Annotated in this window: 47 protein-coding genes and 2 riboswitches (1 of these 49 running past the window's edge); of the genes, 25 read left to right on the forward strand and 22 right to left on the reverse strand. The window is 70.0% G+C overall.

From position 1 onward, the window contains the following. Both ACWCRD_RS40735 and ACWCRD_RS40740 read right to left on the reverse strand, forming a co-directional pair. Positions 1 to 740: maltotransferase domain-containing protein (locus ACWCRD_RS40735; RefSeq protein WP_450970718.1), on the reverse strand; the 740-nt coding region annotated here is incomplete at its 3' end. A gap of 215 nt (positions 741 to 955) precedes the next feature. Continuing rightward, complete coding sequence (locus ACWCRD_RS40740; RefSeq protein ID WP_450970719.1) at positions 956 to 2,158, reverse strand: S8 family peptidase; 1,203 nt, start codon at positions 2,156 to 2,158, stop codon at positions 956 to 958. Positions 2,159 to 2,418: 260 nt separating this feature from the next. On the opposite strand from ACWCRD_RS40740, the gene ACWCRD_RS40745 reads away from it, so the two are divergent. Beyond that, positions 2,419 to 5,037 (forward strand): glycosyltransferase family 1 protein, encoded by a 2,619-nt coding sequence (locus tag ACWCRD_RS40745; protein WP_450970720.1) that lies wholly within the window; start codon positions 2,419 to 2,421, stop codon positions 5,035 to 5,037. A gap of 104 nt (positions 5,038 to 5,141) precedes the next feature. Here the strand turns inward: ACWCRD_RS40745 and ACWCRD_RS40750 are convergent, their stop codons facing one another. The 7 genes from ACWCRD_RS40750 to ACWCRD_RS40780 form a co-directional block, all read right to left on the reverse strand. Further along, positions 5,142 to 5,660, reverse strand: a complete 519-nt coding sequence (locus tag ACWCRD_RS40750) for a DUF1990 domain-containing protein (protein WP_450970721.1) — start codon at positions 5,658 to 5,660, stop codon at positions 5,142 to 5,144. Between the two features lie 68 nt (positions 5,661 to 5,728). After that, positions 5,729 to 7,396, reverse strand: coding sequence for a M4 family metallopeptidase (locus ACWCRD_RS40755; protein WP_450970722.1), 1,668 nt, complete (start codon positions 7,394 to 7,396; stop codon positions 5,729 to 5,731). Between the two features lie 236 nt (positions 7,397 to 7,632). Then, a complete protein-coding gene (locus ACWCRD_RS40760; RefSeq protein WP_450970723.1) occupies positions 7,633 to 9,654 on the reverse strand; it encodes a M4 family metallopeptidase in 2,022 nt (673 codons plus the stop codon). 240 nt (positions 9,655 to 9,894) lie between these two features. Next, complete coding sequence (locus tag ACWCRD_RS40765) at positions 9,895 to 11,649, reverse strand: ABC transporter ATP-binding protein (RefSeq protein WP_450970724.1); 1,755 nt, start codon at positions 11,647 to 11,649, stop codon at positions 9,895 to 9,897. Beyond that, entirely contained in the window at positions 11,646 to 13,424 is a 1,779-nt protein-coding gene (locus ACWCRD_RS40770; protein ID WP_450970725.1) for an ABC transporter transmembrane domain-containing protein, read from the reverse strand. Before ACWCRD_RS40770 ends, ACWCRD_RS40765 begins: the two co-directional genes overlap by 4 nt. A gap of 44 nt (positions 13,425 to 13,468) precedes the next feature. Then, on the reverse strand, positions 13,469 to 15,328 hold the full coding sequence (locus tag ACWCRD_RS40775) for an ABC transporter ATP-binding protein (RefSeq protein ID WP_450970726.1): 1,860 nt from the start codon (positions 15,326 to 15,328) through the stop codon (positions 13,469 to 13,471). Continuing rightward, entirely contained in the window at positions 15,325 to 17,124 is a 1,800-nt protein-coding gene (locus ACWCRD_RS40780) for an ABC transporter ATP-binding protein (RefSeq protein ID WP_450970727.1), read from the reverse strand. The genes ACWCRD_RS40775 and ACWCRD_RS40780 overlap by 4 nt, the downstream gene beginning before the upstream one ends. A gap of 205 nt (positions 17,125 to 17,329) precedes the next feature. Here ACWCRD_RS40780 and ACWCRD_RS40785 point away from each other — a divergent pair, with 205 nt between their 5' ends. Genes ACWCRD_RS40785 through ACWCRD_RS40800 form a run of 4 tightly spaced genes read left to right on the forward strand, consistent with a single transcriptional unit; the run spans position 17,330 to position 20,927 of the window. Continuing rightward, positions 17,330 to 18,256 (forward strand): ATP-binding cassette domain-containing protein, encoded by a 927-nt coding sequence (locus ACWCRD_RS40785; protein WP_450970728.1) that lies wholly within the window; start codon positions 17,330 to 17,332, stop codon positions 18,254 to 18,256. After that, complete coding sequence (locus tag ACWCRD_RS40790; protein WP_450970729.1) at positions 18,253 to 18,987, forward strand: ABC transporter permease; 735 nt, start codon at positions 18,253 to 18,255, stop codon at positions 18,985 to 18,987. The genes ACWCRD_RS40785 and ACWCRD_RS40790 overlap by 4 nt, the downstream gene beginning before the upstream one ends. Positions 18,988 to 19,012: 25 nt before the next feature. Beyond that, a complete protein-coding gene (locus ACWCRD_RS40795) occupies positions 19,013 to 20,281 on the forward strand; it encodes a sensor histidine kinase (protein WP_450970730.1) in 1,269 nt (422 codons plus the stop codon). Continuing rightward, on the forward strand, positions 20,271 to 20,927 hold the full coding sequence (locus tag ACWCRD_RS40800) for a response regulator (RefSeq protein WP_450970731.1): 657 nt from the start codon (positions 20,271 to 20,273) through the stop codon (positions 20,925 to 20,927). Before ACWCRD_RS40795 ends, ACWCRD_RS40800 begins: the two co-directional genes overlap by 11 nt. 84 nt (positions 20,928 to 21,011) lie before the next feature. Here the strand turns inward: ACWCRD_RS40800 and glgX are convergent, their stop codons facing one another. Then, entirely contained in the window at positions 21,012 to 23,255 is a 2,244-nt protein-coding gene (gene glgX / locus ACWCRD_RS40805; protein ID WP_450970732.1) for a glycogen debranching protein GlgX, read from the reverse strand. Positions 23,256 to 23,408: 153 nt separating this feature from the next. Here glgX and ACWCRD_RS40810 point away from each other — a divergent pair, with 153 nt between their 5' ends. The 7 genes from ACWCRD_RS40810 (at position 23,409) to ACWCRD_RS40840 (ending at position 30,573) form a co-directional block, all read left to right on the forward strand. Continuing rightward, positions 23,409 to 24,656: a L,D-transpeptidase gene (locus ACWCRD_RS40810; protein ID WP_450970733.1), complete on the forward strand. Its 1,248-nt coding sequence runs from the start codon at positions 23,409 to 23,411 to the stop codon at positions 24,654 to 24,656. Between the two features lie 165 nt (positions 24,657 to 24,821). Next, on the forward strand, positions 24,822 to 26,066 hold the full coding sequence (locus ACWCRD_RS40815) for a L,D-transpeptidase (RefSeq protein WP_450970734.1): 1,245 nt from the start codon (positions 24,822 to 24,824) through the stop codon (positions 26,064 to 26,066). Between the two features lie 76 nt (positions 26,067 to 26,142). Further along, on the forward strand, positions 26,143 to 26,910 hold the full coding sequence (locus ACWCRD_RS40820) for an enoyl-CoA hydratase/isomerase family protein (RefSeq protein WP_450970735.1): 768 nt from the start codon (positions 26,143 to 26,145) through the stop codon (positions 26,908 to 26,910). Positions 26,911 to 27,182: 272 nt separating this feature from the next. Then, on the forward strand, positions 27,183 to 27,686 hold the full coding sequence (locus tag ACWCRD_RS40825; RefSeq protein WP_450970736.1) for an ATP-binding protein: 504 nt from the start codon (positions 27,183 to 27,185) through the stop codon (positions 27,684 to 27,686). Positions 27,687 to 27,913: 227 nt separating this feature from the next. Further along, positions 27,914 to 28,702, forward strand: a complete 789-nt coding sequence (locus ACWCRD_RS40830) for a polysaccharide deacetylase family protein (protein WP_450970737.1) — start codon at positions 27,914 to 27,916, stop codon at positions 28,700 to 28,702. Beyond that, entirely contained in the window at positions 28,702 to 29,886 is a 1,185-nt protein-coding gene (locus tag ACWCRD_RS40835) for a YncE family protein (RefSeq protein ID WP_450970738.1), read from the forward strand. The genes ACWCRD_RS40830 and ACWCRD_RS40835 overlap by 1 nt, the downstream gene beginning before the upstream one ends. Before the next feature lie 87 nt (positions 29,887 to 29,973). After that, positions 29,974 to 30,573 (forward strand): ADP-ribosyltransferase, encoded by a 600-nt coding sequence (locus ACWCRD_RS40840; protein WP_450970739.1) that lies wholly within the window; start codon positions 29,974 to 29,976, stop codon positions 30,571 to 30,573. Here ACWCRD_RS40840 and ACWCRD_RS40845 read toward each other — a convergent pair. Next, a complete protein-coding gene (locus ACWCRD_RS40845; protein WP_450970740.1) occupies positions 30,527 to 31,195 on the reverse strand; it encodes an N-acetyltransferase family protein in 669 nt (222 codons plus the stop codon). The genes ACWCRD_RS40840 and ACWCRD_RS40845 overlap by 47 nt on opposite strands. 49 nt (positions 31,196 to 31,244) lie before the next feature. Between ACWCRD_RS40845 and ACWCRD_RS40850 the strand changes: the two genes are divergently transcribed. Together ACWCRD_RS40850 and ACWCRD_RS40855 are read left to right on the forward strand one after the other, a co-directional pair. Then, positions 31,245 to 32,159, forward strand: coding sequence for a MerR family transcriptional regulator (locus ACWCRD_RS40850; RefSeq protein WP_450970741.1), 915 nt, complete (start codon positions 31,245 to 31,247; stop codon positions 32,157 to 32,159). 58 nt (positions 32,160 to 32,217) lie between these two features. Beyond that, complete coding sequence (locus ACWCRD_RS40855; protein WP_450970742.1) at positions 32,218 to 32,430, forward strand: EF-hand domain-containing protein; 213 nt, start codon at positions 32,218 to 32,220, stop codon at positions 32,428 to 32,430. 66 nt (positions 32,431 to 32,496) lie between these two features. Here the strand turns inward: ACWCRD_RS40855 and ACWCRD_RS40860 are convergent, their stop codons facing one another. Then, positions 32,497 to 33,405 carry an AraC family transcriptional regulator gene (locus ACWCRD_RS40860; RefSeq protein ID WP_450970743.1) on the reverse strand — a complete coding sequence of 303 codons (909 nt, stop codon included), beginning with the start codon at positions 33,403 to 33,405 and terminating at the stop codon, positions 32,497 to 32,499. 102 nt (positions 33,406 to 33,507) lie between these two features. Between ACWCRD_RS40860 and ACWCRD_RS40865 the strand changes: the two genes are divergently transcribed. Beyond that, on the forward strand, positions 33,508 to 34,509 hold the full coding sequence (locus ACWCRD_RS40865; protein WP_450970744.1) for a zinc-dependent alcohol dehydrogenase family protein: 1,002 nt from the start codon (positions 33,508 to 33,510) through the stop codon (positions 34,507 to 34,509). Between the two features lie 33 nt (positions 34,510 to 34,542). Then, on the forward strand, positions 34,543 to 35,292 hold the full coding sequence (locus ACWCRD_RS40870) for an NADPH-dependent F420 reductase (RefSeq protein WP_450970745.1): 750 nt from the start codon (positions 34,543 to 34,545) through the stop codon (positions 35,290 to 35,292). A 17-nt stretch (positions 35,293 to 35,309) separates the two neighbouring features. Here ACWCRD_RS40870 and ACWCRD_RS40875 read toward each other — a convergent pair whose 3' ends face one another. Further along, positions 35,310 to 35,867 carry a GH25 family lysozyme gene (locus ACWCRD_RS40875; RefSeq protein ID WP_450970746.1) on the reverse strand — a complete coding sequence of 186 codons (558 nt, stop codon included), beginning with the start codon at positions 35,865 to 35,867 and terminating at the stop codon, positions 35,310 to 35,312. Between the two features lie 439 nt (positions 35,868 to 36,306). After that, positions 36,307 to 37,515, reverse strand: coding sequence for an MFS transporter (locus ACWCRD_RS40880; RefSeq protein ID WP_450970747.1), 1,209 nt, complete (start codon positions 37,513 to 37,515; stop codon positions 36,307 to 36,309). Positions 37,516 to 37,604: 89 nt separating this feature from the next. Between ACWCRD_RS40880 and ACWCRD_RS40885 the strand changes: the two genes are divergently transcribed. Beyond that, positions 37,605 to 38,366, forward strand: coding sequence for a DeoR/GlpR family DNA-binding transcription regulator (locus ACWCRD_RS40885; RefSeq protein ID WP_450970748.1), 762 nt, complete (start codon positions 37,605 to 37,607; stop codon positions 38,364 to 38,366). Between the two features lie 6 nt (positions 38,367 to 38,372). On the opposite strand, the gene ACWCRD_RS40890 is transcribed toward ACWCRD_RS40885, so the two are convergent. The 8 genes from ACWCRD_RS40890 to gcvT all read right to left on the reverse strand — a co-directional run bounded on the left by ACWCRD_RS40890 (position 38,373) and on the right by gcvT (position 48,696). Next, positions 38,373 to 38,498 (reverse strand): hypothetical protein, encoded by a 126-nt coding sequence (locus ACWCRD_RS40890; RefSeq protein ID WP_450970791.1) that lies wholly within the window; start codon positions 38,496 to 38,498, stop codon positions 38,373 to 38,375. Between the two features lie 291 nt (positions 38,499 to 38,789). Further along, on the reverse strand, positions 38,790 to 39,095 hold the full coding sequence (locus ACWCRD_RS40895; protein WP_450970749.1) for a hypothetical protein: 306 nt from the start codon (positions 39,093 to 39,095) through the stop codon (positions 38,790 to 38,792). Between the two features lies 1 nt (position 39,096). Then, a complete protein-coding gene (locus ACWCRD_RS40900; protein ID WP_450970750.1) occupies positions 39,097 to 43,005 on the reverse strand; it encodes an RHS repeat-associated core domain-containing protein in 3,909 nt (1,302 codons plus the stop codon). After that, a complete protein-coding gene (locus ACWCRD_RS40905) occupies positions 43,002 to 43,730 on the reverse strand; it encodes a WXG100 family type VII secretion target (protein ID WP_450970751.1) in 729 nt (242 codons plus the stop codon). The genes ACWCRD_RS40900 and ACWCRD_RS40905 overlap by 4 nt, the downstream gene beginning before the upstream one ends. Positions 43,731 to 44,369: 639 nt before the next feature. Then, positions 44,370 to 45,737, reverse strand: a complete 1,368-nt coding sequence (locus tag ACWCRD_RS40910; RefSeq protein WP_450970752.1) for an L-serine ammonia-lyase — start codon at positions 45,735 to 45,737, stop codon at positions 44,370 to 44,372. A gap of 56 nt (positions 45,738 to 45,793) precedes the next feature. Then, positions 45,794 to 47,056 carry a serine hydroxymethyltransferase gene (gene glyA / locus ACWCRD_RS40915; protein ID WP_450970753.1) on the reverse strand — a complete coding sequence of 421 codons (1,263 nt, stop codon included), beginning with the start codon at positions 47,054 to 47,056 and terminating at the stop codon, positions 45,794 to 45,796. Positions 47,057 to 47,070: 14 nt separating this feature from the next. After that, complete coding sequence (gene gcvH, locus ACWCRD_RS40920) at positions 47,071 to 47,448, reverse strand: glycine cleavage system protein GcvH (protein WP_099931447.1); 378 nt, start codon at positions 47,446 to 47,448, stop codon at positions 47,071 to 47,073. 129 nt (positions 47,449 to 47,577) lie between these two features. After that, positions 47,578 to 48,696 (reverse strand): glycine cleavage system aminomethyltransferase GcvT, encoded by a 1,119-nt coding sequence (gcvT, locus tag ACWCRD_RS40925; protein ID WP_450970754.1) that lies wholly within the window; start codon positions 48,694 to 48,696, stop codon positions 47,578 to 47,580. Positions 48,697 to 48,740: 44 nt separating this feature from the next. After that, a riboswitch (glycine riboswitch) is annotated at positions 48,741 to 48,841 on the reverse strand. After that, positions 48,842 to 48,940, reverse strand: a riboswitch (glycine riboswitch). 189 nt (positions 48,941 to 49,129) lie between these two features. Here gcvT and ACWCRD_RS40930 point away from each other — a divergent pair. The 8 genes from ACWCRD_RS40930 to ACWCRD_RS40965 form a co-directional block, all read left to right on the forward strand. Beyond that, the gene (locus ACWCRD_RS40930) at positions 49,130 to 49,834 is read left to right on the forward strand and encodes an AAA family ATPase (protein WP_450970755.1); all 705 of its coding nucleotides are present in this window, start codon (positions 49,130 to 49,132) and stop codon (positions 49,832 to 49,834) included. An 82-nt stretch (positions 49,835 to 49,916) separates the two neighbouring features. Next, the gene (locus tag ACWCRD_RS40935) at positions 49,917 to 50,711 is read left to right on the forward strand and encodes an enhanced serine sensitivity protein SseB (RefSeq protein ID WP_450970756.1); all 795 of its coding nucleotides are present in this window, start codon (positions 49,917 to 49,919) and stop codon (positions 50,709 to 50,711) included. A gap of 150 nt (positions 50,712 to 50,861) precedes the next feature. Next, complete coding sequence (locus ACWCRD_RS40940) at positions 50,862 to 51,656, forward strand: enhanced serine sensitivity protein SseB C-terminal domain-containing protein (RefSeq protein ID WP_450970757.1); 795 nt, start codon at positions 50,862 to 50,864, stop codon at positions 51,654 to 51,656. 309 nt (positions 51,657 to 51,965) lie between these two features. Next, complete coding sequence (locus tag ACWCRD_RS40945) at positions 51,966 to 52,973, forward strand: ABC transporter permease (protein WP_450970758.1); 1,008 nt, start codon at positions 51,966 to 51,968, stop codon at positions 52,971 to 52,973. Positions 52,974 to 53,043: 70 nt separating this feature from the next. Next, positions 53,044 to 54,834: an ABC transporter substrate-binding protein gene (locus ACWCRD_RS40950; protein ID WP_450970759.1), complete on the forward strand. Its 1,791-nt coding sequence runs from the start codon at positions 53,044 to 53,046 to the stop codon at positions 54,832 to 54,834. A 111-nt stretch (positions 54,835 to 54,945) separates the two neighbouring features. Continuing rightward, complete coding sequence (locus ACWCRD_RS40955) at positions 54,946 to 55,944, forward strand: ABC transporter permease (RefSeq protein WP_450970760.1); 999 nt, start codon at positions 54,946 to 54,948, stop codon at positions 55,942 to 55,944. Continuing rightward, a complete protein-coding gene (locus ACWCRD_RS40960; protein ID WP_450970761.1) occupies positions 55,941 to 57,038 on the forward strand; it encodes an ABC transporter ATP-binding protein in 1,098 nt (365 codons plus the stop codon). Before ACWCRD_RS40955 ends, ACWCRD_RS40960 begins: the two co-directional genes overlap by 4 nt. Beyond that, positions 57,035 to 57,671, forward strand: partial view of an ABC transporter ATP-binding protein gene (locus ACWCRD_RS40965; RefSeq protein ID WP_450970762.1) — the start only. It continues 647 nt past the right edge of the window; the window shows 637 of its 1,284 coding nt (coding positions 1-637); the start codon lies at positions 57,035 to 57,037; the stop codon falls past the right edge of the window. The genes ACWCRD_RS40960 and ACWCRD_RS40965 overlap by 4 nt, the downstream gene beginning before the upstream one ends.

Here is a 57,671-nt window from a genome sequence, read left to right on the forward strand (position 1 = left end):
TGGGGCTGGTCCTGGGTGCCTTCGGAGCGGGGGAAGAACTCGTACCAGGCGCCGTGCAGGGCGCGTTCGCGTTCCACCAGCAGCGGCAGGGTCTGCGAGGCGGTGACGAACTCCCGCAGCGGATGGCGGGCCAGCACCGCGTCCACCTCCGGCGTCAACGCCGCCGCCAGACGCGAGGCGGCCGGGCGGGTCTCGTCCCGCAGGGCGGCGACGGCGGCGAGCAGCACGTCACGTCGGCCCTCGGGGGTGCCGTCGGCGGCGCGCTCGTACAGCCGCGCTCCCTCCTCCAGGACCAGGTCCGTGTCCATGCCCGCCGGGATCTTGATCTGGGCGTGGTGGCGCCAGGTGGTGATCGGGTCGCCCCAGGCCTCCACCGTGTAGGTCCAGTGGCCGGGTTCGCCGGCGGTGACCGTGGCGCCCCAGCGGTCGGTGCCCGGGGCCAGTTCCCGCATCGGCGTCCAGGGGCCGGGACGGCCTTCCGGATCCGTCAGGACGACGTTGGCGGCGACCGCGTCATGGCCCTCGCGGAACACGGTGGCCGAGATCTCGAACGACTCGCCGGTCACCGCCTTGGCCGGCCTTCGCCCGTGCTGCACCACCGGGCGGACGTCGAGGACGGGTATGCGCCCGATGCCCGCGGGGGGTGGCTGCGGGGCCGGTGGTCCGGCGTCGGCGGGGCGCACGGGGCGTGCTTCGGTGCTGGTCGTCGGGGGTGCTGACGAGTGGTGCGTGGCGGGCATGACCGCTCCTGTCCGCGTCAACGTGGGTGGGCGGATGGCTGTGGGGAGGTGGTCCTGCGGGTGGTTCCCGTGAACTGTCTGTGTGGTGTACCGGAGGAGCCTTCCCACCCTATTCGGGTACGCAATCCGGCACTTTGTTAACTACTCACGCGTATGTCTACACACAAGACCGGTCCCATTCGTGAACGAACGGGACCGGTCCGGGGACTGTGCCGCTAAGAAGCCGGTACCTGCAGAAGTTCGTCCGGTGAGCCGAGGCCCCGGCCGGAGACCTTCCCGGACACCGCCAGTTTCACGAGTGCCTTGGCGACCTGGTCCGGTGTGGCCTTCGGATGGCCGGCCAGATACAGCGCGGCCGTGCCCGTGACGTGCGGGGTCGCCATCGACGTACCGGAGAAGGTCGCCTTCCCGGTGTCGCTCGCATAGGAGTCCGAGGTGATCGACACTCCCGGCGCGAACAGGTCCACGGCCGAGCCGAAGTTGGAGAAGCCCGCCCGCGCGTCCGTCCTGTCGGTCGCGCCGACCGTGAGGGCCTCCTTCACGTCCGCCGGGGAGTAGAGGGCGGCCGGCAGGCCGTCGTTCCCGGCGGCAACCGCGTACGTGACGCCCGACGCGATGGAGTTGCGTACGGCGGCGTCCAGCTGGGCGTTGTAGGAGCCGCCCAGGCTGAGGTTGGCGACCGCCGGTTTCCTCGCATGCTTGGTCACCCAGTCGATGCCCGCGATGACCTGCGAGGTCGTACCGGAGCCGTCGTTGTCGAGGACGCGGACGGCGACCACCTTGGCTTGCTTGGCGACGCCGTACTTGGTGCCGGCGATGGTGCCGGCGACATGGGTGCCGTGGCCGTTGCCGTCGGAGGCGGTCCTGTCGTTCCCGACGAAGTCCCAGCCGTAGCTCGCCCGGCCGCCGAAGTCCTTGTGCGTGATGCGGATACCGGTGTCGATCACATATGCGGTGACACCGGCGCCCGCGGAGTCGGGCCAGGTGTAGCTCTTGTCCAGCGGCAGGCTCGGCTGGTCGATCCGGTCCAGGCCCCAGGACGGCGGGTTCTTCTGCGTGTGGTCGAGGGACACGCGCGTGTCCTGGACGACCGAGGCGACCCGGGAGTCGGCCGCGAGCAGCTTGGCCTGTCTCTCGTTGGCCTTGATGGCGTAGCCGTTGAGGACCGAGCCGTAGGTGTGGCTTATTTTTGCCCCGTACTTCTCGGCGATGCCCTTTCCGGTCGCCGACGGAGCCTTCGTTCCCCCCTTGAGTGTCACCAGATAACTTCCGCTGACGGAGCCGGGCTCACCGGCGCCGAGTATCTGACCTTCCGGTGCGGCGTGCGCGGGCAGGGTGACGGCCGAGAGCGCGGCGGCGCAGGCCACCGCGGTCAGAGCCCCTGTCCAGCGCAGACGCCGTGTTCGCGTCCGTGCCATGGTCCGAGTTCCCCTCCATTGACTCCACTTGGCAGCCTCTCGTGCGGTGTAGAAGGCCCACAAGAGGGCCTACAGGGCGGACTCGGCCATGTCCGCCATGGTGGATGCGTGAAGGTTGCGGCGTTTTCCGGACGGCGTAGGAGTGTGGCGTGCTCTTGGACGTGGCGTGGTTGCGGAGCCCTCCGCACGGATACCGTCGAGGTTGACGACGAGGCGCACAGCGTTGTGCGTCCGCACAGCGACACGCGTCGAGGTGGAAAGTGAAGGCGATCCGTCGATTCACCGTCCGACCCGTTCTCCCCGAACCCCTGCGGCCGCTCAGCGATCTGGCCCGCAATCTGCGCTGGTCCTGGCATGCGGAGACCCGCGATCTGTTCCAGTCCGTCGACCCCGAGCGCTGGGCCGCCTCGGACGGCGATCCCGTACGGCTCCTGGGCAGCGTGGCGCCGGCGCGGCTCGCGGAGCTGGCCGGGGACCACCGCTTCCTGCGCCGGCTGGCCGAGGTCTCGGGCGACCTGGACGACTACATGACCGGCGACCGCTGGTACCAGACCCACCCGGGTGAACTGCCCGCCGCCATTGCCTACTTCTCGCCCGAGTTCGGCATCACGGCCGCCCTGCCCCAGTACTCCGGGGGCCTCGGCATCCTCGCGGGCGACCATCTGAAGGCGGCCAGCGACCTCGGCGTGCCCCTGGTCGGGGTGGGCCTGCTCTACCGGCACGGATACTTCCGCCAGTCGCTGTCCCGGGACGGCTGGCAGCAGGAGCACTACCCGGTCCTGGACCCCAACGAGCTGCCCGTGGCCCTCCTGGAGGAACCCGACGGCACCCCCGCCCAGGTCTCCCTCGCCCTGCCCGGCGGCCGGCAGCTGCACGCCCGCATCTGGCTCGCCCAGGTCGGCCGGGTCCCCCTGCTGATGCTCGACTCGGACGTCGAGGACAACAACTTCGGCGAGCGCGGGGTGACCGACCGGCTCTACGGCGGTGGCAGCGAGCACCGGCTGCTGCAGGAGATGCTGCTCGGCATAGGGGGTGTGCGGGCCGTACGGACCTACTGCCGGCTGACCGGCCACCCCGAACCCGAGGTCTTCCACACCAACGAGGGCCATGCCGGCTTCCTGGGCCTGGAGCGGATCGCGGAACTCTGCGAGGACGGGCTGGACTTCGACTCCGCGCTGGAAGCGGTCCGCGCCGGGACCGTCTTCACCACCCACACCCCGGTCCCGGCCGGCATCGACCGGTTCGACCGGGAGCTGGTCGCCCACCACTTCGGCCCCGAGGCCGAACTCCCGGGCATCGACGTCGAACGCATCCTGCGCCTGGGCATGGAGACCTATCCCGGCGGCGAACCGAACCTCTTCAACATGGCCGTGATGGGCCTGCGCCTGGGCCAGCGCGCCAACGGCGTCTCCCTGCTGCACGGTCATGTCAGCCGCGAGATGTTCTCCGGACTGTGGCCGGGATTCGACCCCGAGGAGGTGCCGATCACCTCCGTGACCAACGGGGTGCACGCACCCACCTGGGTCGCCCCCGAGGTGTTCCGGCTCGGCGCCCGGCAGATCGGCGACCGGCGCACCGAGGACGCGCTGACCGTCGGCGGCTCGGAACGCTGGGACGCGGTGGGCGACATCCCCGACCAGGACATCTGGGAGCTCAGGCGCAACCTCCGCGAGCAGCTGGTGGACGAGGTACGGGTGCGGCTGCGCGCCTCCTGGCGGCAACGCGGCGCGGGGACAGCGGAGTTGGGGTGGATCGACGGCGTCCTCGACCCGGACGTCCTCACCATCGGCTTCGCGCGCCGCGTCCCGTCGTACAAGCGCCTGACCCTGATGCTGCGCGACCGCGACCGCCTCATGGACCTGCTGCTGCACCCGGAGCGCCCGATCCAGATCGTGGTCGCGGGCAAGGCCCACCCGGCGGACGACGGCGGAAAGCGCCTGGTCCAGGAACTGGTCCGGTTCGCCGACGACCCACGGGTGCGCCACCGCATCGTCTTCCTCCCCGACTACGGCATGGCGATGGCGCAGAAGCTCTACCCCGGCTGCGACATCTGGCTCAACAACCCGCTGCGCCCCCTGGAGGCCTGCGGCACCTCCGGCATGAAGGCCGCCCTGAACGGCTGCCTCAACCTCTCCGTCCTGGACGGCTGGTGGGACGAGTGGTTCCAGCCCGACTTCGGCTGGGCGATCCCCACCGCCGACGGCGCGGGCACCGACCCCGACCACCGCGACGCCATAGAGGCCGACGCGCTCTACGACCTGCTGGAACAGCGGGTCGCCCCGCGTTTCTACGAGCGGGGACAGCACGGCCTGCCCGACCGGTGGATCGAGATGGTCCGCCAGACCCTGACCCTGCTCGGCCCGAAGGTGCTGGCCGGCCGCATGGTCCGCGAGTACGTCGAGCGCCTCTACGCCCCGGCCGCCCACGCACACCGCGCCATGGACCCCGGCTCCGCCCGCGAACTCGCCGTCTGGAAGGCGAAGGTGCGGGCCGCCTGGCACGGCGTGACCGTCGACCACGTCGAGACGTCCGCCGCCATGGCCACCGCGGAACTCGGCAGCACGCTCGCACTACGGGTGCGCGTGGGCCTCGGCGAGCTCGGCCCCGACGACGTGGAGGTCCAGGTCGTCTCGGGCCGCGTCGACCCCGAGGACCGCATCGCGGACGCGACGACCGTCCCCCTGAAACCGGCGGGCGGCCCCGACGCCGAGGGCAGGTGGTGCTACGAGGGCCCCCTCTCCCTCGACCGCACCGGCCCCTACGGCTACACGGTCCGCATCCTGCCGTCCCACCGACTGCTGGCGTCCGGAGTGGAACTGGGCTTGGTCGCGGTGCCTTCGGAGGAGACGGGGGAGGGGGCCGGGGTACTGATGAGGTGACGGTCAGCCGTTTCAGCCCGTCCGGCGTTTGAGGACGAGGCCGTTCAGGCCGAAGCGGGGGTCTGGGGGCGGCAGCCCCCAGTCACCGGCGCCGGCACCCCCGCTCACCCCTCGGAGAGCGCTGCGCACAACCCCCGCAAAACCTTCCCGCACCGCCGCGCATAAGCGTGCTGCAGGCCCCGCGTGGCCGCCCCGCCCGCCCGGGCGAACCACTTCGCGGGCCTGCTGAACGCGGACACCGTCAGCCACACCGTGCCGTCGCCCGTGCGCTCCACGAGGAAGAGCTCCTCGCCGCACTCCGGGTGGCCGGTCAGCGTGCCGTACGCCCAGCCGGCGCGACGGGGTTCGTCCACCGTGTAGACGATCCGGCACGGCGCCTTGATCATTCCGGCGAGGGTGACCATGACGTCGACCCCGGGCGCCGCCCGGTCCGCGCTCGCGTCGATGCCCACGCCCAGTTCCCGGTGCATCTCCCAGGTGAGGACCGCCTCGGCCGCTCGGCGGAAGCAGGGTTCGCCCTCGCCGATGCGCGTGCGCACATGCATGGGGCGGAAGCCCGGCGGGCAGAAACCGACGCGGCCGGTGCCGCCGACGTCGTCGTAGGTGAAGTCCTCCAGGCGCATGGGACACAAGAGTAGGGCGGCACCCGGGAATGCCTTCGTCCCGGGTGCCGCCCGCCGCCCCCCTCGGGTCAGCTCACGTTGACCGCGGACCAGGCCGCGGCGACCGTCTTGTACTCGGTGCTGCTGGATCCGTACAGGCTCGCCGCCGCCGCCAGCGTGCCCGCGCGGGCCGCCTTGTAGTTGGTGGTCGAGGTGAACTGCTCGGTCAGCGCCTTGTACCAGATCTGCAGGGCCTTGGCGCGACCGATGCCGGTGACCGTGGAGCCGTTGGACGTCGGCGAGTTGTAGCTGACGCCGTTGATCGTCTTCGAGCCGCTGCCCTCGGACAGCAGGTAGAAGAAGTGGTTGGCGACACCGGACGAGTAGTGGACGTCCAGGTTGCCGACGGAGGAGGACCAGGAGTCCGCCGAGCCGCCGTCCTTGCTGGGCTTGTCCATGTAGCGCAGCGGGGTGCCGTCGCCGTTGATGTCGATCTTCTCGCCGATGAGGTAGTCGCCCTTGTCGGACGAGTTGTTCGCGTAGAACTCCACGCCGGTGCCGAAGATGTCCGAGGTCGCCTCGTTGAGACCACCGGACTCACCGCTGTAGTCCAGGCCCGCGGTGTTGGCGGTGACGCCGTGGCTCATCTCGTGACCTGCCACGTCCAGCGAGGTCAGCGGGTGGGTGTTGCTGTCGCCGTCGCCGTAGGTCATGCAGAAGCAGCTGTCGTCCCAGAACGCGTTCACGTACGAGCTGCCGTAGTGGACGCGCGAGTAGGCGCCGACACCGTCGTTCTTGATGCCGCTGCGGCCGAAGGTGTTCTTGTAGAAGTCCCAGGTCTCCTGCGCGCCGTAGGCGGCGTCGGCGGCCGCGGTCTGGTCGGTGGTGGAGCTGGAGGCGGCGCCCGTGCCCCAGACGTTGGTGGAGTTGGTGAACAGGGTGCCGGTGCCGGAGCTCGTGGTGTGCTTCAGGTTGTACGTCTTGTGACCGCCGCGCGTGGTGTCGTACAGCTGGTACGTCGAGCCCGACTGGTTCGTGGTCAGGCTGACCGTGCCCGAGTACAGCGTCTTGCCGGTTCCGGTCGCGTTCTCGATGGCCTGGTACTCGTAGAGCTTCTTGCCGGTGGCCGCGTCGGTGATGACGTGCAGCGCGTTCGGGGTCCCGTCGTCCTGGAGGCCGCCGACGACGGTCTCGATGGCGAGGACGGGCTTGCCGGAGCCGGCCCAGATGACCTTGCGGGCCTTGTCCGCGGAGGTCTTGGCGGAGCCCGCGGCCTGGGCGGCGGTCAGCGCCTGCTTCTCGGCCTTGGCGGTGGTGATCTGCGGCTTGAGCGAGGCCACCTTGATGGCTGCCTTCGTCGCCTTGACGACGCTCTCGGTCTTGCCGGCCTTCGTCGCGACGACCAGGTCGCCGCCGAGGACGGGCAGGCCCGCGTAGGTGCGCTCGTAGCGGGTGTGCAGGGTGCCGTCGGCGTCCTTGACGACGTCCTTGACGACCAGTCTCTCCTTGGTGCCGAGGCCTATCTTCTGCGCCGTGGCGGCGACGTCGGCCTGGGCCTGCTGGATGAGGGAGACGCGGGTCGCGGCCGAGAGCGCGGCGGGGGAGCCGGCCGTGCGGGCCGTGGCCGTGGAGTCCGCCTTGGTCTGGGCGGCGGCGGCCGAACCGGTGGTCAGACCGGTGGTGAGCAGGGCTCCGGCGGCAACGGCGGTTGCGATGGCCAGAGTCGAGCGCTTGTGACGCGCGTAGAGGGGGGTCACACAAGCTCCTTGTGGTGGGGGAGTCCGGCACGGCGTGGGGCGCCCGGCCGGAGTTGCTGTGAAGTTGTGCGGCGGTTGTGGAGAAGAGTGACATCAAGGCGCGTACATGTCAGGACCCCGAAGTGATGTTGGCTGAAAACCGTCTCCCGGGTGAACATTTCGGGAGTGTAAACAGGCGCCGCCCCGGGAGTCGCACCCCGGGACGGCGCCCTGTCACCGATGCCGCCGCAGGCGGTCTACGGGAACGTCACCTTCCAGCTGTTGAGCGTGCCGACGTCCTGCGCGGCCTGGTCCTGGATCCGCAACTTCCAGGTCCCGTTGGCGGTTTCGGACGAGGCGTTGACCGTGTAGGTCGCCTTGACGTTGTCCGCCGAGTCCGAGGAACTGAAGTTCTTCAGCCGGTACGCGGTGCCCGACGGGCCGAGCAGATCGATCACCAGGTCGCCCCGCCAGGTGTGCGTGATGTCGACGCTCACCTGGAGGTTGCTTGGCGCGTTTCCGCTCCTGCCGGAGACGGTGATCGACGAGGTGACGGCCGGCCCGTTGTCCGGGATGGACAGCGGGGTGGTGTTCTCGTACGAGGTCCCGGAACCGCCGCCCCCGCCGGAGCGGGAGCCGACCGCGACGGCCGCCCACGCGTCCTGCACGGCCTTGTACTCGGCGGAGGTGGTGCCGTACAGCTCACCGGCGGCCGCCAGCGTGCCGGTGCGTGCGCCCGCGTAGTCGGTGGTGGACGTCCACTTGGTGGTCAGCGCCCGGTACCAGATCTGCAGGGCCTTGTCCCGGCCGATGCCGGTGACCGGAAGGCCGTCCGAGGTGGGCGAGTTGTAGCTGACGCCGTTGATGACCTTGGCGCCGCTGCCCTCGCTCAGCAGGTAGAAGAAGTGGTTGGCGACGCCCGAGGAGTAGTGCACGTCGAGGTTGCCGACGCCCGAGTACCAGGAGTCGGCGGAGCCGCCGTCCTTGCTGGGCTTGTCCATGTAGCGCAGCGGGGTGCCGTCGCCGTTGATGTTGATCTTCTCGCCGATGAGGTAGTCACCCGGGTCGGACGAGTTGTTGGCGTAGAACTCGACGCCGACGCCGCCGAGGATGTCGGAGGTCGCCTCGTTGAGGCCGCCGGACTCGTCGCTGTAGTTGAGGCCGGCGGTGTTGGCGGTGACGCCGTGGGTCATCTCGTGGCCCGCCACGTCCAGCGAGGTCAGCGGGTCCGCGTTGCCGGAACCGTCGCCGTAGGTCATGCAGAAGCAGCCGTCGTCCCAGAACGCGTTCACGTACGAGTTGCCGTAGTGGACGCGTGAGTAGGCGCCGACGCCGTTGTTCTTGATGCCGCTGCGGCCGAAGGTGTTCTTGTAGTAGTCCCAGGTCTCGGCGGCGCCGTAGTGCGCGTCCGCGCCCGCGGTCGCGGCGTTCGACGTGGTGCCGTTGCCCCACGTGTTGCTGCTCTGCGAGAACAGCGTGCCGGTGCCGGACGTGCCGTGGTTCAGGTTGTACGTCTTGTGGCCGCCGCGGTCGCCGTCGGTCAGGTTGTAGTTCGAGCCCGACTGGGTCGTCGTCAGCGAGACCGTGCCGCTGTACTGCGTGTTGCCGGTGCCGGTCGCGTTCTCGATGCCCTGGTACTCGTAGAGCTTCTTGCCGGTCGTGGCGTCCGTGATGACGTGCAGCTGGTTCGGCGTGCCGTCGTCCTGGAAGCCGCCGATGACCGTCTCGTACGCGAGGACCGGCTTGCCGCTCGCCGCCCAGATCACCTTGCGGGCGCTGTCGGCGGCCGGCTTGGTGGAGCCGAGGGCCTTCGCGCGCTTCACGGCCTGCTGCTCGGCGGCCGCCCTGGTGATGTCCGGGGTGACGTCGGAGACCTTGATGGCGGCGTTCGTCGCCTTGATGACGTCCTTGGTGGCGCCCGACTTGGCGGTGTCGACGACCAGGTCGCCGCCGAGGACCGGCAGGCCGTCGTAGGTGCGCTCGTAGCGGGTGTGCAGGGTGCCGTCGGCGTCCTTGACGACGTCACGGACGACGAGCTTCTCCTTCGCGCCCAGGCCGATGTCCTTGGCGGTCTGCGCACGGGCGCTGTCGGCGTCGCGTATCAGCTCGGCGCGCTGGGAGGGGGAGAGTTTGACGGCCGCGTGCGCCTTGTTCAGGGACGAGGCGTGGGCCGGGGCGGCGGACGCGGCGCCGGACTGGACGGCCGCGGCGAGCAGCACGGTGACGCCGGCGACGGCGACGATGTGGGAGGTGCGTCTGCGAGAGGAACTGCTTCTCAACACTGACTCCTTCTGCGTGGCCACGGGTTGCGCGGCCAGGGAGATCCGGACGGTGGGTCGGCCGTCCGGGCAGAACTGGGGTGGAGCTTGTGGGGTTGCTGTGTTGAAGCTGTGGGAAGGGTGGCAGGAGATTCCCGCCTTGTCAGGAGCGTGTCACGAAGTTGGCCGGAAATGGTTCGTTGTCCGGTTGTTCATGTTCGGTATCCGAACCGGCTGTTTGATCGTGAGCGGAAAGCGCGTCTACGACGGCTCGCCGTGCCAGGTGTGCCAGAGCGCTGCGTAGGCCCCGTCCGCCGCCACGAGCTCTTCGTGCGTGCCGAGTTCGGTGAGCCGGCCGTCCTCCATCACGGCCACCCGGTCCGCGTCGTGGGCGGTGTGCAGACGGTGGGCGATGGCGATGACCGTGCGGCCCTCGAGGACGGCTGCCAGGGCGCGCTCGGTGTGGCGGGCGGTGGTCGGGTCGAGGAGGGCGGTGGCCTCGTCGAGGATCAGGGTGTGCGGGTCGGCCAGGACCACGCGGGCGAGGGCGAGCTGCTGGGCCTGGGAGCCGTCGGTGCGGGTGCCGCCGTCACCGAGCGGGGTGTCCAGGCCGTCCGGCAGTTCGCGCACCCACTCGTCGGCTCCCACCGCCGTCAGTGCCGCCCACAACTCCTCGTCCGTGGCGGCCGGTTCGGCGATCAGCAGGTTGTCGCGGACCGAGCCGAGGAACACATGGTGCTCCTGGGTGACCAGGACGACCTGGCGGCGCAGCTGCTCGGGGCCGAGGTCGACGACGGGCACCCCGCCGACGGTCACCGTGCCCTCGGTGGGCGCGTCGACGCCCGCCAGCAGCCTGCTCAGCGTGGTCTTTCCGGCGCCCGAGGGGCCCACCACCGCCAGCCGCTCGCCGGGCCGTACGGTCAGGTCGACGCCGTGCAGCACCTCGCCGCCGCGCTCGTAGGCGTAGCGCACCCCGGCCACGTCGAAGCGGTCGTCCGCCGGGACGGGCGCATCGGCCTGCTGTGCGCGGGGCGCGCGGGCCAGGCCCTCCACGCGGGCGAAGGAGGCGCTGCTGTTCTGCAGTTGCTCGACCCGCATCAGGATCTCGTCGAGGGGCCCGCTCAGCCGCTGCAGATACAGGGCCGCCGTCACCACCGCGCCGAGACTGAGCGTGCCGCGCCCGTGCAGCACCCCGCCGACCAGCAGGACCGCCGACACCGGAACCAGGTAGGAGACCTCCACCGCCGGGAAGAAGACGGTGCGCAGGAACAGCGTGTACAGCCGGGTGCGGCGGGAGGTCTCCAGCGCGTCCCGGCTCGCCGTGATCCGCCGCCGCTCCAGCCGTAGCGCCTCGACCGTGCGGGCGCCGGACGCGGTCGCCGCGAGGATCTCGGCGACCTCCGAGGTGGCGGCCCCCTCGGCGAGATAGCCGTCGCGGGCCCTGCGCAGATACCAGCGCAGCGCGCACCAGATGCCGACCAGACCGAGCAGGCCGCACGCGCCGAGCAGCGGGTTCAGCCAGAACACCGCGCCGAGCAAAAACAGTGCCTGCACGCTGTTGATGAGCAGCTCGGGCCCGACGTCACGCAGCGTCGTGCCGACCGTGGCCACGTCGGCCGTCCCACGGGCCGTCAGATCGCCGGTGCCGGCCCGCTCCACGACCGCCGCGGGCAGCGCCAGCGCCCGGTCGACGAACTCCTCGCGCACACGGGCCAGCGTCCGCTCTCCGAACCGGTGTCCCACATAGCGGGCCCAGCGGGCGAGTACCAGTTGCGCCAGCGAACAGAGCAGGATCCACAGCGCCAGCCGGTCGACGGCGCCCACGCCGTGACCGGCCCGCACCTCGTCGATGATCCGGCCGACCAGCCAGGGTCCGGCGAGCCCGGCGCCCGCCGCCAGTGCGTTGAGTGCGAGTACGGCCCCGAAGGCGCGGGCGTCGGCCCGTACCAGGCGCACCATGGCGCGGCGTACGTCTTGCCGTTCGGCGACGGGGAGGTGGCCTGAAGCCGCCGTCATCGGACGGGCTCCTCGGCGTCCCGGGCGACCAGGGCGCGGTAGCCCGGCTCGGTGTCGAGCAGTTCGCGGTGGGCTCCGGTGGCCGCGACCTTGCCGTCGACGAGGTAGTGCACGGTGTCTGCGCGGTCCAGTACGAGGGGGGAGGTGGTCGTGACGACCGTTGTACGGCCCTTGCGGGCTGCCTGCAGTCGCTGGGCCACCAGGGCCTCCGTGTGGGCGTCGAGGGCTGAGGTCGGCTCGACGGCGAGCAGTACCTCCGGGTCGGCCGCCAGTGCCCTTGCCAGGCGGATGCGTTGTCTTTGGCCGCCGGAGAGGTTGCGGGCCTGGGGGTTGATTGCTGAGGCCAGGCCCTCGGGCAGGCCCTGGACTATGTCGTCTGCGACGGCTGTGTTTATTGCTTTGAGCAGGTGCGCCTCTTCGTCTGCCTCAGCATGTTGTTTGGCGGGTGCGGGTTCGTTGTGGCTGATCGCGCAGTTCCCCGCGCCCCTGAACGAACCTGCCGAGCCGCCTAGTACATCGCGCAGCATGCCTGCGAAGACGTCTGCCTCGTGGTCCGCGACCAGGATGTGCTTCCGGATCTGAGGCAGCGCGATCTCGTCCAGTGGGATATCGCCCCAGGTTGCCCCCGACGGTGTGTACCGCCCCAGGCGGTCCACGACCGTCGACGCGTCCGCCGGGCGGGCTCCGGCCAGAGCGGTCAGCCGGCCGGGTCGTACCCGTACCCCCGACTCCGGGTCGTGCAGTACCGCCGGTTCGGCGGGTGCGTCCCGCGTTCCGGTGTCGGCCAGGGGTTCAAGTTGCAGGAAGCGTACGACCCGTCGTGCCGATACCAACCCGCGGCTGATCTGGTAACCGCACTCCACCCAGAACGCCACCGGGCCCACCAGCACCGCCACATAGCCGTACACCGACACCAACTGGCCGATGGTGATGGAACCTTGGGCCGCCAGACGGGCCGCCAGCCAGGTGACCACTGCCAGGAACAGGGTCGGCAGTCCGATGCCGAGCGCCTGGACCCAGCTGGTGACCGCACCGACCCGGTAGCCCTGGCGGCGCAGTCGCTGGGAGTCGTGGTGGAAGGCGTCCGCGAACAGGCCCTTGCCGCCGAGGCCGTTGAGGACGCGCAGGCCGCCCGCGAGGTCGGCGATCCGGGCCGTGAGGACGCCCTGCCGGTTGCGGTACTCGGTCTCCGCGCCTTGCAGACGGGTCAGCAGCGGTCCGACGAGGACGACGATCAGGGGGATGCCGAGGAGGACGACTGCGGCGATCAGAGGCGAGACCGAGAGGAGAACGGCCGCGACCACCAGGTAGGCGACCACCGCCCCCACCCCGGGGCCGACCACCGTCAGCGACTGGCTGATCGTCTGTACGTCGCCGACCCCGATGGTGACGACCTCCCCGGCGCCCACCTGCCGCGGCAGCGCGGCGCCCAGCCGGACCGCCTGGCCGACGATCACCTTGACCGTGCGGAAGTTGGCGTCCATCCGCACCCGTGTCATCGTGCGGTGCCGCATGATGCTCAGCCAGGCGTTGAACGACCCGACCGCGAAGAGCGCCGCGGTCCAGCCCGCCAGCGCCGGATGGTCACCGGGCTCCAGACCGTCGTCGATCGCCCGGGAGAGGAGATACGGCGTCGCGGCCAGCAGCACCATCCACACGCTGCCCAGCACCGCCCCGGCGAGCGACCGGCCGGGCTGGCGGCGCACCAGCCACAGCAGATAGCGGGCGCCCCCGCGGCGGTCAGGCTCGCCCGGATCCTCGTACGCGTCGATCATGCTCCCCCGATCCCTGCTGATCCCTGCTGTTCCCTTGCCGATCCCTACGCCAGACTGTCCCGCCACGCCCGGTGCAGGTCCGCGAACCGCCCGGTGCCTTCGATGAGTTCGGCCGGGCTGCCGTCCTCCACGATCTTCCCGTGCTCCATGACCAGCACCCGGTCCGCGATCTCGACGGTCGACAGCCGGTGCGCGATGACCACGGCCGTACGGCCGCGCAGGACCGTCAGCATGGCCCGCTGCACCGCCCGTTCGCCCGGGATGTCGAGCGAGCTGGTCGCCTCGTCGAGGATCAGCACGGCCGGGTCGGCGAGCAGCGCCCGGGCGAAGGCCACGAGCTGGCGCTGGCCCGCGGAGATACGGCCGCCCCGCTTGCGTACGTCCGTGTCGTACCCGTCGGGCAGGGCGCTGATGAACTCGTGCGCTCCGATCGCCTTCGCCGCCTGCTCGATCTGCTCGCGGGTCGCGTCCGGGCGGCCGATGGCGATGTTCTCGGCGACCGTGCCGGAGAACAGGAACGCCTCCTGCGTCACCATCACCACCCCGCGCCGCAGTTCGGGCACGGCGAGGTCGCGCAGGTCGACGCCGTCCAGCAGGACCCGCCCGGCGGAGGGGTCGTAGAAGCGGGCCAGCAGCTTGGCCAGGGTCGACTTGCCGGCGCCCGTCGAACCGACGACCGCGACCGTCTGCCCGGCGGGGATCGTCAGGTCGAAGACCGGCAGGACCTCGCCGCCGGTGCGGTAGCCGAAGCTGACGCCGTCGAAGACGACCTCGCGGCCCGGGTGCGCGCTCTCCAGTACCGGAAGCTCCACGGGAGTCGACGGCTCCGGCACGGACGGTGTCTGCGCGAGCAGCCCGGCGATCTTCTCCAGGGAGGCCGCCGCCGACTGGTACGAGTTCAGGAACATGCCGAGGCGGTCGATGGGGTCGTAGAGGCGGCGCAGGTACAGGACCGCAGCCGCCAGTACGCCCAGTTCCAGCGAGCCGCCCGCCACCCGGTAGGCGCCCCACAGCACGATCACCGCGACGGCCGTGTTGGCGACCAGCCGGGAACCGACGACATAGCGGGCCATCTCCAGCATGGCGTCGCCGTTGACCCGCTCGTGCCGCCGGTTCAGCGTCAGGAAGTCGGCGTCGTTGGCGGCCTCGCGGCGGAACGCGCGCACCGGCCGGATGCCGTTCATGGTCTCGACGAACTTGACGATGACGGCCGCGATGGCGGTGGACCGCACCCGGTACACCCGAACCGCGCGCCGCTGGTAGAGCCGTACCAGCAGGTACAGCGGCACGAAGGACGCCACCGCGACGGCGCCGAGCCCCAGGTCCAGCCAGAGCAGCATGGCCGAGATGTAGACGAAGGACAGGATGACCGTGATGAGTTCCTGCAGCCCCTCGTTGAGCAGTTCCCGCAGCGACTCCACGTCCGCCGTGGACCGGGAGATCAGGCGGCCGCTCGTGTACCGCTCGTGGAAGTCGATGCTCAGCGCCTGCGCATGCCGGAAGATACGGCCGCGCAGATCGAGCAGTACGTCCTGGCTGACGCGGGCGGAGGCGATGATGAACGCGTACTGCAGCCCGCCGGAGACCAGCGCGCACAGGAGATAGCCCGCGGCCACCGCGATCAGCGGGCCGTGGTCGTGGTCCCGGAACGCCGGTACGGCCTTGTCGATCGCGTACGCCACCAGCAGCGGGCCCGCCTGCACCGCCGCCTGCTGGAGCAGCAGCAGGAGCGTGGTGACGGCGACGCGGGCCTTCATGGGGACCAGCAGGGAGCGCAGCAGACCGGCGGTGGCGCCCGGGGGAGTGGGCAGGACGTCCTTGTCGAAGGGGTCGCCGGAGTCCTTGGGACGGGGGAGGTCCGGCTCGTCGTCCGCCGTGGGGACGGAGGTGGTGGGGGCCGTCATCGCTCGTCCTCCGCTTCTGAGGTCCCGGACATCAGATGGGCGTACTCGGCGTTCGTGCGCAGCAGTTCGTGATGTGTGCCGACGGCGGTGATCCGGCCGCCGGACAGCAGCGCGACCCGGTCGGCGAGCAGGACCGTGGACGGGCGGTGCGCCACGATGAGCGCCGTGGTGTCCGCGAGGACGTCCCGCAGGGCGGCCTCGACTGCCGCCTCGGTGTGCACGTCGAGCGCGGACAGGGGGTCGTCCAGGACGAGGAACCTGGGTCTGCCCACGACGGCCCGCGCCAGCGCCAGCCGCTGCCGCTGCCCGCCGGACAGGCTGAGGCCCTGCTCGCCGACCTGGGTGTCCGTCCCCTGGGGCAGCGCATGCGCGAACTCGGCCTGCGCGACGGCGAGCGCGCGGTTCAGCTCGGCGTCGCCCGCACCGTCCCGGGCGCCCATGAGCACGTTGTCCCCGACGGTAGCGGAGAAGAGGGTGGGTTCCTCGAAGGCGACGGCGACGAGGGTGCGGAGTTCCTCGCGGGACATGGCGGTGATGTCCTCGCCGTCGAGGGTGATGCGACCGGACGTGACCTCGTGGAGGCGCGGCACGAGTGCGGTCAGCGTCGTCTTGCCGCTACCGGTGGCGCCCACCAGGGCCATGGACTCGCCCGGGCGGATGTGGAGATCGATGCGGTCGAGGACGGGCGGGGAGTCGCAGGGGGCGTCCGGGTAGCGGAACCGTACGTCGTGGAACCGGAGGCCGCGCGACTCGGCGGTGCGAGGTGCCGCTCCCGGCTCCTCGGACTCCGGTGCCGCATCCATCACCTCGAAGTACCGCTCCGTAGCCGTAGCCGCCTCCTGGCTCATGGCCAGCAGGAACCCGATCGAGTCCACCGGCCACCGCAGCGCGAGCGCCGTCGACAGAAACGCCACCAGCGTCCCCGCGGACAGCGACCCCTCAGCCACCTGCACCGTGCCCAGTACCAGCGCCGCGCCGATCGCCACCTCAGGCAGCGTCACGATGACGCCCCAGATCGTGGCGAGCAGCCCCGCCTTCCGCAGCTCCGTCCCCCGCAGTGTCCGGGTCAGTTCCCGGAACGCCCGTGCCTGGCTGCGGTGGCGCCCGAACCCCTTGATGATCCGGATGCCGAGCACGCTCTCCTCGACGACGGTCGTCAGATCGCCGACCTGGTCCTGTGCGAGCCGCGCCACATCGGCGTACCGCTTCTCGAAGATCACGCAGGTGACCATCACGGGAACGGCCGGCCCCAGGATCACCAGCCCGAGCGTCCAGTCCTGCAGCAGCATGATCACCACGCCGACGAGGATCGTCACCCCGTTGACCAGCAGGAACGTCATCGGAAAGGCGAGGAACATGCGCAGCAGCATCAGGTCCGTCGTGCCGCGCGAGAGCAACTGGCCCGAGGCCCAACGGTCGTGGAAGGCGACCGGCAGCCGCTGCAGGTGCCGGTACAGATCCCCCCGCATCCCCGCCTCGATGCCCGCGAGCGGCCGCGCCACCAGCCACCGCCGCAGCCCGAACAGCAGCGCCTCCCCGAGCCCGAGGAGCAGCAGGTACAGCGCCCCGAGCCACACGCCCGCCGGGTCCCGGTCGGCGACCGGCCCGTCCACCATCCACTTCAGTACGAGCGGGATCACAAGGCCCGTACAGGAGGCGAGCACGGCGACGAACGCGGCGGTGAACAGCCGCACCCGCACGGGCCGTACGTACGGCCACAGACGCAGCAGGGTGCGTACGGCGGATCGGTCCGAGGTTTCGCCGGGGTCCTTGGTGGTTGCACGTGTCGAGGGCATCGTCTGTGAGCCTACGGATCGGCACTGACGACGCCCACCGAGTTTTGGCCGGACCTGGATCGGCCCCTGGTCCTACGACCTGCGCGTTCGAGGGGTCGTACAAGAGATCCGGAGGGGTCGTAGGGCGGCATCAACCGATCGGTTGATGCCGCTTCGAGCGGGACGGCCGATGTTGCGGCGGGGCGCTTCCCGCGAATCTGATGCCATGTCCGTCATCGAAGTCACCGAACTGCGCAAGTCCTACGCCGGCCGGAGCGTCGTCGACGGCGTCTCCTTCGCCGTCGAGGAGGGCGAGATCTTCGGGATCCTCGGCCCGAACGGCGCCGGCAAGACCACCACCGTCGAGTGCGTCGAGGGACTGCGCGTCCCCGACGCGGGCCGGGTCCGCGTCACCGGCCTCGACCCCGTCGCCGACCACGCACGCGTGGCCCGCGTCCTGGGCGCCCAGCTCCAGCAGAGCGAGCTACAGCCCAAGCTCACCGTCCGCGAGGCGCTGGAGCTGTACGCCTCCTTCTACCCGAGCCCGCTCGACTGGGCGCCGCTCGCCGAGCGCCTCGGCCTGACCGCCAAGCTGACCACGCGGTTCGGCAAGCTCTCCGGCGGCCAGAAGCAGCGCCTGTTCATCGCGCTCGCCCTGATCGGCAACCCTCGGGCGGTCGTCCTGGACGAGTTGACGACCGGCCTGGACCCGCGGGCCCGCCGGGACACCTGGGCGCTGATCGAGGACGTCAGGGCCGGTGGCGTGACAGTCCTCCTCGTCACCCACTTCATGGAGGAGGCCCAGCGCCTGTGCGACCGGATCGCCGTGATCGACAAGGGGCGCGTGGCCGCACTGGACACCCCGGCCGGCCTCATCCGGCGCTCGGCGGGGGCCACCGTCATCAGCTTCACCCCGTCCGCCCCGCTGGACGACCGTGACCTCGCCGCGCTGCCCGCGCTCGCGTCCGTCGAGCACAAGGACGGCCGTATCACCCTCGCCGGCACGGACGAGACGGTCAACGCGGTCATCACCCTCCTCGCCCGCCACCACATCACCGCCCACCAACTGCGTGTCGTGGACGCCACGCTCGACGACGCGTTCCTCGACCTGACCAAGACCGACGACAACGACACCGAGGAGACAGCGGCATGAGCACCGCCGTACTGAAGACCGAGGTCCGCCTCTTCCGCCGGGAGCCCGGCGCCATCTTCTGGATCCTGCTCTTCCCGACCCTGCTGCTGGTGATCCTCGGCTCCATCCCGTCCTTCCGGGACCACCAGGCCGACCTCGGCGGGCTTCGCACCATCGACGTCTACGTCCCGGTGGCCGTGCTGCTCGGCATGATCGTCGGCGGTCTGCAGTCGATGCCGCAGACACTCACCGGCTACCGGGAGCGCGGCATCCTGCGCCGCATGGCCACCACTCCGGTCCGCCCGTCCGCCCTGCTGTCCGCGCAGATGGTGGTGTACGGGGCTGCCGCCCTGGTCTCCGCGCTGCTCGCCCTCGCGGTCGGGCGCCTCGCCTTCGCCGTACGACTGCCGAAACAGCCCCTCGGATATCTCCTCGCCCTGCTGCTGGCCGTCCTGGCAGCCCTTGCTCTCGGATCGGTGGTGGCGGCCCTGTCCCGTACGACGAAGATCGCGGGTGCGATCGGTTCGGCCGTGTTCTTCCCTTCGATGTTCTGCGCGGGCGTGTGGCTGCCGACGCAGGCCATGCCGCATCTGATGGCCCGGATCGTCGGGTACACGCCCTTCGGGGCGGCCGCGCAGGCGCTGAACCGGGCGGCGGCCGGGCACTGGCCGGGCTGGGGGCACCTGGGCGTGCTGGTGGTGTGGATCCTGCTGCTGACGGGCGCCGCAAGTCGCTGGTTCCGCTGGGAGTAGGGGCGGTTCCGTGCAGACTGGGGACATGACCGTGGTGGACACGCAGATCGAGCGGCGCTGGGACCAGTTCCACACCTGGGGGCCGTACGCGCTGCTCGGCATCGGCCTGGTCCCCGCCCTCGCGACCGCCGACCCGCATGCCTCCATGGCCAGGTGGTACACCGCGTGGGCTCTGTTCGGCGCCGCGGTCGTGCTCCAGCTGTGGTGGCACAACACCCGTCCCGGCGGGCCCGACCGCCGCCGTACGCCGTCCCGGACCGGGGCGGCGTACTACGTCGTCCGCTGGGCCCTCGCCTTCGTCCTCACCTGGATCAACCCGTTCTTCGCGTTCTACGCCGCCGCCGGCTACATGGACGCCGACGAGACGATCCCGGGCAGGCGGTGGCAGCGGCTCGGGCTGCTGGCGAGCGCGGTCACCGTGGCCGGCGCGCAGGCCGGCGGGATGCCGTTCGAAAGCGGAGTGCAGTGGGCCGTCTTCGCCGCGCTGCTGGTCGCCAACTCGGGCCTGCAGATGGTGGTCGCCCATCTCACCGAGCAGGAGATGCAGCGGGCCCGCGAACGCACCGCCACCATCGCCGAACTCGAACGCACCAACGCCGCCCTGCAGCAGGCGCTCGACGAGAACGCCGCCCTGCACGCCCAACTCCTCGTCCAGGCGAGGGAAGCGGGGGTCGCCGACGAGCGGCGGCGGCTCGCCGCCGAGATCCACGACACCATCGCCCAGGGACTGACCGGCATCATCGCCCAGCTCCAGGTCGTATCGAACACGTCCGGCCCGGAGCAGGCCCGCGAACACCTGGGCCGCGCCATGGACCTGGCCCGGCACAGCCTCGGCGAGGCCCGCCGCTCCGTGCACAACCTGGCGCCGGTGGAGCTGGCGGACGCCGGACTGCCCGAGGCGCTGAAGAAGACGGTCGCCGCATGGGGCGAACGGACGGGCGTACGCGCCGAGTTCACGGTCACCGGCACCGCGGAACAGCTGCACGAGGAGGTCTCGGCCACCCTGCTGCGCATCGCCCAGGAGGCCCTGTCCAACGCGGCCCGCCACGCCCGTGCCTCCCGCCTCGGCGTCACCCTCTCCTTCCTGGGCGACGAGGTGATCCTCGACATCCGCGACGACGGCCGCGGCTTCGACCCCCTCGCGCTCCCCGCCCGCACCGGCTCCGGCGGCTTCGGCCTCGACGGCATGCGCGCCCGCGCCGAACGCATCGCGGGCTCGCTGACCGTCGAGACGGAACCGGGCCACGGCACGGCACTGTCGGCTCGCGTACCGTTGGTCCGCCATGACAGCTGACCCGACCGGCACCCCGCGGATCTCCCTGCTGATCGTCGACGACCATCCCGTCGTACGCGACGGTCTGCGCGGCATGTTCGACTCGGCCCCGGGATTCACCGTCCTCGGCGAGGCGTCGAACGGCGTCGAGGCGCTGGAACGGGCCGCGGCCCTCGACCCGGACGTGATCCTCATGGACCTGCGGATGCCGGGCGGCGGAGGGGTGGACGCGATCGCGGAGCTGACCCGGCGCGGCGCCCGGGCCAAGGTCCTCGTCCTGACGACGTACGACACCGACTCGGACACCCTGCCCGCGATCGAGGCGGGCGCGACCGGCTATCTGCTCAAGGACGCCCCGCGCGACGAGCTCTTCACCGCCGTCCGCGCGGCGGCGGAGGGCCGCACGGTGCTGTCCCCCGCCGTCGCCTCCCGCCTGGTCTCCGCGGTCCGCACCCCCAGGCCGCCCGGGAACGAGCCGCTCTCCGCCCGTGAGCGCGAGGTCCTCGCCCTGGTCGCCAAGGGCACGTCCAACCGCGAGATCGCCCGCGAACTGTTCATCAGCGAGGCCACCGTGAAGACCCATCTCACCCATCTGTACGGCAAGTTGGGCGTCAACGACCGCGCGGCGGCGGTGGCGACGGCGTACGAACGGGGGATTCTCGGTTAGCCCGTCCGTTGCGGACAGGGGAGCAGACCGGAGGCGGTCCTCTCCCAGGACGCCTTGAGTTCCGCGAGCAACTCGGACGACCGCTCAGCCGACCCGCAGCAACAGCACCGCCCGCGCCGGCACCGTGATCGCCGTCCCCGCCCGGTGCACCACCCCGGGCGCCTCCCCCTGCGCCTCCCGCGACGTGTCGACGACCACCTCGTACTGCTCGGCCCACGGCGGCCCCGGCAGCACGAAGCTCACCGGGCGGTCCCCGGCGTGCAGGACGGCCAGGAAGCTGTCGTCGAGGATCGGGTCGCCACGCTCGTCACGGCCGGGTATGTCCCGCCCGGACAGATACATGCCGAGCGTGGCGGCCGGCGCGTACCAGTCCCGTTCCGTCATCTCCGTGCCGCGCGCGGTGAACCAGGCCAGGTCGCGCAGACCGTCTGCGGAGTGCGCCCGCCCCGAGAAGAAGGCCCTGCGGCGCAGCACGGGATGCCGGTGCCGCAGCTCGATGAGCCGGGCCGTGAGGTCGAACAGGGCCTTCCAGCCCGGCTCCTCAAGCAGCCCCCAGTCCAGCCAGCTGATCTCGTTGTCCTGGCAGTAGGCGTTGTTGTTGCCGCGCTGGGTGCGTCCGAGTTCGTCGCCGGCCACCAGCATCGGCACGCCCGTCGACAGCAGCAGGGTCGTCAGCAGGTTGCGCAGCTGCCGCCGCCGCAGGCCCCGTACCCGCTCGTCGGCCGTCTCCCCCTCCGCCCCGCAGTTCCACGACCGGTTGTCGTTCGAACCGTCCCGGTTGCCCTCGCCGTTGGCCTCGTTGTGCTTGCGCTCGTACGACACCAGGTCGCGCAGGGTGAAACCGTCGTGCGCGGTGATGAAGTTGACCGACGCGTACGGCCGGCGGCCGCCCCAGGCATACAGGTCGCTCGACCCCGACAGCCGGTACCCGAGATCCCGTACGTCCGGCAGCGCGCCCCGCCAGAAGTCCCGTACGGCATTGCGGTACCGGTCGTTCCACTCCGTCCACAGCGGCGGGAAGGCCCCCACCTGATAGCCGCCGGACCCGACGTCCCACGGCTCGGCGATCAGCTTCACCCGCCGCAGCACCGGGTCCTGCGCGATGACCGCGAGGAACGGCGACAGCATGTCCACGTCGTGCATGGACCGGGCGAGGGCCGCGGCCAGGTCGAAGCGGAAGCCGTCGACTCCCATCTCCGTCACCCAGTAGCGGAGAGAATCCGTGATCAGGCGCAGCACATGGGGCTGGACCACATGGAGCGTGTTGCCGCAGCCCGTGTAGTCGGAGTAGCGCCGGGCGTCCGACTGGAGCCGGTAGTACCCCCGGTTGTCGATCCCCTTCAACGACAGTGTCGGGCCGAGCTCGCCCGCCTCCGCCGTGTGGTTGTAGACCACGTCGAGGATGACCTCGATGCCGGCCGCGTGCAGGGCGCGCACCATCCGCTTGAACTCGCCGACCTGCTGGCCCGTCGTACCGGATGCGGCGTACGCGGCGTGCGGCGCGAAGTAGCCGATGGAGTTGTAGCCCCAGTAGTTCTTCAGACCGCGGCGCAGCAGATGGTCCTCGTGTGCGAACTGGTGGACGGGCAGCAGCTCCACGGCCGTCACGCCCAGCTTGACGAGGTGCTCGACCGCGGCCGGGTGCGCCAACCCCGCGTAGGTGCCGCGCAGTTCCTCCGGAATCCCCGGATGCAGCCTGGTGAACCCCCGGACATGCAGCTCGTAGATGACCGAGTCCGCCCAGGGGGTCTTCGGGCGGCGGTCGTCGGCCCAGTCGTCGTCATCGTGGACCACGACACCCTTCGGGACGTACGGCGCCGAGTCCCGGTCGTCGCGCACGGTGTCCGCGACCTGCTGCTGCGGCCAGTCGCGTACATGCCCGTACACCTCCGGCGGCAGGCTGAAGTCGCCGTCCACCGCGCGCGCGTAAGGGTCGAGGAGCAGCTTCGCCGGGTTCCAGCGGCCGCCGGTCCACGGGTCCCAGCGGCCGTGCACCCGGTAGCCGTAGCGCTGTCCGGGCATCACACCCGGCACGAAGCCGTGCCAGATCTCGTGTGTCAGTTCGGTCAGCCGGGCGCGGGTCTCCTTGCCGGCCTCGTCGAACAGGCACAGCTCCACCGCCTCCGCCCCGCCCGCCCACAGCGCGAAGTTGGTGCCCGCCACCCCGTCCGGGCCGACCCGGAACCTGGATCCCAGCGGCATCGGCGCACCCGGCCGCACGGGCACGCCCGGCACCTTGCGGGACGCGCCGTTGACCACGCCGGCCGGGCGTTCACCCTCTTCGGCGCGCCCCTCGGCCACCGCCTCCTGCTCGGCTGCGCTGGACACCAGTCCGCCTCCCACGGCTCACGGAACGACCCCCCAGAAGAGCACACGGCGTCCCAGCCGCGGCTCCCCGTCGCGTCGTCCTCCCCACTGTTCTGCCCAGAGCTTGGCTCGCACTCACGTTTCCCCAGGGCGGGGCCGGTCGTTGGGAAGCTCGTGAGGCATGGACAAGGGCGCGCACGGCGCGCGGGGGCCGCGCTGGCCGCCGTACTGACATGGGCAGGACTGCTGGCCGGAGCCGCCGGTTGTACCGCGGACCCGGCGGAACGCAGCGACATCGGTGAGGCTTTCGGCAAGGCTCCGGCACCCGAGGACGTCATCCGGATCTCCCCGGACGACAACAGCAAGGGCGTCCGTCCCGGCCGCAGGCTCCGGGTGGGGGTGGACAGCGGCCGCCTGGAGTCGGTGAAGGTCGTCAAGTCGCAGGACGCGCAGGACTCCGAGGTGCCCGGCCGCATCTCCGAGGACGGCCTGCGCTGGGAGCCCGACGAGAGCCGGCTCGCGCTGGCCGCCAAGTACACCGTCGACGCGGTGGCCCTGGACGGCCACGGCCGCAGGTCCGCACGGCACGCGACCTTCACCACCTTCGTCCCCGACGAGCGGTTCATCGGCTACGTCACCCCGGAGAACCGCTCCACGGTCGGCACAGGAATGATCGTCTCCCTGGAGTTCAACCGGGAGATCGAGCACCGCGCGGCCGTCGAGCGGGCCATTCAGGTCACGGCCAGGCCGCCGGTCGAGATCCGCCCGCACTGGTTCGGCAAGGACCGCCTCGACTTCCGCCCCCAGCGGTACTGGAAACCCGGCACCCAGGTCACCGTCTCCCTCCGCCTGCGCGACGTCGAGGGCGCGCCCGGCGTCTACGGGCTGCAGTACAAGACGTTCTCCTTCACCGTCGGCCGCAGCCAGATCTCCGTGGTCGACGCGGCCGCGCACACCATGCAGGTACGGCGGGACGGGGCGCTGCTCGCCACCGTCCCGATCACGGCCGGGGCGCCCAAGCACACCACCTACAACGGCAAGATGGTGGTGATGGAGATGCTCGAGCTGACCCGTATGAACGGTGCCACGGTCGGCTTCAAGAAGCAGAACGGCAAGGGCGAGTACGACATCCCGGACGTCCCGCACGCCCTGCGCCTCACCGACTCCGGCACCTTCCTGCACGGCAACTACTGGGCCCCGAACGCCCCCGGCCACGTCAACGTCAGCCACGGCTGCGTCGGGCTCATGGACGTCAAGGGCGGCAGCTCCGACACCCCGGCCGGCTGGTTCTTCGACCGCAGCCTCGTCGGGGACGTCGTCCAGGTCGTCCACAGCAATGACAAAAAGGTCGCTCCCGACAACGGCCTCGGAGGGTGGAACATGGGCTGGAAGGCATGGAAGGCGGGCAGTGCGGTCAAATAACTCGAAGGGGGACGGGGCTTGAGCCGGGTGCATGGTCAAAGTTGCGACGGAACGGTGACATTCAGCTGACACGATCCCCAAAACCTTGCAGTTAATATGCGCCAATGCGCGCGGCGGGACGCGCCGGGGTGCGGGCCCGACCAGGGCCGGCGAGGGGAGAACAACTTGAACGTGCGGCCGATATCGGGGGCGTCGGTTGACGCGCGCAGGCGTGGGGGCAAGGGGCGGCTGGCACTCCTGTCCGGGGTGCTGCTGCTGGCCGTCACCGCGTGCGGAGGGGGCGGCTCCGGTTCCGGGGCCGGTTCCGGCGACGGCAAGGGCAAGGACGGGGACGCGGCGCAGACCAAGCAGTCGGTGGCCGTGGTCACCATCGCCCCCAAGGACGGCGCGAAGTCCGTCGAGACCAGCGGCGTCCTCAAGGTCAGCGCAAGCAAGGGCAAGCTGACCGCGGTCGAGGTCAAGGACGGCAAGGGCGAGCAGATATCCGGGAAGATCACCGCCGACGGCTCCGGCTGGACGCCGTCCACCCATCTGGCCGCGTCCACCAAGTACACGGTGCACGCGGTCGCGAAGGACTCCGAGGGGCGTGAGGCGGCCGAGGACTCCAGCTTCACCACGCTCACCCCGCAGAACACCTTCATCGGCACCTTCACCCCCGAGGACGGCTCCACCGTCGGCGTCGGGATGCCGTTCTCCGTCCGCTTCACCCGGGGCATCACGCACCCCGAGGACGTCGAGAAGGCCATCACCGTCAGGACCGAACCGGCCGTCGACGTCGAGGGCCACTGGTTCGGCAACGACCGTCTCGACTTCCGCCCGGAGCACTACTGGAAGTCCGGTACGAAGGTCACGGTGAGCCTGAACCTCGACGGCGTCGAGGGCCGGCCCGGCGTCTACGGCAAGCAGGACAAGACGGTGAAGTTCACCATCGGCCGCAACCAGGTCTCCATCGTCGATGCCAAGACCCACCAGATGAAGGTCACCCAGGACGGCAAGGTCATCAAGACCATCCCGGTCACCACCGGCAAGCCGGGCTACGACACCTGGAACGGCCAGATGGTGATCAGCGAGAAGCTCCGGGTGACCCGCATGAACAGCGAGACGGTCAACCTCGGCAAGGAGTACGACATCAAGGACGTGCCGGACGCGATGCGGCTGACCGACTCCGGCACCTTCCTGCACGGCAACTACTGGTCCGGCGACGCCTTCGGCAACTACAACGCCAGCCACGGCTGCATCGGCCTGCGGGACATGCGGGGCGGTGACGACCGCGGGCTGCCGGCCGGCTGGATGTTCGACCACTCCATCCTCGGTGACGTGGTGATCGTCAAGCACGCCCATGACGACACCGTCTCCCCGGACAATGGGCTCAACGGCTGGAACATGTCGTGGGAGCAGTGGAAGTCGTAAGTGTGTGTTGATGTACGGCCCCGGTGTGAGGCACTGCACCGGGGCCGTTGTCGTTAGCGCACGTTAACCTGCCCTCATGACCGTGAATCTCGAAGTCGCCGAAGGCGTCGGCACGATCCGCCTCGACCGCCCGCCCATGAACGCGCTGGACGTCGCCACCCAGGACCGGCTCAAGGAGCTGGCCGAGGAGGCGACCCGGCGTGACGACGTACGGGCCGTGATCGTGTACGGCGGGGAGAAGGTGTTCGCGGCGGGCGCGGACATCAAGGAGATGCAGAACATGGACCACACGGCGATGGTCCTGCGCGCCCGCGCCCTCCAGGACTCGTTCACCGCGGTGGCCCGCATCCCCAAGCCGGTGGTGGCGGCGATCACGGGCTACGCGCTCGGCGGCGGCTGCGAGTTGGCGCTCTGCGCGGACTACCGGATCGCGGCCGAGAACGCCAAGCTCGGCCAGCCGGAGATCCTGCTGGGCCTGATCCCGGGCGCCGGCGGCACCCAGCGGCTGTCCCGGCTGGTCGGCCCGTCGAAGGCGAAGGACCTGATCTTCACCGGCCGGATGGTCAAGGCGGACGAGGCGCTGACGCTGGGTCTGGTGGACCGGGTGGTGCCGGCCGAGGAGGTCTACACGGCCGCGCACGCGTGGGCGGCGAAGCTGGCGCAGGGTCCGGCGATCGCGCTGCGGGCCGCGAAGGAGTCCATCGACACCGGTCTGGAGACGGACATCGAGACGGGCCTCGCCGTCGAACGGAACTGGTTCGCGGGCCTGTTCGCGACGGAGGACCGTGAGCGCGGGATGCGCAGCTTCGTGGAGGAGGGGCCGGGCAAGGCGAAATTCCTCTGAGTCCCTCTGAACCACTTGCAATTGACGCGCTGTCTGATCCGGGTCCCTCGATGGGGCGGTTTATGGGAGCCTTAAGGCAACCTTAAGTCTGCCTTGTCGAGGGAGACCGTCCATTGCCGCCGAGAGAGCCTTCAGCGCAGGTCGGGCGGGTCGCGGACGCCTCTGAACTGCCCGTGGCATATGTCAACCGGCCAATTCGGAACGACGTATTCCGGGGGGCGTATTCCTCAGGAACGGCCCCGGAGGGCGCTCTGGGCGGCCATGATGGGGGCATGGCGGGGCTGGAGGGCATCGAACAGCCGCGGGGACACGGCCGTGCGACGGCGGCGCGCTGGTCGCCCGCGGTGGAGGACGAACGGGCGCTCAAGGCGCTCGAGTTGTTCGGCAACCCGACCGAGGCGGAGGTCCAGCTGCCGTCCCGCCCGGAGTCCGCCGCCACCGCCCGCCGCCTCACCCAGGTCGTGGTCCTGCGCCAGTGGGCCCTGACTCCCAAGATGACGGAGGACGCCGTCCTGCTCGTCTCCGAACTGGTCGGCAACGCGGTCCGCCACACCGGCGCCCGGATCTTCGGCCTTCGGATGCGCCGCCGACGGGGCTGGATCCGCATCGAGGTCCGCGACCCCTCCCGGGGCCTGCCCTGTCTGATGCCGGTGCAGGAGACGGACATCAGCGGCCGGGGCCTGTTCCTGGTCGACAAGCTCTCCGACCGCTGGGGAGTCGACCTCCTGCCACGCGGCAAGACGACCTGGTTCGAGATGAGGGTCGCCGACCGCTGAGGGTTGCCTCCGGCGGTGGGTCGTGTCCGGTGCGGGCCGATGGGGGTCGCCGTCCGTGGGGGCTGCGCCCCCAGACTCCCTCTTTCGGCCTGGCGGCCTCGTCCTCAAACGCCGGACGGGCTGGATGGGCCTGAGGTGGGCTGAATTTGTACTGGCCGCGACCCGAAGAATGTCCCCCGATCGGTTCAATCGGCCCTTTTCTTACCCTTCCCCTCTTAAATGGTGCGGTGACCTCGACCGACCGCCGGACGGCGCTCCGCACGGGTGCCGGCCTCCTTGCCGCAGGCGCCCTCACCGCAGGGTGCGCCCCGAACGGCGCCGGCGCGCACCCCACTTCATCGGCGCACCCGTCGTCCACCCCGTCCACCCCGTCCCCCACGCCATCCGCCGCCCCCGCCCCCCGCCGCCTCCCCGGCCAACCCGCCCAGCTCACCCACGGCCCCCGCACCCACCCCCGGGTCGCCCTCACCTTCCACGGCCAGGGGGACCCCGCCATCGCCCACTCCCTCCTCACGGAGGCCGAGAAGCGCGGTGCCCGCCTCACCGTCCTGGCCGTGGGCAGCTGGCTCGACCAGCACCCGGACATGGCCCGCCGCATCCTCGACGGCGGCCACGACCTCGGCAACCACACCCAGCGCCATCTGGCCGTCAACACCATGTCCGAGGCCGACGCCCGCAGCGAGATCACCGCCTGCGCCGACCGCCTGGAGCACCTCACCGGCTCCATCGGCACCTGGTTCCGCCCCTCCCGCGCGCCCCTCGCGTCCCCGCTGGTCCTGCGTCTGGCCCGCAGCGCCGGCTATCCGCACGTCCTCTCGTACGACGTCGACTCCCTCGACTACACCCGGCCCGGCGCCCATGCCGTCCAGCGCAAGGTCCTCGACGAGGTCCGGGGCGGCTCCGTGGTGAGCATGCATTTCGGGTACCCGGACACGGTCGCTGCCCTCCCCGTCGTACTGGAAGAACTCGCCCGCCGCGGCCTGGCCGCGGTGACCACCACGGAGTTGTTCAGCTGATGAACCCCACCCGGCTCACCCGCGCCCTCATCGCGACCGCCGCCCTCGCCTCGCTCACCACCCTCGCCGCCTGCACCGGCGCCCCCCACCACGAGGACGAGGCCCTCGGCAAGAAGGCCGCCGTCGCCCCGCCGAACAAGAAGGCCGCCGTACAGGGCCTGGCTGGGATGCCGCCCGTCCTCGACCCGCACGACGTGTACGCGGCCGACCGCCCGAACCGGCTCTCCCCGGTGGTGAAGGACTTCCCGTCCCGCGTCTACGTCCCCAACACCAACTCCAACACCGTCTCCGTCATCGACCCGAAGACGTACAAGGTCATCGAGACGATCCCGGTCGGCACCCAGCCCCAGCACGTCGTGCCCTCCTGGGACATGAAGACGCTGTGGGTCAACAACGACCGGGGCAACACCCTCACCCCCATCGACCCGAGGACGGGGAAGGCGGGCAAGGCCGTCGACGTGCACGACCCCTACAACCTCTACTTCACGCCGAACGGCAAGTACGCGATCGTCATGGCCTCCCTCGACCGCGAACTCGTCTTCCGTGACGCGCACACCATGAAGCGCGAGAAGACCGTGCCGGTGAGCTGCTACGGCGTCAACCACGCCGACTTCTCCCTCGACGGCCGCTACTTCATCGTCTCCTGCGAGTTCAGCGGCGAACTGCTCAAGGTCGACACGGCGAAGATGAAGGTGATCGGGCAGGAGAAACTGCCCTTCCAGGGCGCGATGCCGCAGGACGTCAAGATCTCTCCGGACGGCAGGAAGTTCTACATCGCCGACATGATGGCCGACGGTGTGTGGATCCTGGACGGCGACAAGTTCACCAAGCCCACCCTGCTGCCCACCGGCAAGGGTGCCCACGGCCTCTACGTCAGCCGTGACTCGCGCGAGATGTACATCTCCAACCGCGGCGAAGGCACCATCTCCATCTTCGACTTCACACAGAACAGGCTCACCAAGAAGTGGCACCTGCCGGACGGCGGCAGCCCCGACATGGGCGGCGTCTCGGCGGACGGCAAGGTCCTGTGGCTGTCGGGACGCTACAACTCCGAGGTGTACGCCATCGACACCCGCAGCGGCGCACAACTGGCCCGCATCAAGGTCGGCAGCGGCCCGCACGGCCTCGCGGTGTACCCGCAACCGGGCCGCTACTCGCTCGGCCACACGGGCATCTTCCGCTGAGACACGGCGAGTTGGAGAACCGGGGACACGCCGCCGAACGGGTGACCTCGCGCATTCCGCCGCCGCGGACCGGGGATCGTCCACCCCATGATCACACCTCGCCTGCGGCGGCGGGCCGCTGCCGTCGTCCTGTCCCTCGCGGCCCTCTTCGCGACGACGGCCGCGACCGTCACCACCGTCACCCCCGCGAAGGCCGCCGCCCCTGCCTGTCCCCAGTTCGACGACCCGGTCAAGGCGGCCGTCGACCGCCGTGTCGACGTCGACCGCATCACGCCCCGACCGGTCTGGCGCAAGACCTGCGGCACGCTCTACCGCAGCGACAGCCGCGCCCCCGCGACCGTCTTCGAGCAGGGCTTCCACCCCAAGGACGTCATCAACGGGCAGTACGACATCGAGCAGTACGTCCTGGTCAACCAGCCCTCCCCGTACGTGTCGACGACGTACGACCACGACCTCTACAAGACCTGGTACAAGTCCGGCTACAACTACTACATCGACGCTCCCGGCGGCGTCGACGTCAACAAGACCATCGGCGACACCCACAAATGGGCCGACCAGGTCGAGGTGGCCTTTCCCGGTGGCATCGCGCGGCAGTACATCATCGGCGTCTGCCCGGTGGACAAGAAGACCAAGACCGAGATCATGAACGACTGTCAGGGCAATCCGTACTACGAGCCGTGGCACTGAGCAGCAGGGCTTCCGAGCCCACTGGACGGTAGCCCGCAGCCTGGAACGCCCGCATGCTGCGGGCGTTCCCCGGGGAGACCTGGGCCCACAGCGGCTCCGTCGCGAGATGGCGGGCCGCCGTCACCAGAGCCCGCCCCAGCCCCCGGTGCCGTACCCCTTCGTCGACCTCGACGGAGACCTCAAGTCGCCCGGCGATCCCGCGCCCCAGCATCAGCACACCGCCGTCTGTCTCCCAGGCACGCACGTCGTCGCGCCGCCGACGGGCGTAAACGATTCGTGGGTGATCGCCCTCCTCGACCTCGCTCAGCGCGAGCGGCGGCCGGCCCGGCAGCGGGGAGCCGACCAGCATCGCGTCGATGGTCTCCGACGTACGGCCCGTCCGCTCGATGAAGGCCGCCAGGAACAGCGGGTTCATCGTCGCCGCGAGCGCGTCGCAGGGCACGGCGGCCAAAGTGTCGTACACCCACCGCGGGTCCTCGCCCGTGAAGACGACTGAGTGGGCGGTGAAGGAGAGCACGCCCGCGTCCCGGTCACACGCCTGCGGGACCACCGTCGTACGGCCGTCCGCGGGCGGGAAGACACCGCGCGCGGCCGCGTCGAGAATGTCCCGCAGAGTCTCCATCACCGCGCTCCTTGAGTCTCCACCCACTGGAAGGCCCAGACTCACACACATGATCGACGACGGCACCGGACTTTTCACCATCGGCGAGCTGGCGCGGTCCACCGGCCTGACCGTGCGCACCATCCGCTACTGGTCCGACGAGGGCGTCCTGACCCCCGTGACCCGCTCCACCGGCGGCTACCGGCTCTACGACGCCGAGTCCGCCGCCCGTCTGGAGCTCATCCGCACCCTGCGTGAACTGGGCCTCGGCCTGGACGACGTACGCAAGGTGCTGGACGGGGAGCGGACGGTCGCTCAGGTCGCGGCGGCACACGTGGTGGCGCTGGACGCGCAGATCCGCTCCCTGAAGGTGACCCGTGCGGTGCTGTCGACCGTGGCGCGACGCGGTTCGACCGCAGAGGAGATGACCCTGATGAACAAACTGGCGCGGCTGTCGGCAGCCGAGCGGGCCCGTATCGTCGAGGACTTCACGACGGAGATCTTCGACGGGCTCGACACGGCCGACCCCGACATCCGCAAGCGGATGCGGTTCGCCCCGGCGGACCTGCCGGACGAGCCGACCCCCGAGCAGGTGGACGCCTGGGTGGAGCTCGCCGAGATGATGCAGGACCCCGAGTTCCGGGCCCTGATGCGCAGGATGATCGAGTTCAACGCGGCGGACCGCGGCCCGGACGTGCCCGCGGGCACCTCGCTGTGGTTCATGAGCCGCCTGGTGCAGCTCGCGGGTCAGGCCCTGGAGCGGGGCATCGCCCCAGAGGCGCCCGAGGCCGAGGAGCTCCTGCGCGGGCTGCTCGGCGACGCGGACCCCGCCGAGGTGCTGAAGCGGCTGGAGGCGGGCTCCAACGTCCGGGTGGCACGCTACCGCCAGTTGTGGGCGGTGGTGGCGGGGCTCGGGCCGCAGGCGGCGTACGAGCCGGAGTTCACCTGGGTGGTCGCCGCACTGAAGACCCGCGTGGCCAGCTAATCTGACCTGCGTCAACACGACGGCAAGACACGCAGTCACGGAGAAAAGGGGCGGATCGGTGGCCGACATCGAAGCAGCGCGCAAGGAGTTCCAGCGGATCGACACCGACGGCGACGGGTTCATCACCGCCGCGGAGTTCAAGACCGCCCTCGCCCAGGGGGGCGACTGGAACGTCACCGAGTCGGTCGCCGAGGTGATCATCAAGAGCCGTGACCTGAACGGCGACAAGGTGCTGTCGTTCGACGAGTTCTGGGCGTACCTGAACAAGTAGGACGTGCCGGGGGTGCCTGTCCGCACGGCGGACGGGCACCCCTTCGTCATGCCGCGCGGGCCGGGCTCAGGACACCTGCCTCCGGTACTGCCCCGGCGCCACCCCGAACTCCCGCTTGAACGCCTTGGCGAAGGCGAACTCCGAGGTGTAGCCCGCGCGTTCGGCGATCCGGCGCAGGGGGAGGTCCTCCTCGCGCAGGAGGCGGCCCGCGGTCGTCATGCGCCACCAGGTGAGGTAGGTGAGCGGCGGTTCGCCGACCAGTGTGGTGAAGCGGCGGGCGAAGGCGGCGCGGGACACTCCGCTCTCGGCGCCGAGCTCCTCGACCGTCCAGGGGCGGGCCGGGTCGCCGTGGATGGCGCGCAGGGCCGCCGCCACGGCCGGGTCGTCGAGCGCGGCCGACCAGCCGGTGGCCTTGCGGTCGTGCTGCCACCAGGCGCGCAGGATGTAGAGCAGCAGGGTGTCGAGCAGCGAGGTGACGATGGCGTCCGAGCCGGGCTGCGGCTCCTCCAGCTCCATGCCGAGCAGCTCCACCGCCGCCCGCAGTGAGCGGTGGGCGCCGACCTGGGCGGGCAGGTGCACCACCTCCGGCAGCTCGGAGACCAGACGGTGGGTGCGGCTGCGGTCCATCTGGTAGGAGCCGCAGAGCAGGACCGCGTCCGGTGTGCCCTCCCTCGGCGCCGGCGGCGGCGCGGGCCACCGGTTGTCCGACCCGGGCCGTACGTGCTCCAGGGGCACGTCGAGCCCGCTGGCCAGCGCGTGCCCCCGCCCGTGCGCCAGGAACACCACGTCCCCGGGCCCGACCGCGACCGGCTCGCCCGCCGCCGGGACCAGCCATGCCGACCCGCGCAGCACCACATGGAACCCGGCCCCCGGGGATGCCTCGAACCGCATGCCCCAGGGCGCGTACTTGTCCCGGCGCGAGGAGTGCGGCCGCCCGGTGCGCATCGCGCTCACGGCGTCACTGAGTACGTCCATGTCCGTACGGTAGCCGGGCGCCGTACCGGAGAGACGATCGGACAGGAAAGGGAGAGCGATGGACATGGATCGTCTCGCGCCCTGCCGCCTAGCGTGTTCCGCATGCCAACTACCGCACGCACTGTGCTTTTTCATGAAATCGGCGGACCTGAGGTGCTGAGGGTCGAGGACGTGACCGTCCCCGACCCGGCGCCCGGCCATGTGCTCGTACGGGTCGAGGCGTTGGGCCTCAACCGTGCCGAGGCCCTCTTCCGGAGCGGCGGTTACTACTACCAGCCCGCCCTCCCCGCCTCCCGTCTCGGCTACGAGGCCGCCGGCCTCGTCGAGGCGGTCGGCGAGGGCGTGACCGAACTGGCCGTCGGCGACCCGGTGATGACCGGCCCCGGCATCGAGATGAGCGCGCAGGGCGTGTACGCAGAGCAGGTCGTCCTCCCCGAAAGCGCGGTCCTGCGCCGCCCCGCCTCCGTGGACGCCGTCACCGGCGCCGCGGCCTGGCTGACGTACACGACCGCGTACGGCGCCCTGCTGGAGACCGCCGGTCTCAGGCCCGGCGACCATGTGCTGATCACCGGCGCGTCCAGCGGCGTCGGCACCGCGGCGATCCAGGTCGCCCGCCGCATCGGCGCGATCCCGCTCGCCACCACCCGCACCGAGGAGAAGCGGGACCGGCTGCTGGAGCTCGGCGCGGCCGAGGTGATCGTCACCGGCGGATCGGCACCCGAGACCGTGGCCAAGGAGGTCAAACGGCTCACCGGGGGCAACGGCGCCGAAGTGATCTTCGACGCGATCGGCGGCCCCGGCTTCGGCCCGCTCGCCGAGGGGCTGGCACCGGGCGGCTCCCTGGTCGTCTACGGCTGGCTGGACACCCGCCCGGCCGAGATCCCCCGGAACTGGCCCTTCACCCTCCACACCTACGCCAACCTGATCCTCACCAGCACACCCGCCGGCCGCCGCCGCTCCACCGCCTTCCTCAATGCCGGCCTCGCCGACGGCGGGTTCCGCCCGGTCGTCGGCGAGGTCCTCGACGGCCTCGACCGCATCCGGGACGCCCACCGCCTGATGGAGTCCGACCGGCACACGGGCAAGATCGTCGTACGGATCTGAGGGAGTCTGTTCGCCGCACAGGCCCTCACCCGTTTGCCGCACCCGCGGAATAGGCCGCCGAACTCCGAGGTTGACGCGACCCAGACCTATGCACGTGCATCCTCCAGGGAAGGGCCTGTCATGAAGATCGGCATCATCGGCGCGGGCAACATCGGCGGCAACCTCACCCGGCGGCTCACCGCCCTCGGACACGACGTCTCCGTCGCCAACTCCCGCGGCCCCCACACGCTCACCGAGCTGGCCGAGGAGACCGGCGCGACCCCGGTACCCGTGGAGGAGGCGGCGCGCGGCGCGGAGGTCGTGGTGATCACCATCCCCGTCAAGGCGATCCCGGGCCTGCCGGCGGGCCTGCTGGACGGCGCGGCCGAGAACGTCGCCGTGATCGACACCGGCAACTACTACCCCCAGCAGCGGGACGGCAGGATCGCGGCGATCGAGGACGAGGGCCTCACGGAGAGCGCCTGGACGGCACAGCAGATCGGCCACCCCGTCATCAAGGCGTTCAACGGCACCTTCGCCCAGGACATCCTGGAGCGCCCGCGTCCCGCGGGCGACCCCGAGCGGCAGGCGGTCCCGGTCGCGGGCGACGACGAGGCCGCGAAGCGCGTGGTCAGGAACCTGATCGACGAACTCGGCTTCGACACGGTCGACACGGGCACCCTCGCCGACTCCTGGCGCCAGCAGCCGGGCACACCCGTCTACGGCCTGCGCGCGGGCGTGGACGCAGTGACCAAGGCACTGGCTCAGGCCCCCCGGGAACGCCCGGCGGACTTCAGGGCGTGACGGCGGGCGCGTGGCCGTCACCCACGGGCGGCCCACTCCTTCAGGGCGGCCTTGTCGGCGAAGTCCGCGACGTCCTTGTCGTGCGGCTCGCTGGTGTACTGGTGGAAGCGCCACTTGGCCTTGATGCGGGGCTTGCCCGCCGTGACGTAGTCGGCGATCCAGAGGCCGTCGCCGGCGTACGAGGTGGTGTCCACGTTGAGCCAGAAATCGCGGTTGGTGTAGAGGATGACCTGGTGGTTCGGCCGTAGCTCCTTCACCTTGCGGATGAACAGGTCCTTCTCCGCGTTGCTAGCGTGTGTTCCGGCGCTGGTCCGCTCCCAGTCCACGGCGAGGATGTCGCCCACCTTCGAGGGGGCGCGCTCGACGAAGTACTCCGCCTGCGCCTGGAGATGGCCCGGCCAGAGGAAGTGGTAGAAGCCGACGACGAGGCCGGCATTGCGACCGTGTTGCGCCTGGGCGCTGACTCTCGGGTTGATGTACGAGCGGCCCTCCGTCGCCTTGATGAAGGCGAAGGAGAGGCCGTCCGTGCTGTACGAGGAGGGCTGGTAGGCGCTTACGTCGATACCGCGCAGCATGGAGGACTCCCTGAAGTGCCGGTGGGGGGACAGCGGTTGAGTTATCCCCACCTTTGCACGGGTGATCCGTTCCGGATGTGGAAACGACGTGCAAAACGTCAACTCCGTTCGGCAGAGCGGCGTTCGGCAAACCGGCCGGGCAGCGTTGATCATCGGTGGCCGGCAGCCATGCGTCGATGACGGCTGCGAGTTCGTCCTGGCCGCCGAGGACGCGCCCGTTGATACCGACGGCTTGCGCCGCGCGCAGCGCTCTCGTGTACTCCTTGATCAGCGTCAGGGGGCCGGTGGACCAGGAACCGGCCTGGCGCATCCGGTCGGGCATGCCGTGACCGATTTCCGGCGATCAGCCGGCCGGGCAAAGGGCAGCACGTCGCCGACGGGGAGTGCCGAGACGAGGGCTTGTGCGGCACGGTTGTCAGGGACCGTGCCGCACAAGCGGTCAGTGGCGGCCGGCCGCCATCTCGGGCCCGCGGCTGTGGTCGGGCCCGGTGCGCAGGACGCCGGCGCCCACGGCGGTGGTCACGCACAGCAGGGCCAACAGGACGAAGGCGTGGTTGAGCGCGACGAGGTGGGTCAGCCAGCCGATCACGGCGGGGCCGGCGAGCATGCCGACGTAGCCGAGTCCGGCGACGCGCGAGACGTTGGCCCCGGCGGCCGAGGGGTCGGCGTGCCCGGCGGCGCTGAACAGTTGCGGGACACAGCCGGACAGGCCGAGGCCGAACAGCGCCCAGCCGCTGAACACGGCCCACAGCCACGGGCCGAGGATCACGAGGGTGATGCCGACGGCGGCCATGGCGGCGCCGTGGCGCAGGATCGCCAGGGAACCGAACCGGGCGACGAAGCGGTCGGCGAGCAGCCGGCCGACGGTCATCGCCGCGGCGAAGGTTCCGTACGCGAAGGCCGCCGTGCCGGCGGACGTCCCCATGACGTCCTTCAGGTGCAGGGCGCTCCAGTCGTTGGCGGCGCCTTCGCACAGCATCACCATCAGCGCCAGGACGGCCAGCAGCCAGACCCGGCCCGTGGCGCTGCGGCCCTCGGCGGCCGGTGACGTCTCGGCCTCCTGCGCAGAGCCGGGGCTCCCGACGGCGGGAGCGGCGGGCAGCAGGTCACGGGCCGCGGCCAGGGCGATCACGACGCCCGCGGCTCCCATGGCTCCCATGGCCGTGGCCGGGTTCAGGCCGACGCGTGCCGCGCCCGCTCCGGCGAGCGCGGCGAGGACACCGCCGACGGAGAACGTCGCGTGGAAGCCGGACATGACGGGGCGGCCGTACGCCTTCTCCACGTGGACGGCGTGGGCGTTCATGCTCACGTCGAGGCAGCCGTTGCAGAACCCGAAGACCAGCAGCGCGCCGGCCAGCGTCCAGGGATCGTGGGCGAGACCGGGCAGCAGCAGGGTCGCGCCGCAGAGCACCCCGCCGGCGGGTACCACGAGGCGGGCGCCGAATCGGTCGGCCAGGGGACCGGCCACCTGCATTCCCACGAAGGCGCCGAGCCCGAGCAGCACCAGCAGACCGCCGAGCGTGGCGTGGCTGATGCCCACGCGTTCCTCGATCGCGGGGATGTGCACCACCCAGGCGCCCATCAAGGTGCCGCAGAGGACGAAGTAGACATAGGTCGCCACACGGGCGGCTCGCAGGGAAGGCTCCATGCCGCCACCGTAACGAACACTTATTGTGTTTGAAAGCCCGAGAAACGAACAGATTGATTGTTCGTTTCTCGGTGGTGTTCAATCGCGGCATGAGTAACGCAGACCGGCACGGGCTGATCGCGAAGGTCGTCAGGGACTCCGGAGCCGCCACGGTCCAGCACCTCGCGGGGCTGACCGGTGCCTCGGAGATGACCATCCGGCGCGACCTCGACACGCTCGCCGCCCAGGGGGTCCTCGAACGCGTCCGGGGCGGGGCACGCACCCTGCTGCTCCGGGGCGAGGAGCCCCCCTTCGCGCTGCGCGCCAACGAGGCGGTCGACGCCAAGCGCCGGATCGCCGCCGAGATCTCCGCGCTCATCGCCGACGGCGAGAGCGTCCTGCTGGACAGCGGCACCACCTGCCTGGAGGTCGCCCGCCTCCTGCGCGCGCGGCCGGTCACCGTGATGCCCCTGTCCCTGCAGGCCGTCCACCTGCTGTCCGAGACACCCGGCCCGGCCACACTGGTCGTGCCCGGCGGACAGCCCCGCGCGGCCGAAGGGGCCCTCACCGGGCCCCTCACCCTCGCCTCACTGGCCGCCCTGCGCTTCGACACCGCCGTCATCGGCTGCTGCGGGCTGACCGCGGGCGACGGCCTGACCGCCTACGACCTCGACGACGCCGCGGTGAAGAAGGCCGGCATCGCCTCCGCCCGCCGCGTCATCGCCGCCGCCGACGGCAGCAAACTCGGCCACACGGCCTACGCCTACGTCGGCCCCGCGGCCCTCCTGCACACCCTGGTCACCGACACCACGGCGGCCGCCGACGAGGTCACCGCGCTCGAAGCGGGCGGCACCGTCGTCCGGACGGTGTGACAGGCTCTAGCACGGGGTGCCGATGAGGTCGGTGGCGATGGCGAAGAAGCGGCGGTCCACCTCTTCCTGCCGGTCGTCGGCGGTGAGGATGCGCTCGGTCTGGGCCAGAGGGACGACGTCCCGGTGGCGCATCGCGTCGAAGGCGCTGCGGGCTGCGTTGTACCGTCGGGCGGCGTGTGCCGCGCGGCATGGCGATGTGTACTGCTGCGGGGATGTCGTCGATCAGCTCATGCAGGGCCAGGGCGGATTCACCGGACAGGACGGCGGGAGGAGCCCGTGCGCACACGGCCCAACACTCGATGATGTTCCGCCGTCCCGCCCCGTGGCCCACGCTCCCGACGGCTGCACGCGCTCCTGCGGATCACGGTCCAGCAAGATCGGACAGTCCCACTCCAGCCACGACTCGGGCGCAGGTGCGGGAATTCAGAGCGTCCAGGCGGGCGACCCGGTGGGTGGGGGCGGTGTCGGCTGCCACGTCGACCGGTCGGCCTCAGGATCCCAGTACGGCACGCCGTCTCCGTAGTAGAGGAGGTCCGCCCAGAATTCGGGCATCTCGTGGAAGATCAGGTCGTCTTCGGAGTCGAAGGTCTTCCCGTCCCAGTGCCGGTTGACACGGGCGACTGCCTCGGCCGGCGGGATGTCGAACCGGTTCACCATGTCGTCGACGATCTCGTCGAGGTACTCCTCGGCCTCCGGCACCGCCCGCATGAGGTATCTGGACGCCGTCATGTCAGAGGACCCCCTGTAGTCCGCGGTTGAAGATGGCTGCCGCCTCCGGAGTGTAGATGGCGATCTGGTGACCGGTGAGCCTGGCCGGCTTGCCTTGGTTCAGGAAGCCCTTGAGATTACGCAGCATGGGGCCCTCCACGCTGTCGTAGTTGTGCATCGGGCCGCCCGTGCGGCTGTTGCGCAGGAAGTCGTCGAGTTCCTTGCTCGGCCCGTCGAACTTCTTGTTGTTCAGCTTGTCCAGGTCTTGCTGCGAGACTCGGAAGTGCAGAACTGCCGGCTCGGCCCCAGGCGTGCGTCCGGCGATGTTGTGGGCCCATTCCTCTGCTTGGGTGCGGTTCTCTGTCGTGTAGAAGCCGCCCTTACCGAAGTCCATGTTCCGTTTGCTGAAGTTCGGGTCGACGCCGTTCTTCATGATCGCTTCCGCGCCGGCTTTGGTGGTCCCGTGGTAGAGGTCGCGGTAGGGGGACAGACCGAGTGGGTCGGTCAGGGAGGAGGGGTTGTCCACGTATGCGACCGGGTTGGGCGCAGGACTCAGGCCCAGCGGGTCCGGGCTCAGGTAGCGGCCGGTCCCAGGGTCGTAGTAGCGGTGGAAGTTGTAGTGCAGCCCTGTTTCCGAGTCGAAGTACTGGCCGGGGAACCTCAGCGGTGTGTAGGCGGTGGAGTCGCGAGCCCAGGCCGTGCCGCCCCAGAGTGCCGTGCGGGCCCGCCAGGCGATCTCACCGGATTCGTCGACGAGTTCTGTGGGGGTGCCGACGAGATCGGTGACAATGGCGAAGAAGCGCCGGTCGATTTCTTCTTGCGGCGTGTCGGCGAGGGAGGCGGCGCGATTCCGCGCCGGATTCGCTTTGTATTCGGTCTGGGCAATGGGTGTCAGGCCGTCATAGTCCCAGGCGATTGAGACAGCGGGCGCGTCGGGACGGGTGGCCGTCTGCTCGGCGAGAGTGGCGCCGTCCCATGTGAAGGAGATCTCCTCCGTCACCTGCCCGTTGGCGGCGAGTCGGCGTTTGGCGATGCGGCGGCCGAGTGGGTCGTAGGCGTAGCGCCAGGTTCCTCCATCTGGTGTCATCGCCTCGATGAGACGGTCCTCGGCGTCCCAGGAGAATTTCCACGTTTCCGGGCCTCGGGAGAGCCGCTTGCGCTGCCGGAGAGTCATCCGGCCGAGCCCGTCGTGCTCGTACCGGACGTTCCCCGCGGCGGTGATCCGGGTGCCGGTGTACTGACGTTCCCCCCGGCTGTCGGACATGGGCAGGGGGTCGGGCCACTGGCCCTCCGACTGGTTTCCTGCGGCGTCATAGGCGTATCGCTCGCTCCAGTCGCGAGCGGTCACGGCTGTGACGCGCCCCATCGCGTCGAGCGAGTGGTGGCGGTGCCCCTGCACCGGGTCGTCGATCCCGATGAGGTGGCCGTCAGGGCGGTAGGAGAATTGGCGGTGCTGCAGCACTCGGGCGCCTGGCCCGGTCAGTCGCTGGGCGGCGAGGCGACCCGTGCTGTCCCAGCTCTGCGTGATCTCGCAGCCGGCGCCGAAGGAGCGCGCGATCTCGTGGCCGGCTGCATCTTGGGTGAAGCGGAAGACACGACCGGCGGTGGTCATCCGCGCGGTGTGTCCGGCCGCGTCGTACTCCCAGCTGGTCGTCGCGCCGAACGGGGTTGTGCGGCCGGTCCTGCGGCCCAGGATGTCGTGGGTGAAGCGCAGGGTGCGGCCGTTGTGGCTCTCCGAGACCAGCCGTCCCGTCTCGTCGCGGGTGTATTCCAGAACCGCCTCCGCATTCGCGGCGCGGGCCAACCTGCATGCCGCGTCGTAGGCGTAGGTGGTGATCTGGCCGTCTGCGTTCTTCTCGACGATGTTGCCGAGTACGTCGTAGGCGAGGCGGACAACCTGTCCCAGCGCGTTCGTACGGGTGACGAGCTGCCCGGCGGCGTCGTGAGTGTAGGCGATGGTGCGGCCGTCGAAGTCACGTTCGCGGGTGAGGCGGCCGAGTGGGTCGTACTCGTAGTCCCAGGTGAGGCCCGTCGGATCGGTCACACGGGTGAGGCGGAGCGCCGCGTCGTGGGTGAACTCATGGCGGACCCCGTCGGGCGTGGTGCGGGCGCGCAGCACGTCGAAGTGGCCGTACTCGAATGTGGTGACGCCGCCTATGGCGTCCGTGTAGGTGACGCAGTTGCCCTCGTCGTCGTAAGCCCATGACTCCTGTGCGCCGTCGGGGCCGATGCGGGTGGTCGTCCTGCCCTCGGCGTCCCGGACGAATCGCGTGGTGTTGCCGAGCGGGTCGATGACACCGGTGATACGGCCGAAGGCGTCGCGTTCGTAGCGGGTGACGTTGCCCAGGGCATCGGTCAGGGAGAGCGGAAGCCCCGCCTCGTCACAGCGGATCCGGGAGGTCTGGCCGAGGGCGTTTGTCACGGATACGGGACGGCCCCTGTCGTCGTGGGCGTACCGGGTGACCACCTCACCAGGTGCGGTCAGGACGGTGGCATTGCCGCGTGCGTCGTACTCCTGGTGCCAGACGCTGCCGTCCGGATCGGTCAGCGTGGCAGGCAGGCCCAGCTCGTTGTACGTGGTGGTCGCCCGCCGGCCGTCGGGGCGGGTGACGGCGGTGATGCGACCGTAGTCGTCGTACTCGAACGACGTGGTACGGCCCAGGGGGTCGATGACGGCGGTGAGCCGATCGAACTCGTCATGCGGAGTCTGGGTCGTGTTGCCGAGCGGGTCGGTCTCGGCCACCACTTGGAGGCGATCGTTGATCAGGTAGCGAGTGGTGTGCCCGGCGGCGGTGGTGGCCGTCGTGACCCGGTAGCCGGTCTCGGGATCGATCTCGTCGTAGGTGAAGCGCAGGGCGATATGGCCGGCCTCCCCGCCCTCCGCGACGCACCGGTCCCGGTCGTCGTAGTGGTACTCGTAACGGCGGTCGTTGCTGTCGGTCCACGACGTGACTCGGTCACGTTCGTCGTAGGTCAGGTGCAGCGATCCGCCGGAGGCGCTGGTGACCGCCGTGAGATCGCCATCGGTGTAGGCGTAGCGCCGGACAACCGTCCCGGCCAGGTGAAGCGCGGTGATCCGGCCGTCCTGAGCGGTGAGCGTGAGGTGATGGCCCGCGTGATGGCGGATGGAGGCCGGGGCGCCGGTGTGGGCGTCGTAGTCGAAGGTGATCCAATTGCCGTTGCGGTCGGTGATCTCGTCCAGCAGCGCCAGATCCGGATCGTGGGCGGCCGCGGTGAAGTGGCGAGTGTGACCGGAGTCGGGGTCGTGGACGGCCCAGTCGCCCTCGGCGGTACGGGCCAGCGACCAGCGCGGGCCGCTGGCGGGTAGGACCCCAGCACCGCCGGGTTCGGGGTGCGGGTACGACAGCAGCAGGCCGCCCTCGGTGACGAAGACCACGCCGCGTTCGTCCACCTCCAAGCGCTGGTCGGCAGTCGAGGACCAGGAGGGCCCGAACCAGCGTCCCACGCGGTACCCGGACTCGACGCGGCGGTGGAAGGCAAGGGGCAGAGTGCCGGGAAGGAGGACATCGGTCTGCGGCAGGAACATCCGGCCGCTGGCCATGTCGACGGGGTCGCTGCCACCGGAGTTCACCGAGTTCGGCGGGCGGGTGTTGTTGTGCGGATGCTGGTTGTCCAACTGGTCACGAGCCCGCTCGGGCTGACCGGCGTTCGAGGAGGAAGGCGCCTCGCCCCGCCCGCCGCCCGACGCGTGGGGCGTCTGCGGCAGGTCCTCCTTCCCGCCGCCCTTGAGGATCTTCTCCATTTCGGCGGCGTGTCTGGCGTCGTTCTCGACGTGGTTCTCGGTGACTCTCTTCAGCCGGGTGCCGGTGTCGTGGTAGAGGTTCTTGACCGCCTTGCCGGCGTCCTCGCCGATGGTCTTTCCCAGCTTCTCGGCACCGTGTTCCAGGGCCTTGACGATCTGATTGCTCACTCGAAGCTCACCCCCGCCAGCTTGTTCCGGAACGTCTCGGCGTGCGAGGCGACCGTCACGGCGTGGCCGCGCATCAGCTCCGCGTGCGCGTGCATCTGCTCCGGATCGATCGAGAAGCCTTCACCCAGTGAGCCGGTCCCGGCGGACACTCCGAGCGCCGACTCGGCCGTCTGGAACACCAGCCCGGTCACGGCCCGGCCGACGGTCTCCACCAGCGGGTCGATGGCGGCTTCGATGACCTGCCCGATGATGTACTGCTCCAGCTGCTGTTCGAGGTAGTCCGTCAGCTTCTCGGCCGCCTCCACGACCAGCACCTCGGCGGCCTCGGCGAGACCGAGGGTGGCCACCGCCGCCGCTTGGTCGGCGATGAACGTCGCTGCCAGTACGGCGAGTTCGGCGATCGCCTCGACCTTCATCCCCACGATGACGTCGGCTGCCACGTCCAGCGCGGTGGCCACGGTGTGACAGGCCTGGATCAGCTCGCTCATATGACTGTTCGACAGCTGCGCCCACTTCGCCAGCAGCGCCTCGTAGGAGGCTCCCTGGTAGTGATCGCCCAGCCGCTTGATCGTTGCGGTGGAGTCCTGATGGGTGTTGTCCACGCTTTCGGCGAACTCACGCACGTGCGAGGCAAGCTCACGGACCTTGTCCTCATTGACGTTCGGCCAGTTCACCCCGATGAACTGAAGGAACGACACCACTTCACCCGGCAGTTCGATCGCCACAGCGCCCCCGTCACGCTCGCAACGCATACCTACTCAGTGATCGTAGGAATGGTTCGGCAATGGGAGCGCAAACGATTCGTCCATCTTCAGTGATCTTGGAGCCGGACGGGGTGATTCGTCACAACTGCCATGGGACCGGTCTCAGTTGCTCGGCTGGCCAGCGGGCACACCCCGGTGGCGAGCCGGACTGCCTCGACGTGGAGAGATGACCCAACCAGCTGTGTTGACCCTGAGGACCCACAGGCGCGGGCCACTTCGCCAGGCGGTGCTGTGACCAAGTGCGTCAGATCGCGGGGGAGAGCAGGGCCCGACGCGCTTGCGTCGTCGTGAATGTGGGGGAGAGGCCGGCCATCCGCTGTTCCAGGCGCGAGTTTCCGCAGCGTCCACGTATCGAATGGCACCCCTCAGGTGGACGCAGGGATCGATTTGATGCGTCCAGTGGCGGATGAGCGGCATATCCGGTGTTGATCACGTGCTGCGAAACCGCAGGTCAAGAGCCCCTTCCATGGGGACTTCCCGGGGACTTTTCAGGGACTTTCACGCCTGTCCCAGGGACATTCCGGGGACTTTCCGCCAGGTAAGCAGGGAAGACCTCGACAGCGCCGAAAGACACGAACGCACTGGTCAGGGCCAGTATCCCTAACACTCGATGATGTTCACCGCGAGCCCGCCCCGCGCCGTCTCCTTGTACTTCACGCTCATGTCCGCGCCGGTGTCCTTCATCGTCTTGATGACCTTGTCCAGGGACACCTTGTGGGAGCCGTCGCCGCGCATCGCCATCTTCGCCGCCGTGACCGCCTTCACCGCGGCCATGCCGTTGCGCTCGATGCAGGGGATCTGGACCAGGCCGCCGACCGGGTCGCAGGTGAGGCCGAGGTTGTGTTCCATGCCGATCTCGGCGGCGTTCTCGACCTGTTCGGGGGAGCCGCCGAGCACCTCGGCCAGTGCGCCGGCCGCCATCGAGCAGGCCGAGCCGACCTCGCCCTGGCAGCCGACCTCGGCTCCGGAGATGGAGGCGTTCTCCTTGAAGAGCATGCCGATCGCGCCCGCGGCCAGCAGGAAGCGGACGACTCCGTCCTCGTCGGCGCCGGGTACGAAGTTGATGTAGTAGTGCAGCACGGCCGGGATGATGCCCGCGGCGCCGTTGGTGGGGGCGGTGACCACACGGCCGCCCGCCGCGTTCTCCTCGTTCACGGCCATCGCGTAGAGCGTGATCCACTCCATGGCGTGCGCCAACGGGTCCCCCTCGGCGCGCAGTTGACGGGCGGAGACCGCGGCCCGGCGCCGCACCTTCAGACCGCCGGGCAGGATGCCCTCGCGGGACATGCCGCGGGACACGCACGCCTGCATGACCCGCCAGATGTCCAGGAGCCCGGAGCGGATCTCGTCCTCGGTGCGCCAGGCCCGCTCGTTCTCCAGCATCAGGGCGGAGATGGACAGACCCGTCTCGTTCGTCAGGCGCAGCAGCTCGTCGCCCGTGCGGAACGGGTACTTCAGCACCGTGTCGTCCAGCTTGATGCGGTCCTGGCCAACGGCGTCCTCGTCGACGACGAAGCCGCCGCCCACCGAGTAGTACGTCTTCGACAGCAGTTCCGTACCCGAGGCGTCGAACGCCCACAGGGTCATGCCGTTCGCGTGGTACGGGAGGGCCTTGCGGCGGTGCAGTTTCAGGTCGTTGTCGAAGGAGAACGGGATCTCGTGCTCGCCGAGGAGCCGGATCCGGCCGGACGACTTGATCGCCTCCACCCGCTCGTCCGCCGTCTCCACATCCACCGTCCGCGGTGCGGCGCCCTCCAGGCCGAGCAGCACCGCCTTGGGGGTGCCGTGGCCGTGGCCGGTCGCGCCCAGGGAGCCGTACAGCTCGGCACGGACGGACGCGACGGAGCCGAGCAGCTCCTCGTTGCGCAGGCGGCGGGCGAACATGCGTGCCGCACGCATCGGTCCCACCGTGTGGGAGCTCGACGGGCCTATGCCGATCGAGAACAGGTCGAAGACCGAGATGGCCACGGGAACTCCTCCGAAAAGGGTGGGGGCACACGCCGTCGGGTGCCCCCACCGGGGAACTACTTGTTCAGACCGGGGTACAGCGGGTGCTTGTCGGCGAGCGCCTTGACCCGGGTCTTGAGCGCCTCGACGTCGTACGACGGCTTCAGCGCCTCGGCGATGACGTCCGCGACCTCGGCGAAGTCCTCGGCGGTGAAGCCGCGGGTGGCCAGCGCCGGGGTGCCGATCCGCAGACCCGAGGTCACCATCGGCGGGCGCGGGTCGTTGGGGACGGCGTTGCGGTTGACCGTGATGCCGACCTCGTGCAGCCGGTCCTCGGCCTGCTGCCCGTCCAGTGCGGAGTGGCGCAGGTCGACGAGGATCAGGTGCACGTCGGTGCCGCCGGACAGGACGTTCACCCCGGCCTCGCGGGCGTCCGCCGCCGTCAGCCGCTCGGCGAGGATGCGCGCACCCTCCACCGTACGCCGCTGGCGCTCCTTGAACTCCTCGCTCGCGGCGACCTTGAAGGAGACCGCCTTCGCCGCGATCACATGCTCCAGCGGACCGCCCTGGAAGCCCGGGAAGACCGACGAGTTGAGCTTCTTCGCGAAGTCCTTCTTCGCGAGGATGATGCCGCCGCGCGGCCCGCCCAGCGTCTTGTGGGTGGTGGAGGTGACCACGTCGGCGTGCTCGACCGGGTTGGGGTGCAGCCCGGCGGCCACCAGCCCCGCGAAGTGCGCCATGTCCACCCACAGGTAGGCGCCGACCTCGTCCGCGATCCGGCGGAACTCCGCGAAGTCCAGCTGCCTCGGGTAGGCCGACCAGCCGGCGATGATCACCTTGGGGCGGTGCTCCTTGGCCAGCCGCTCCACCTCGGCCATGTCGACCAGACCGGAGTCGTCCACGTGGTAGGCGACCACGTTGAACTGCTTGCCGGAGAAGTTCAGCCGCATCCCGTGGGTCAGGTGCCCGCCGTGCGCCAGGTCCAGGCCCAGGATGGTGTCGCCGGGCTGGGCCAGCGCGAACAGCGCGGCCTGGTTGGCGGAGGCACCCGAGTGCGGCTGCACGTTGGCGTACTCGGCGCCGAACAGCTCCTTGAGCCGGTCGATGGCGATCTGCTCGGCGACATCGACGTGCTCGCAGCCGCCGTAGTAGCGCCGGCCCGGGTAGCCCTCGGCGTACTTGTTGGTCAGGACCGAGCCCTGGGCCTCCATCACCGCGAGCGGCGCGAAGTTCTCCGAGGCGATCATCTCGAGGGTGGACTGCTGGCGGTGCAGCTCGGCGTCGACCGCGGCGGCGATCTCCGGGTCGAGCTCATGCAGGGGCGTGTTCAGTACGGACATGCGTCTACGGCTCCTCAGCCGGCGTTCTGGGCGGTGTACTCGTCGGCGGAGAGCAGGTCGGCCGGCTCCTCCGTGACGCGGACCTTGAAGAGCCAACCTCCCTCGAAGGGAGCCGAGTTGACCAGGGACGGGTCGTTCACCACGTCCTCGTTGATCTCGGTGACCTCACCGGTGACGGGGGAGTACAGGTCGCTGACCGACTTGGTCGACTCCAGCTCGCCGCAGGTCTCACCCGCGGTCACGGCGGAGCCCACCTCGGGAAGCTGGGCGTAGACGACATCGCCGAGCGCGTTGGCCGCGAACTCCGTGATGCCGACCGTCGAGACGCCGTCCTCGGCGGCCGACAGCCACTCGTGCTCCTTGCTGTAACGCAGCTGCTGGGGGTTGCTCATGGCCTGAATTCTCCTGTACGCGGTGGAGTGCTGATGAAGGGGGGAGTGCGGAAAACGCATGTGAGCAGCGAAAATGTGCGCGGGGTCACGTCCGGGGACGGAGCCCCCTCGCCCAGTCTCGGTCAGTGTCTACTTCTGCCGCTTGTAGAACGGCAGCGCCACGACCTCGTACGGCTCGTGACTGCCCCGGATGTCCACGCCGACACCCTCGGTGCCCGGCGCCGCATGCGCCGCGTCGACGTAGGCCATCGCGATCGGCTTGCCCAGCGTGGGGGAGGGGGCACCGGAGGTGACCTCGCCGATCACCTCGCCGCCCGCGACGACGGCGTACCCGGCGCGCGGGACCCGACGGCCCTCGGCGACCAGGCCGACGAGGACGCGCGGCGGGTTCTCCGCAGCCCTGGCGGCCGCCTCCTGGAGCGCCTTGCGCCCCACGAAGTCGCCCTCCTTCTCGAACTTCACCACCCGGCCGAGCCCGGCGTCGAACGGCGTGAGCGAGGTGGACAGTTCATGCCCGTACAGCGGCATGCCCGCCTCCAGGCGCAGGGTGTCCCGGCAGGACAGCCCGCAGGGCACCAGCCCGACAGGCGCTCCGGCGTCGGTCAGCGCCTGCCACAGCTTCTCGGCGTCACCGGGGGCGACGAACAGCTCGAAGCCGTCCTCGCCGGTGTAGCCGGTGCGCGCGATGAGGGCGGGGACGCCGGCGACGGTGCCGGGCAGGCCGGCGTAGTACTTGAGGCCGTCGAGATCGGCGTCGGTGAGCGACTTCAGGATGCCGGGGGACTCGGGGCCCTGCACGGCGATCAGCGCGTAGCTGTCCCGGTCGTCGCGCACCTCGGCGTCGAAGCCGGCCGAACGCTCCACCAGCGCGTCCAGCACCACCTGCGCGTTGGAGGCGTTGGCGACGACCATGTACTCGCTGTCGGCGAGCCGGTAGACGATCAGGTCGTCGAGGATGCCGCCGTCGGCCCGGCAGATCATCGTGTAGCGGGCCCGGCCGACGCCGACGGAGGCGATGTTGCCGACCAGGGCGAAGTTCAGGAGCTGTGCGGCCTGCGGGCCGGTCACGGTGATCTCGCCCATGTGGGAGAGATCGAAGAGCCCGGCCTTCGTCCGCACGGCGAGGTGCTCGTCGCGCTCGGAGCCGTAGCGCAGGGGCATGTCCCAGCCGGCGAAGTCGGTCATCGTCGCGCCGAGCGAGCGATGCAGAGCATCGAGCGCGGTGTGACGGGGTTCGGTGCTGCTCATCGGACGGTCGTCTCCCAGGCAGAGTGCATGACGGGCGAGGTCGTTCCTCCCCATCTGTCATCGGAACCTGAGAGGTTCGCCATGAAGTCATGGCTTGCACCTTGGGTGGGGCCACCGGATCCGGTGGCCCGCTTTTCAGATGTGCCTCGCCCGCGCGGTAACGGGGCCTGAGAGATTCAAGGGAGGGACTTGCTCCTTCGGCGCCCGGCAGACTCGGCTGCCAGGACTCTCCCGCGCGGATTCAAACGGCCGGTATGCAGTTGCGCGCACATCATTGCACGCGCCCCCTCCTCCTCGGCACCGCCTCTTCGGCACCTCCTCTTTGTGACCGGGCTGTGGCCGGAACCGAACACAACCACGAGACGCCGTGCATTACCTTCCCTTTACAAAGAGTGGGGAGAAGCTTTCCTGACCCCCAGGAAGGACGATCACGGTGAACAGGACCACGGTGTACGCCACGACCTCGGCCGTCGCGCTGCCCAAGCAGCCCACGGCCCCGGCCCAGGACGCGTGCGGTGCCTTCCCCCATGCTCGGCTGCGCTCGCGCGGGGGGACCCCCACGGCACCCGTGGTCCGCGATCTGCGCGACCGCTCGGGGTACAGCCCGCACGCCCTGCTCTTCGGCCCCCGTGACCTGGTGGTGGTCACCGGCCTGCCCGGCAGCGGCAAGTCCACGCTGATGGAGCGCGCCGTCCGCGGCATCCGCATCGACTCCCAGGACGCCCGCGACCGCTGGGAGGCCCGCACGCCCCGCTTCCTGCCCTACGCGCTCTACCGGCCCCTCGTCCGCCTCGCCCACTACGCGGGACTGCGCCGCGCCCTGCGCAGCGGCGAAGGGGTCGTCGTGCACGACTGCGGTACGCAGGCCTGGGTGCGCGGCTGGCTGGCCCGCGAGGCCCGGCGCCGCGGCGGCACCCTGCATCTGCTGCTGCTCGACGTCACGCCCGGCACGGCTCTGGAGGGCCAGCGCGAGCGCGGCCGCGGCGTCTCGCGCTACGCCTTCCTGCGCCACCGCACGGCAGCGGCCCGGCTGATCCGCGCGGTCGAGCGGGGCGACCTGCCCGAGGGCGTCGGCTCGGCGGTGCTGCTGGACCGGGACGCCGCGGACGTCCTGCGCAGAATCGGTTTCACGGGGTGACGCACGGCCCAACCCCTTTGTCCCTCCCACCCGCTAGCCTTTCCAGCCACAGCAGTGGTTCTCAGCAGGCGGTCGGACACAGATGGACTTCGCAGCGGATCTTCCCGCGGACTTTCCCTTGCAGGCGCACCCCCATCCGCACGGCGGATGGCCCGGCAACGAGCTGGAGGAGGTGCTGTCGGCCTCCCTCGGCATCCCCTCGGCGGGCGGCCGGATCCTGGAGGTGCTCGGCCGCAGCTTCGTCTGGGTGCCGCTGCCGAACGGCGGCGACCTGAACAGCGGCCCCCTCGACCTGCCCACGCTGGAGATCGAGGGCCAGGCCTATGTGCCGGTCTTCAGCTCCGAGGAGCAGTTCCGGCAGGTGGTCGGCTCCCACATGTCGTACACGATCGCCCCGGCCGTCGAGTTCGCCCGCGGACTGCCCCCGCAGGTCGGCCTCGCGGTGAACCCGGACGGCGTGGTCGGCATCCCGCTCCCGCCGCCCGCCGTCGCCGAACTGTGCCGCGTGGGCCGCACCCCGCTGGACGGCCCCGCAACCGGCGGCCGGGTCAAGCTCTTCGAGCCGGACTGGCAGGACGACCCGATCGACTTCCTCGCCGCGGCCTCCGCCGAGTTCGCCGGGACAGGAGTGGTCGTCACCGCCCGCCGCTGCCTCGCCGCCATCGAGACGGCGGACCCGGTGATGTTCGTGGGCGTCGAACTCTCCCAGCGGGAGGGCGACATCAGAGCCCTCCCCCTGGAGGCCCTGAGCCGGGCCATCACCCAAATCCCCACCCAGTGGCCCGTCAACCTGGTCCTCCTGGACGTGACGGACGACCCGGTGGCGACCTGGATGCGGGAACGGGTACGCCCTTTCTATACGAGGGACCACCTGTAGAGCGCCGCGAGGGGCAGCCGCCCTCAAGGGGCGCGGGGAACTGCGCGACAAGCCACGCACGACCTGCACTCGCCGACGAACAACAGGTCCCGAGTTTCTGGGCGCTTAAGCTGTTGGCATACGCGGGGCAACCACAGAAGGGGCACACACGTGAGCGCCAGCACCACGACCGGGACGGTCGAGAACATGCTGCGCCAGGTGACGCCAGGGCGCTACGACGCCTACGAGGCACTCCTCCGCGCACTCGCGACCCCCGGCTCCGGCCAGGTCTGGATGCTCCTGTGGCACGGCCAGGCGGGCTCCCCGGACGCCCAGTACGGAAACATGGAGGTCGACGGCCACGGCTACGCCCCGTGCGTCACCTCCGCCCAGGAACTCTCGGCCAGCGGCTGGAACAGATCGTACGAGGTGGTCGACGGTCTCGACGTCGCCCGCACCCTCTACCCCGACCACTTCGGCCTCTGGCTCAATCCGCACGCCCCGGGCGGGGGCGTGGGCATCCCCTGGCTGGATCTGCGCCGTATCGCCACCGGTCTGGAGCGCCAGGCGGCCGGCCCGCTGCGGATGTCGGAACCCGCGATCGAGATCCCGCAGTTCTACGCCCTGCTCGCACAGAACGCCCACCGCACCCCGGCCGTCCGCTCGCTGCGCCGCGCCTGGGTGCAGCCGGCGCTCGGGGCGCCGTATCTCGCCATCGGCCTTGACGTGTACGACACCAGCCCGCCCGCGGTGGACTCGGTGCGGGCGATGATGCAGCAGTCCATCGGCGCCGTCCCGGACGGACTGCCGGTGTCGACGGTGGCGATGTCCGACGAGTACGACCCCGTCGCGCTGTGGATGCGGGCGAGCGTCCGGCCGTTCTACGACCGCGAGGCCCACGCGGCCGCTCCGGCCCAGGCGCCGGCGGCCGGGTACGGGTACCCGCCGGTGCATGGCGGATACTGAGACGCAGGCCTGGTTCGTACCAGGCCGGGAGTCGGTCTGCGCGCGTAGATCGGGCCGGAAGATCCTTTTCCGTGGAGTATGTCCAAAATAATCCCTGTCCGGCCGCCGTTACCCGGTGTCCGGATAACGGAACCCTCCAGCCCGCATCACGTTTACGCATCCTTTCACCGCCAAGTCTGGCAACAGATCGCCAAAGCGTTGAAGACTCCCGCTCCAGGGGGGTTCGCCCCCGTGTACGACGGACTGATCACGCCGCCACCGCGGCAAAGTGCGGGCCGGCTACCGCCGGTTGAGAGGGGTCCCTGCCAGATGACGGCACCATTGCACGAGCCGACCGCAGAAGCGGCCCCGAGCGCGGCCGAAGAAGCGGCGGTCGCCACCGCCGGCGACAAGGCCGTACAGGGGCGTTCCCTGGGCCGGATCGCCTGGGAGCGCCTGAAGAGGGACAAACTCGCCCTCACAGGCGGCATCGTCGTGCTCGTACTCGTCGTGGTGGCGCTGCTCGCACCGGTGATCACCAGCCTCTACGGGCAGGACCCCGACGTCTACCACGAGAGCCTGATCGACCCGCTGTTCAGCACCCCCAAGGGGTCGCTCGGCGGCATCAGCGGCGCCCACTGGCTGGGCGTCGAGCCGGTCAACGGCCGCGACATCTTCGCGCGCATCCTCTACGGCGCCCGGATCTCGCTCCTGGTCGGCTTCCTGTCCGCGATCGTCGCCGTCGTGCTCGGCACGATCCTCGGCATCCTGGCCGGCTTCTTCGGCGGCTGGGTCGACTCGGTCATCAGCCGCGTCATGGACGGCCTGCTGGCCTTCCCGCAGCTGCTCTTCATCATCGCGCTGGTCTCCGTCATGCCGAACGAGATGCTCGGACTGAGCGGCTCCAGCGTGCGCGTGTTCGTGATGATCCTGGTCATCGGCTTCTTCGGCTGGCCCTACATCGGACGCGTGGTGCGCGGCCAGACCCTCTCGCTGCGTGAGCGCGAGTACGTCGAGGCGGCCCGATCGCTGGGTGCCGGGCGGTTCTACATCCTGTTCAAGGAACTGCTGCCCAACCTCGTCGCCCCGATCATCGTCTACACGACGATGATGATCCCCACCAACATCCTCACCGAGGCGGCGCTCAGCTTCCTGGGCGTGGGCGTCAAGCCCCCCACGTCCTCCTGGGGGCAGATGCTCTCGACCGCGATCGACTACTACGACTCGGACCCCATGTACATGGTCGTCCCCGGCGTGGCGATCTTCATCACCGTTCTGGCCTTCAACCTCTTCGGCGACGGCGTGCGGGACGCGCTCGACCCGAAGGGCTCGCGCTGAACTGCCGTACCCCAAGCGTCCCGTGTGTACTCCCACGGGGTCTCTCATCAAAACCGGAGGATCCGAGATCGTGACTACCCAACGCACCTCAGGGCGGCGCAAGCAGGCGTTGGCCGCTGCTGCCGCGGTCGCCGGCATGCTGACCATGGCGGCGTGCGGCGGCGGCAGCGACAGCGGCGGTTCGAAGACGGGTGCGGCCGGCTTCGACGCGGCGAACAACAAGGTTGCCCAGGCCGATCAGGTCAAGAAGGGCGGCACGCTGAAGTTCGTCACCTCGCAGGACGCCGACTCGTGGGACACCACGCGTGGTTACTACGGCTTCATGTGGGACTTCGCGCGCTACTACAGCCGTCAGCTGCTCACCTACAAGACCGAGCCGGGCGCCGCGGGCGCCGAGGTCACCCCCGACCTCGCCACGGACGCCGGTCAGGTCTCGTCCGACGGCAAGACGTACACCTTCCACCTGCGTGACGGGATCACCTGGGAGGACGGCAAGCCGATCACCTCCCAGGACATCAAGTACGGCATCGAGCGCACCTGGGCGCAGGACGTCCTGTCCGGCGGCCCGATCTACCTGCAGCAGATGCTCGACCCCAACAACACCTACAAGGGTCCCTACAAGGACACCTCGAAGGACAAGCTCGGCCTGAAGGCGATCGACACGCCCGACGCCAAGACGATCGTCTTCCACCTGCCCAAGGCGAACTCGGACTTCAAGCAGGTGCTGGCGATGGTCTCGGCCTCGCCGGTCCGCCAGGACATGGACACCAAGTCCAAGTACGGCCTGAAGCCGTTCTCCTCCGGCCCGTACAAGTTCGAGTCGTACAGCCCGGGCAAGTCGCTGGTGCTGGTGCGCAACACCAACTGGAAGGCGTCCTCGGACCCGGTCCGCAAGGCGTACCCGGACAAGATCACTCTGGACATCTCCACCAACCAGAGCGACATGGACCAGCGTCTGATCAACGGCGACTACGACATCGACGCCAGCCAGACGGGTCTTGGCCCGCAGGGCCGCACCATCGCCCTGAAGCAGCACAAGGACAACCTCGACAACCCGGTCTCCGGCTTCATCCGCTACGCGGTCTTCCCGCAGAGCGTCAAGCCGTTCGACAACATCGACTGCCGCAAGGCCGTGATCTACGCCGCCGACCACGTGTCGCTGCAGACCGCGCGCGGTGGCCCGATCGCCGGTGGTGACATCGGCACCAACATGCTCCCGCCGTCGATCCCCGGTGGCGAGGGCCAGAAGTACGACCCGTACAAGATCGCCGGTGCCAACAAGAACGGCAACGTCGCCCTGGCCAAGCAGGCGCTGAAGGCCTGCGGCCAGCCGAACGGCTTCAAGACCACCATCGCCGTCCGCAACAACAAGACGCAGGAGGTGGCCACGGCCACGTCCCTGCAGGCGGCGCTGAAGCAGGTCGGCATCCAGGCCGACATCTACCAGTACGACGGCTCGCAGAGCGCCGGCATCATCGGCTCCCCGTCGAACGTGGCGAAGAAGAAGCTCGGCATCATCATCATGGGCTGGGGCCCGGACTTCCCGACCGTCCAGGGCTACGGCATCCCGCTGTGGAGCAGCCACTACATCCTGCAGAGCGGCAACAACAACTACGCTCTGATCAAGGACAAGACGATCGACGGTCTGTTCGACCAGTACAACGGCGAACTGAACGAGGCGAAGAAGACGCAGATCGCCACGGAGATCAACCACAAGGTGAGCGAGGGCGCGTACTACCTGCCCTTCACCTTCGAGCGGCTCCTGAACTGGCGTTCCTCGCGGATCGGCAACGTGTACACGACGAACGCGTACAGCGGCTACTACGACTTCGTCAACATCGGTCTGAAGTCCTCGAAGTAATCCCGGCACACCCGCCGTACGGCACGAAAGGCAGGTGAAGGCCGGCGCGGCGGGACCGTGGGCCACCGGAAGACCTCCGGCGGCCCGCGGCCCCGCGGCGGGCCGTTAGCTGTGCTCGCTTACCTCCTCAGGCGGCTCTTCGCCGCCGCAGTGATGCTGCTGGTCATCATCCTGGTGGTCTTCAGCATCTTCTTCCTCGTCCCCAAGTGGGCGGGCGTGGACATCGCCACGAGCTTCGTGGGCAAGCAGGCCGACCCCGCGGCGGTGGAAGCGGTGCGGACGAAGCTGGGTCTGAGCGACCCGATCTTCATCCAGGTATGGCACTTCTTCAAGGGCATCTTCGTGGGCCGCACCTACGCGGCCGGCGGCGACATCACCCACTGCTCCGCGCCGTGCTTCGGCTACTCCTTCCGCAGCGAACAGGCCGTCTGGCCGGTGCTGACCGACCGCTTCCCGGTGACCCTGGGTCTCGCGCTCGGTGCCGCCGTGCTGTGGCTGGTCTTCGGTGTCGCGGCCGGTGTGCTCTCCGCGCTCAAGCGGGGCAGCATGTGGGACCGCGGCGCGATGGTCGTCGCCCTCGGCGGTGTGTCCCTGCCGATCTACTTCACCGGTCTGCTCTCGCTGGCGGTCTTCAGCTACGGACTGGGCTGGATCGACGGCAAGTACGTGCCTCTCGACCAGAGCGTCGGCGGCTACCTCGGCGGAATGATCCTGCCCTGGGTCACCCTCGCGTTCCTCTATGCGGCGATGTACGCCCGGATCACCCGCGCCACCATGCTGGAGATCCTCGGCGAGGACTACATCCGCACGGCCCGTGCGAAGGGCCTCAAGGAACAGGTCGTCATCGGCAAGCACGCCATGCGCTCCACGATGACGCCCATCCTGACCATGCTCGGCATGGACCTCGGCGCCCTCATCGGCGGCGCGATCCTGACCGAGACGACGTTCAGCCTGCCGGGCCTCGGCCAGGCGGTGCTGACCGCCATCAAGAACCAGGACCTGCCCATCATTCTGGGCGTCACCCTGATCACTTCTCTCGCGGTGCTGATCGCCAACCTCGTGGTGGACGTCCTGTACGCCGTGATCGACCCCCGAGTGAGGCTCGCATGACGGAACTGAGCAAGAGCGGAGCGGCCGTGGGCGAGCCCACGGGCACTTCGCCGGCCCCGACCTCCTTCCTCGAAGTGCGCGACCTGAAGGTGCACTTCCCGACCGACGACGGCCTGGTCAAGTCCGTCGACGGGCTCTCCTTCAAGCTGGAGAAGGGCAAGACCCTCGGCATCGTGGGTGAGTCGGGTTCCGGCAAGTCGGTGACCTCGCTCGGCATCATGGGGCTGCACACGGCCGGCCAGTACGGCAAGCGCAAGGCGCAGATCTCCGGCGAGATCTGGCTGGACGGCACCGAGCTGCTGACCGCCGACCCGGACGAGGTGCGCAAGCTGCGTGGCCGCCAGATGGCGATGATCTTCCAGGATCCGCTGTCCGCGCTGCACCCGTACTACACGATCGGTCAGCAGATCGTGGAGGCGTACCGCATCCACCACGACGTCGACAAGAAGACCGCGAAGAAGCGCGCGGTCGAGATGCTCGACCGGGTGGGCATCCCGCAGCCGGACAAGCGGGTGGACAGCTACCCGCACGAGTTCTCCGGCGGTATGCGCCAGCGCGCGATGATCGCGATGTCGCTGGTCAACAACCCCGAGCTGCTCATCGCGGACGAGCCGACGACCGCTCTGGACGTGACCGTCCAGGCGCAGATCCTCGACCTGATCCGGGATCTGCAGAAGGAGTTCGGCTCCGCGGTCATCGTCATCACCCACGACCTGGGTGTCGTCGCCGAGCTCGCCGACGACATCCTGGTGATGTACGGCGGGCGCTGCGTCGAGCGGGGGCCGGCGGAGAAGGTGTTCTACGAGCCCCGCCACCCCTACACCTGGGGCCTGCTCGGGTCGATGCCGCGCCTGGACAGGGAGCAGCAGGAGCGCCTGATCCCGGTCAAGGGCTCCCCGCCCTCCCTGATCAACGTCCCGTCCGGCTGCGCCTTCAACCCACGCTGCCCGTACGCCGACATCCCGAAGGACAACGTCACCCGCACGGTCCGGCCCGAGCTGACCGAGGTCGGCAGTCAGCACTGGGCCGCCTGCCACATGACGCAGGAGCAGCGGGAGCGTATCTGGACCGAAGAGATTGCGCCGAAGCTGTGAGCGAGACCCCTAAGGACACAGCCGTGACCCTTCCCGCGCAGAGCGACGGTGCCACCCTCACCAAGGACGCCGCCTCCGGCGAGACCCTGCTGAAGGTGACCGGGCTCAAGAAGCACTTCCCGATCAAGAAGGGCCTGCTCCAGCGGCAGGTCGGGGCCGTGCACGCCGTCGACGGCATCGACTTCGAGGTCAAGGCCGGCGAGACCCTGGGCGTCGTGGGCGAGTCCGGCTGCGGCAAGTCGACGATGGGCCGGCTGATCACCCGGCTGCTCGAACCGACCGGCGGCAAGGTCGAGTTCGAGGGCAAGGACATCACGCACCTCGGGGTGAGCGGCATGCGTCCGCTGCGCCGCGATGTGCAGATGATCTTCCAGGACCCCTACTCCTCGCTGAACCCGCGCCACACCATCGGCACGATCGTCGGCGCCCCCTTCAAGCTGCAGGGCGTCGAGCCCGAGGGCGGCATCAAGAAGGAAGTGCAGCGGCTGCTGTCGGTGGTCGGTCTCAACCCCGAGCACTACAACCGCTATCCGCACGAGTTCTCCGGCGGTCAGCGCCAGCGCATCGGCATCGCCCGCGCGCTCGCCCTGAACCCGAAGCTGGTCGTGGCGGACGAGCCGGTCTCCGCGCTGG

Source organism: Streptomyces sp. NPDC002092 (genome assembly GCF_053593775.1).

Excerpts from the sequence above, each read along its gene's own strand:
- ACWCRD_RS40890 (WP_450970791.1), bottom strand. The coding sequence starts at position 38,498 with ATGCGCCACCGGGACGTCGTCCCTCTGGCCCAGACCGAGCGCATCCTC.
- ACWCRD_RS40790 (WP_450970729.1), top strand. The coding sequence starts at position 18,253 with ATGAGCACCGCCGTACTGAAGACCGAGGTCCGCCTCTTCCGCCGGGAG.
- ACWCRD_RS40750 (WP_450970721.1), bottom strand. The coding sequence starts at position 5,660 with ATGCGCCTGGAGGACTTCACCTACGACGACGTCGGCGGCACCGGCCGC.
- ACWCRD_RS40800 (WP_450970731.1), top strand. The coding sequence starts at position 20,271 with ATGACAGCTGACCCGACCGGCACCCCGCGGATCTCCCTGCTGATCGTC.
- ACWCRD_RS40765 (WP_450970724.1), bottom strand. The coding sequence starts at position 11,649 with ATGACGGCGGCTTCAGGCCACCTCCCCGTCGCCGAACGGCAAGACGTA.
- ACWCRD_RS40835 (WP_450970738.1), top strand. The coding sequence starts at position 28,702 with ATGAACCCCACCCGGCTCACCCGCGCCCTCATCGCGACCGCCGCCCTC.
- ACWCRD_RS40895 (WP_450970749.1), bottom strand. The coding sequence starts at position 39,095 with ATGACGGCGTCCAGATACCTCATGCGGGCGGTGCCGGAGGCCGAGGAG.
- ACWCRD_RS40865 (WP_450970744.1), top strand. The coding sequence starts at position 33,508 with ATGCCAACTACCGCACGCACTGTGCTTTTTCATGAAATCGGCGGACCT.
- ACWCRD_RS40880 (WP_450970747.1), bottom strand. The coding sequence starts at position 37,515 with ATGGAGCCTTCCCTGCGAGCCGCCCGTGTGGCGACCTATGTCTACTTC.
- ACWCRD_RS40795 (WP_450970730.1), top strand. The coding sequence starts at position 19,013 with ATGACCGTGGTGGACACGCAGATCGAGCGGCGCTGGGACCAGTTCCAC.
- ACWCRD_RS40875 (WP_450970746.1), bottom strand. The coding sequence starts at position 35,867 with ATGCTGCGCGGTATCGACGTAAGCGCCTACCAGCCCTCCTCGTACAGC.
- ACWCRD_RS40785 (WP_450970728.1), top strand. The coding sequence starts at position 17,330 with ATGTCCGTCATCGAAGTCACCGAACTGCGCAAGTCCTACGCCGGCCGG.
- ACWCRD_RS40935 (WP_450970756.1), top strand. The coding sequence starts at position 49,917 with ATGGACTTCGCAGCGGATCTTCCCGCGGACTTTCCCTTGCAGGCGCAC.
- ACWCRD_RS40960 (WP_450970761.1), top strand. The coding sequence starts at position 55,941 with ATGACGGAACTGAGCAAGAGCGGAGCGGCCGTGGGCGAGCCCACGGGC.
- ACWCRD_RS40825 (WP_450970736.1), top strand. The coding sequence starts at position 27,183 with ATGGCGGGGCTGGAGGGCATCGAACAGCCGCGGGGACACGGCCGTGCG.
- ACWCRD_RS40845 (WP_450970740.1), bottom strand. The coding sequence starts at position 31,195 with ATGGAGACTCTGCGGGACATTCTCGACGCGGCCGCGCGCGGTGTCTTC.
- ACWCRD_RS40820 (WP_450970735.1), top strand. The coding sequence starts at position 26,143 with ATGACCGTGAATCTCGAAGTCGCCGAAGGCGTCGGCACGATCCGCCTC.
- ACWCRD_RS40770 (WP_450970725.1), bottom strand. The coding sequence starts at position 13,424 with ATGATCGACGCGTACGAGGATCCGGGCGAGCCTGACCGCCGCGGGGGC.
- glyA (WP_450970753.1), bottom strand. The coding sequence starts at position 47,056 with ATGTCCGTACTGAACACGCCCCTGCATGAGCTCGACCCGGAGATCGCC.
- ACWCRD_RS40850 (WP_450970741.1), top strand. The coding sequence starts at position 31,245 with ATGATCGACGACGGCACCGGACTTTTCACCATCGGCGAGCTGGCGCGG.
- ACWCRD_RS40840 (WP_450970739.1), top strand. The coding sequence starts at position 29,974 with ATGATCACACCTCGCCTGCGGCGGCGGGCCGCTGCCGTCGTCCTGTCC.
- ACWCRD_RS40945 (WP_450970758.1), top strand. The coding sequence starts at position 51,966 with ATGACGGCACCATTGCACGAGCCGACCGCAGAAGCGGCCCCGAGCGCG.
- ACWCRD_RS40775 (WP_450970726.1), bottom strand. The coding sequence starts at position 15,328 with ATGACGGCCCCCACCACCTCCGTCCCCACGGCGGACGACGAGCCGGAC.
- gcvH (WP_099931447.1), bottom strand. The coding sequence starts at position 47,448 with ATGAGCAACCCCCAGCAGCTGCGTTACAGCAAGGAGCACGAGTGGCTG.
- ACWCRD_RS40860 (WP_450970743.1), bottom strand. The coding sequence starts at position 33,405 with ATGGACGTACTCAGTGACGCCGTGAGCGCGATGCGCACCGGGCGGCCG.
- ACWCRD_RS40740 (WP_450970719.1), bottom strand. The coding sequence starts at position 2,158 with ATGGCACGGACGCGAACACGGCGTCTGCGCTGGACAGGGGCTCTGACC.
- ACWCRD_RS40780 (WP_450970727.1), bottom strand. The coding sequence starts at position 17,124 with ATGCCCTCGACACGTGCAACCACCAAGGACCCCGGCGAAACCTCGGAC.
- gcvT (WP_450970754.1), bottom strand. The coding sequence starts at position 48,696 with ATGAGCAGCACCGAACCCCGTCACACCGCGCTCGATGCTCTGCATCGC.
- ACWCRD_RS40885 (WP_450970748.1), top strand. The coding sequence starts at position 37,605 with ATGAGTAACGCAGACCGGCACGGGCTGATCGCGAAGGTCGTCAGGGAC.